56 protein-coding genes, 1 tRNA gene, 2 pseudogenes and 1 other annotated feature (1 of these 60 running past the window's edge) are annotated in these 57,671 nt (G+C 39.3%); of the genes and pseudogenes, 17 read left to right on the top strand and 42 right to left on the bottom strand.

Annotation, left to right across the window (positions count from 1 at the left end):
- The 4 genes and pseudogenes from FD50_RS08475 to FD50_RS08465 form a co-directional block, all read right to left on the bottom strand.
- A protein-coding gene (locus FD50_RS08475) for a LiaF transmembrane domain-containing protein (RefSeq protein WP_054756304.1) crosses the window boundary here: on the bottom strand, nucleotides 1–469 show its 5' portion. 233 nt of this gene lie to the left of the window's left edge; only the first 469 of its 702 coding nucleotides appear in the window; its start codon is at nucleotides 467–469; its stop codon lies off the left edge, out of view.
- Nucleotides 470–474: 5 nt separating this feature from the next.
- Entirely contained in the window at nucleotides 475–918 is a 444-nt protein-coding gene (locus tag FD50_RS08470) for a LytTR family DNA-binding domain-containing protein (RefSeq protein ID WP_056961141.1), read from the bottom strand.
- 166 nt (nucleotides 919–1,084) lie between these two features.
- Nucleotides 1,085–1,545: pseudogene (locus FD50_RS12545) on the bottom strand (DDE-type integrase/transposase/recombinase).
- Nucleotides 1,546–1,702: 157 nt separating this feature from the next.
- The gene (locus FD50_RS08465; RefSeq protein ID WP_056961140.1) at nucleotides 1,703–3,052 is read right to left on the bottom strand and encodes an MFS transporter; all 1,350 of its coding nucleotides are present in this window, start codon (nucleotides 3,050–3,052) and stop codon (nucleotides 1,703–1,705) included.
- Nucleotides 3,053–3,292: 240 nt separating this feature from the next.
- Between FD50_RS08465 and FD50_RS08460 the strand changes: the two genes are divergently transcribed.
- Entirely contained in the window at nucleotides 3,293–3,772 is a 480-nt protein-coding gene (locus FD50_RS08460) for a helix-turn-helix domain-containing protein (protein WP_056961139.1), read from the top strand.
- Between the two features lie 27 nt (nucleotides 3,773–3,799).
- Nucleotides 3,800–3,988: a hypothetical protein gene (locus tag FD50_RS12825; protein WP_054756294.1), complete on the top strand. Its 189-nt coding sequence runs from the start codon at nucleotides 3,800–3,802 to the stop codon at nucleotides 3,986–3,988.
- On the opposite strand, the pseudogene FD50_RS12540 reads toward FD50_RS12825, so the two are convergent.
- Nucleotides 3,924–4,287: pseudogene (locus tag FD50_RS12540) on the bottom strand (DDE-type integrase/transposase/recombinase); the annotation flags it as partial. The gene FD50_RS12825 and the pseudogene FD50_RS12540 overlap by 65 nt on opposite strands.
- A gap of 295 nt (nucleotides 4,288–4,582) precedes the next feature.
- Between FD50_RS12540 and FD50_RS08450 the strand changes: the two are divergent.
- From FD50_RS08450 to FD50_RS08440, 3 genes are all read left to right on the top strand, one after another.
- Entirely contained in the window at nucleotides 4,583–5,890 is a 1,308-nt protein-coding gene (locus FD50_RS08450) for a GntP family permease (protein WP_056961138.1), read from the top strand.
- 25 nt (nucleotides 5,891–5,915) lie between these two features.
- A complete protein-coding gene (locus FD50_RS08445) occupies nucleotides 5,916–7,058 on the top strand; it encodes a glycerate kinase family protein (protein ID WP_056961137.1) in 1,143 nt (380 codons plus the stop codon).
- A 134-nt stretch (nucleotides 7,059–7,192) separates the two neighbouring features.
- Entirely contained in the window at nucleotides 7,193–8,032 is an 840-nt protein-coding gene (locus FD50_RS08440) for a YitT family protein (RefSeq protein ID WP_056961136.1), read from the top strand.
- A gap of 22 nt (nucleotides 8,033–8,054) precedes the next feature.
- Here the strand turns inward: FD50_RS08440 and FD50_RS08435 are convergent, their stop codons facing one another.
- From FD50_RS08435 to FD50_RS08380, 12 genes are all read right to left on the bottom strand, one after another.
- Entirely contained in the window at nucleotides 8,055–10,184 is a 2,130-nt protein-coding gene (locus tag FD50_RS08435) for a methyl-accepting chemotaxis protein (protein ID WP_056961135.1), read from the bottom strand.
- Between the two features lie 200 nt (nucleotides 10,185–10,384).
- Nucleotides 10,385–10,756 (bottom strand): PTS glucitol/sorbitol transporter subunit IIA, encoded by a 372-nt coding sequence (locus tag FD50_RS08430; RefSeq protein WP_267476079.1) that lies wholly within the window; start codon nucleotides 10,754–10,756, stop codon nucleotides 10,385–10,387.
- A gap of 22 nt (nucleotides 10,757–10,778) precedes the next feature.
- Nucleotides 10,779–11,804, bottom strand: coding sequence for a PTS glucitol/sorbitol transporter subunit IIB (srlE, locus tag FD50_RS08425; RefSeq protein WP_056961134.1), 1,026 nt, complete (start codon nucleotides 11,802–11,804; stop codon nucleotides 10,779–10,781).
- A gap of 26 nt (nucleotides 11,805–11,830) precedes the next feature.
- Nucleotides 11,831–12,379, bottom strand: coding sequence for a PTS glucitol/sorbitol transporter subunit IIC (srlA, locus tag FD50_RS08420; protein WP_054756285.1), 549 nt, complete (start codon nucleotides 12,377–12,379; stop codon nucleotides 11,831–11,833).
- A gap of 19 nt (nucleotides 12,380–12,398) precedes the next feature.
- Entirely contained in the window at nucleotides 12,399–12,881 is a 483-nt protein-coding gene (locus FD50_RS08415) for a transcriptional regulator GutM (RefSeq protein ID WP_056961133.1), read from the bottom strand.
- Nucleotides 12,882–13,568, bottom strand: coding sequence for a PTS sugar transporter subunit IIA (locus FD50_RS08410; protein ID WP_056961132.1), 687 nt, complete (start codon nucleotides 13,566–13,568; stop codon nucleotides 12,882–12,884). It abuts the gene before it with no gap.
- 45 nt (nucleotides 13,569–13,613) lie between these two features.
- Nucleotides 13,614–14,741 (bottom strand): BglG family transcription antiterminator, encoded by a 1,128-nt coding sequence (locus FD50_RS08405; RefSeq protein ID WP_054756282.1) that lies wholly within the window; start codon nucleotides 14,739–14,741, stop codon nucleotides 13,614–13,616.
- 12 nt (nucleotides 14,742–14,753) lie between these two features.
- Entirely contained in the window at nucleotides 14,754–15,557 is an 804-nt protein-coding gene (locus FD50_RS08400; protein WP_056961131.1) for an SDR family oxidoreductase, read from the bottom strand.
- 416 nt (nucleotides 15,558–15,973) lie between these two features.
- Nucleotides 15,974–16,387, bottom strand: coding sequence for a GtrA family protein (locus tag FD50_RS08395; protein ID WP_056961130.1), 414 nt, complete (start codon nucleotides 16,385–16,387; stop codon nucleotides 15,974–15,976).
- A 314-nt stretch (nucleotides 16,388–16,701) separates the two neighbouring features.
- Nucleotides 16,702–18,498 carry a DUF2207 domain-containing protein gene (locus tag FD50_RS08390; RefSeq protein ID WP_056961129.1) on the bottom strand — a complete coding sequence of 599 codons (1,797 nt, stop codon included), beginning with the start codon at nucleotides 18,496–18,498 and terminating at the stop codon, nucleotides 16,702–16,704.
- A gap of 131 nt (nucleotides 18,499–18,629) precedes the next feature.
- Nucleotides 18,630–19,544: a Gfo/Idh/MocA family protein gene (locus FD50_RS08385; RefSeq protein WP_056961128.1), complete on the bottom strand. Its 915-nt coding sequence runs from the start codon at nucleotides 19,542–19,544 to the stop codon at nucleotides 18,630–18,632.
- 59 nt (nucleotides 19,545–19,603) lie between these two features.
- Complete coding sequence (locus tag FD50_RS08380; RefSeq protein WP_056961127.1) at nucleotides 19,604–20,341, bottom strand: gamma-glutamyl-gamma-aminobutyrate hydrolase family protein; 738 nt, start codon at nucleotides 20,339–20,341, stop codon at nucleotides 19,604–19,606.
- Between the two features lie 577 nt (nucleotides 20,342–20,918).
- On the opposite strand from FD50_RS08380, the gene FD50_RS08375 reads away from it, so the two are divergent.
- From FD50_RS08375 to FD50_RS08355, 5 genes are all read left to right on the top strand, one after another.
- Nucleotides 20,919–22,007, top strand: coding sequence for a glycosyltransferase (locus FD50_RS08375; protein WP_054756265.1), 1,089 nt, complete (start codon nucleotides 20,919–20,921; stop codon nucleotides 22,005–22,007).
- A 283-nt stretch (nucleotides 22,008–22,290) separates the two neighbouring features.
- Nucleotides 22,291–23,493, top strand: a complete 1,203-nt coding sequence (locus FD50_RS08370) for a betaine/proline/choline family ABC transporter ATP-binding protein (RefSeq protein ID WP_056961126.1) — start codon at nucleotides 22,291–22,293, stop codon at nucleotides 23,491–23,493.
- Nucleotides 23,486–24,115, top strand: a complete 630-nt coding sequence (locus tag FD50_RS08365; protein ID WP_056961125.1) for an ABC transporter permease — start codon at nucleotides 23,486–23,488, stop codon at nucleotides 24,113–24,115. Before FD50_RS08370 ends, FD50_RS08365 begins: the two co-directional genes overlap by 8 nt.
- Before the next feature lie 67 nt (nucleotides 24,116–24,182).
- Nucleotides 24,183–25,061 (top strand): osmoprotectant ABC transporter substrate-binding protein, encoded by an 879-nt coding sequence (locus FD50_RS08360; protein ID WP_228888287.1) that lies wholly within the window; start codon nucleotides 24,183–24,185, stop codon nucleotides 25,059–25,061.
- A complete protein-coding gene (locus FD50_RS08355) occupies nucleotides 25,061–25,717 on the top strand; it encodes an ABC transporter permease (protein ID WP_056961123.1) in 657 nt (218 codons plus the stop codon). The genes FD50_RS08360 and FD50_RS08355 overlap by 1 nt, the downstream gene beginning before the upstream one ends.
- Nucleotides 25,718–25,850: 133 nt before the next feature.
- Here the strand turns inward: FD50_RS08355 and FD50_RS08350 are convergent, their stop codons facing one another.
- Complete coding sequence (locus FD50_RS08350) at nucleotides 25,851–27,947, bottom strand: cation:proton antiporter (protein ID WP_056961122.1); 2,097 nt, start codon at nucleotides 27,945–27,947, stop codon at nucleotides 25,851–25,853.
- A gap of 116 nt (nucleotides 27,948–28,063) precedes the next feature.
- On the opposite strand from FD50_RS08350, the gene FD50_RS08345 reads away from it, so the two are divergent.
- From FD50_RS08345 to msrB, 3 genes are all read left to right on the top strand, one after another.
- Nucleotides 28,064–28,136, top strand: a tRNA-Ala gene (locus FD50_RS08345).
- A 235-nt stretch (nucleotides 28,137–28,371) separates the two neighbouring features.
- Nucleotides 28,372–28,893: a methylated-DNA--[protein]-cysteine S-methyltransferase gene (locus FD50_RS08340; RefSeq protein WP_056961121.1), complete on the top strand. Its 522-nt coding sequence runs from the start codon at nucleotides 28,372–28,374 to the stop codon at nucleotides 28,891–28,893.
- A gap of 80 nt (nucleotides 28,894–28,973) precedes the next feature.
- The gene (gene msrB, locus FD50_RS08335; protein ID WP_054756250.1) at nucleotides 28,974–29,408 is read left to right on the top strand and encodes a peptide-methionine (R)-S-oxide reductase MsrB; all 435 of its coding nucleotides are present in this window, start codon (nucleotides 28,974–28,976) and stop codon (nucleotides 29,406–29,408) included.
- Nucleotides 29,409–29,646: 238 nt separating this feature from the next.
- Here the strand turns inward: msrB and FD50_RS08330 are convergent, their stop codons facing one another.
- From FD50_RS08330 to FD50_RS08280, 11 genes are all read right to left on the bottom strand, one after another.
- The gene (locus tag FD50_RS08330; RefSeq protein ID WP_056961120.1) at nucleotides 29,647–31,197 is read right to left on the bottom strand and encodes a bifunctional metallophosphatase/5'-nucleotidase; all 1,551 of its coding nucleotides are present in this window, start codon (nucleotides 31,195–31,197) and stop codon (nucleotides 29,647–29,649) included.
- On the bottom strand, nucleotides 31,198–31,998 hold the full coding sequence (gene phnE, locus FD50_RS08325) for a phosphonate ABC transporter, permease protein PhnE (protein ID WP_164478095.1): 801 nt from the start codon (nucleotides 31,996–31,998) through the stop codon (nucleotides 31,198–31,200).
- Entirely contained in the window at nucleotides 31,998–32,786 is a 789-nt protein-coding gene (gene phnE, locus FD50_RS08320) for a phosphonate ABC transporter, permease protein PhnE (RefSeq protein ID WP_056961118.1), read from the bottom strand. The genes phnE (FD50_RS08325) and phnE (FD50_RS08320) overlap by 1 nt, the downstream gene beginning before the upstream one ends.
- Nucleotide 32,787: 1 nt before the next feature.
- Nucleotides 32,788–33,552 carry a phosphonate ABC transporter ATP-binding protein gene (phnC, locus tag FD50_RS08315; RefSeq protein WP_390633080.1) on the bottom strand — a complete coding sequence of 255 codons (765 nt, stop codon included), beginning with the start codon at nucleotides 33,550–33,552 and terminating at the stop codon, nucleotides 32,788–32,790.
- A gap of 71 nt (nucleotides 33,553–33,623) precedes the next feature.
- Complete coding sequence (locus FD50_RS08310; protein ID WP_056961117.1) at nucleotides 33,624–34,553, bottom strand: phosphate/phosphite/phosphonate ABC transporter substrate-binding protein; 930 nt, start codon at nucleotides 34,551–34,553, stop codon at nucleotides 33,624–33,626.
- Nucleotides 34,554–35,165: 612 nt separating this feature from the next.
- Complete coding sequence (locus tag FD50_RS08305; protein WP_056961116.1) at nucleotides 35,166–36,146, bottom strand: choloylglycine hydrolase family protein; 981 nt, start codon at nucleotides 36,144–36,146, stop codon at nucleotides 35,166–35,168.
- Between the two features lie 49 nt (nucleotides 36,147–36,195).
- Nucleotides 36,196–36,864, bottom strand: a complete 669-nt coding sequence (locus tag FD50_RS08300; RefSeq protein WP_056961115.1) for an ABC transporter ATP-binding protein — start codon at nucleotides 36,862–36,864, stop codon at nucleotides 36,196–36,198.
- A 7-nt stretch (nucleotides 36,865–36,871) separates the two neighbouring features.
- Complete coding sequence (locus FD50_RS08295; protein WP_056961114.1) at nucleotides 36,872–37,918, bottom strand: ABC transporter permease; 1,047 nt, start codon at nucleotides 37,916–37,918, stop codon at nucleotides 36,872–36,874.
- Nucleotides 37,919–38,005: 87 nt separating this feature from the next.
- Nucleotides 38,006–38,959 (bottom strand): glycosyltransferase family 2 protein, encoded by a 954-nt coding sequence (locus FD50_RS08290; RefSeq protein WP_235803454.1) that lies wholly within the window; start codon nucleotides 38,957–38,959, stop codon nucleotides 38,006–38,008.
- Between the two features lie 62 nt (nucleotides 38,960–39,021).
- On the bottom strand, nucleotides 39,022–39,801 hold the full coding sequence (locus FD50_RS08285; protein WP_056961113.1) for a glycosyltransferase family 32 protein: 780 nt from the start codon (nucleotides 39,799–39,801) through the stop codon (nucleotides 39,022–39,024).
- Entirely contained in the window at nucleotides 39,798–40,826 is a 1,029-nt protein-coding gene (locus FD50_RS08280; protein WP_054756246.1) for a sugar transferase, read from the bottom strand. Before FD50_RS08280 ends, FD50_RS08285 begins: the two co-directional genes overlap by 4 nt.
- Before the next feature lie 386 nt (nucleotides 40,827–41,212).
- Here FD50_RS08280 and FD50_RS08275 point away from each other — a divergent pair, with 386 nt between their 5' ends.
- A complete protein-coding gene (locus FD50_RS08275; protein WP_054756244.1) occupies nucleotides 41,213–42,127 on the top strand; it encodes a methyl-accepting chemotaxis protein in 915 nt (304 codons plus the stop codon).
- Between the two features lie 412 nt (nucleotides 42,128–42,539).
- Here the strand turns inward: FD50_RS08275 and FD50_RS08270 are convergent, their stop codons facing one another.
- The 5 genes from FD50_RS08270 to FD50_RS08250 form a co-directional block, all read right to left on the bottom strand.
- On the bottom strand, nucleotides 42,540–43,385 hold the full coding sequence (locus tag FD50_RS08270; RefSeq protein WP_056961112.1) for a transporter substrate-binding domain-containing protein: 846 nt from the start codon (nucleotides 43,383–43,385) through the stop codon (nucleotides 42,540–42,542).
- An 81-nt stretch (nucleotides 43,386–43,466) separates the two neighbouring features.
- Complete coding sequence (locus tag FD50_RS08265; RefSeq protein ID WP_056961111.1) at nucleotides 43,467–44,207, bottom strand: amino acid ABC transporter ATP-binding protein; 741 nt, start codon at nucleotides 44,205–44,207, stop codon at nucleotides 43,467–43,469.
- A gap of 17 nt (nucleotides 44,208–44,224) precedes the next feature.
- The gene (locus FD50_RS08260) at nucleotides 44,225–44,899 is read right to left on the bottom strand and encodes an amino acid ABC transporter permease (RefSeq protein WP_056961110.1); all 675 of its coding nucleotides are present in this window, start codon (nucleotides 44,897–44,899) and stop codon (nucleotides 44,225–44,227) included.
- Entirely contained in the window at nucleotides 44,880–45,539 is a 660-nt protein-coding gene (locus tag FD50_RS08255) for an amino acid ABC transporter permease (protein WP_056961109.1), read from the bottom strand. The genes FD50_RS08260 and FD50_RS08255 overlap by 20 nt, the downstream gene beginning before the upstream one ends.
- A gap of 399 nt (nucleotides 45,540–45,938) precedes the next feature.
- Complete coding sequence (locus FD50_RS08250) at nucleotides 45,939–47,105, bottom strand: trans-sulfuration enzyme family protein (protein ID WP_056961108.1); 1,167 nt, start codon at nucleotides 47,103–47,105, stop codon at nucleotides 45,939–45,941.
- 546 nt (nucleotides 47,106–47,651) lie between these two features.
- On the opposite strand from FD50_RS08250, the gene FD50_RS08240 reads away from it, so the two are divergent.
- Entirely contained in the window at nucleotides 47,652–49,022 is a 1,371-nt protein-coding gene (locus tag FD50_RS08240; protein WP_056961106.1) for an FAD-dependent oxidoreductase, read from the top strand.
- A gap of 108 nt (nucleotides 49,023–49,130) precedes the next feature.
- Here FD50_RS08240 and FD50_RS08235 read toward each other — a convergent pair whose 3' ends face one another.
- The 6 genes from FD50_RS08235 to FD50_RS08210 form a co-directional block, all read right to left on the bottom strand.
- Nucleotides 49,131–50,255, bottom strand: coding sequence for a vitamin B12 independent methionine synthase (locus FD50_RS08235; RefSeq protein ID WP_056961105.1), 1,125 nt, complete (start codon nucleotides 50,253–50,255; stop codon nucleotides 49,131–49,133).
- Between the two features lie 64 nt (nucleotides 50,256–50,319).
- Nucleotides 50,320–50,549, bottom strand: a binding site (T-box leader).
- A gap of 302 nt (nucleotides 50,550–50,851) precedes the next feature.
- On the bottom strand, nucleotides 50,852–51,682 hold the full coding sequence (locus FD50_RS08230) for a PTS system mannose/fructose/sorbose family transporter subunit IID (protein WP_056961104.1): 831 nt from the start codon (nucleotides 51,680–51,682) through the stop codon (nucleotides 50,852–50,854).
- Between the two features lie 14 nt (nucleotides 51,683–51,696).
- Complete coding sequence (locus FD50_RS08225; RefSeq protein WP_056961103.1) at nucleotides 51,697–52,500, bottom strand: PTS mannose/fructose/sorbose transporter subunit IIC; 804 nt, start codon at nucleotides 52,498–52,500, stop codon at nucleotides 51,697–51,699.
- A 7-nt stretch (nucleotides 52,501–52,507) separates the two neighbouring features.
- Nucleotides 52,508–52,999: a mannose/fructose/sorbose PTS transporter subunit IIB gene (locus FD50_RS08220; protein WP_056961102.1), complete on the bottom strand. Its 492-nt coding sequence runs from the start codon at nucleotides 52,997–52,999 to the stop codon at nucleotides 52,508–52,510.
- Nucleotides 52,999–53,430 (bottom strand): PTS sugar transporter subunit IIA, encoded by a 432-nt coding sequence (locus tag FD50_RS08215; RefSeq protein WP_235803453.1) that lies wholly within the window; start codon nucleotides 53,428–53,430, stop codon nucleotides 52,999–53,001. Before FD50_RS08215 ends, FD50_RS08220 begins: the two co-directional genes overlap by 1 nt.
- A 5-nt stretch (nucleotides 53,431–53,435) precedes the next feature.
- The gene (locus FD50_RS08210; protein WP_056961101.1) at nucleotides 53,436–54,233 is read right to left on the bottom strand and encodes an SDR family oxidoreductase; all 798 of its coding nucleotides are present in this window, start codon (nucleotides 54,231–54,233) and stop codon (nucleotides 53,436–53,438) included.
- 154 nt (nucleotides 54,234–54,387) lie between these two features.
- Here FD50_RS08210 and FD50_RS08205 point away from each other — a divergent pair, with 154 nt between their 5' ends.
- Together FD50_RS08205 and FD50_RS08200 are read left to right on the top strand one after the other, a co-directional pair.
- Entirely contained in the window at nucleotides 54,388–55,350 is a 963-nt protein-coding gene (locus FD50_RS08205; RefSeq protein ID WP_056961100.1) for a sugar-binding transcriptional regulator, read from the top strand.
- Nucleotides 55,351–55,474: 124 nt separating this feature from the next.
- A complete protein-coding gene (locus tag FD50_RS08200; RefSeq protein ID WP_056961099.1) occupies nucleotides 55,475–56,716 on the top strand; it encodes an MDR/zinc-dependent alcohol dehydrogenase-like family protein in 1,242 nt (413 codons plus the stop codon).
- A gap of 97 nt (nucleotides 56,717–56,813) precedes the next feature.
- Here FD50_RS08200 and FD50_RS08195 read toward each other — a convergent pair whose 3' ends face one another.
- Both FD50_RS08195 and FD50_RS08190 read right to left on the bottom strand, forming a co-directional pair.
- Nucleotides 56,814–57,176: a TIGR02328 family protein gene (locus FD50_RS08195; protein WP_056961098.1), complete on the bottom strand. Its 363-nt coding sequence runs from the start codon at nucleotides 57,174–57,176 to the stop codon at nucleotides 56,814–56,816.
- Entirely contained in the window at nucleotides 57,177–57,557 is a 381-nt protein-coding gene (locus FD50_RS08190) for a DUF1722 domain-containing protein (RefSeq protein ID WP_056961097.1), read from the bottom strand.
- Nucleotides 57,558–57,671 lie beyond the last annotated feature (114 nt).

Raw genomic sequence — 57,671 nt, 5'->3', positions numbered from 1 at the left:
AATAAACTTTCAAACTGGCCATTGAAGCCGTGATTGCTGCTTCTTTAAAATCCTCAGATCTAACATAGCGAATTGTAGACACCATTTTAGCATCAATTTTTACTTGTGCTGAACTCGCTTTACCTGAAGAAGGAGTGGTCAAACGCAAGTGATTAAGATGAATGAAGCGAGCATGAAAAAGAAGTGACAACCCGACTGAAATAAAAACTGCTGCACCTAAAATTGTCCATGGCACTAGCTGTGTAATTCCAAGTTGTTTGGCATAGACAATTAGTAAAAAGGCCACCGAAAACACAATCACCGGGATGTTGAAATGAACCAGTCCTTCAACTAAACCTGCAATAAAGAACACGGTAAAAATAATACTCCAAAATCCAAGACTTCCTCCTAGCCATCCAACTTTGCTTGCAATTAAAAGTAATCCGCACAACAGGAAAAAAACTCCCCAAAACCATCTTTGCCGTTTCATCATACTTACTCCCTTTCTTCAAGTCGCTGCTTGAGTTCTTTATAATATTTCCGCGACACATAAACTTGTTTATATGAATTTTGAAAACACACCAAGTAACTCGAGATTGAATGTGTTAATGAAAAAATTTTCTCCGTATTCAAAATCGTGGATTTAGAAACACGCATAAACATCTGGGGTAAAAGTTCTTCCAATTCATATAAACGATAATGCGTTGTATAACTTTGTTCGGCAGTATGGGCACTGATTTGACGACCATCAGTCTCAAAAAAGAGAATTTCAGTAACACTCAGATAATATTCAGTTGTCGCCGCATAAAGTTTTAACGTTTGCAGCTTGGTCTTTTTTTGCAGTAGCTGATAGATTTCATGAGCTTTATTATCTGACGGAGCATGGATAATAACCTCTGTATCATCAAGGCTGCGATTAATTTCAACTCTGATTTTCATAATTATTCCTTCCGTACTTTTAGTAGAACATAGCTTTGTTTTATAGTAAACCAAAATTGCACAAGTGGCCGAATTTCGTGCCTATCAGGTACAAGCTAAATTTTATGGTTCCGGTGCAAAAATAATAAAGAAACCTGTTTATCACATTTTGACAGTCATTACTATACTAGTTTGCTACTAATTCGGTTAACGATTGTAATGCCGAAAAACCAAAGATATTAGGCTCTCTTTGGCTTGTTTTATGTAGCTGATGCATGACTTCAATCCCACTTAGGGTTTTTAAAGCCGTTCGTAGCGATTGAAAGTCACTTGATTTTACCAAGACATGTTTAATTAGCCGATGATCTTGTTCAATCAAATTATTACGATATTTAGAGCACGGGTGATTCTCCGTTGGCAATAATCCATCCTTAACCACTTGTTTAATGGCTTTTAACGTTCCGCCATAATAATTTGAATAGTGGCCCGTGATGGTGAACCCAGCACATAATGGTTGTATGATGAATGGTAACGGTCACGTAATATTTCAACAATATCACGATAGCTCAATGAAAATCTGAAATAGCAGCCAACGGCTACCAAAATAATGTCTTTCTGGAAATGCCGCTCTTTAAAATAATTTTTCATCATAACTACCTCGCTTTTTAGGCTAGTTATACTCGAAATAGAGTTGTCTGAAAATTTTTGCACCAGAACCTAATATAGATTTTTGACTATTGTCCCAGCCTCTTTTGATTTTACATTTAATCATTTTTTTGTAACACCCTTATGTTAAAGTGTACTTTCAAATTTGTTTTTTATTTCGAATAAATTCATATAAATAAAAAATAAAAGTAATGAAAGTCAAGAATGCTAACATTAGATAAAGAACTCCAATACTATAAAATAAGGCTCTTGCCTGAGCCAAGATACTGGTGGCTAATAAAATACCAATGACCTGTCCAAGATTTCGCACCAATGAATTTAAACTGCCTGCTACTCCCAAATATTCAACTTCAATTGCTGACATAATCAACGTATTGTTTGCTGGCTGATAAAAGGCCTGACCAAGTGCTAGTACGACAATACCTAAAATGATACCAACAAGACTTACAGAATGTGAAGTGATGCTCAAGATTATAAAGCCTATTAACAGTATAATTGAACCAATTAAAGCAATTGTTGTTCCTCTAAAATGATCAACTAATCTACCAGCCATTGGAGCCAGAAAAAACATAATAATTGATTGGATCATCATGATATATCCCGTTGTCGCAGCAGACATCTTTAAAACATTTTGAAAGAAGAAGGGCAATGAAATAATTGATGCGCTTAAACAAAGGAATGATAGCAAAGCACAAATAATATTTGTAGTAAAACTTCTGTTTTTTAATATATTAAAGTTAAATAATGGGTCAATTGTATATTTTTCAAATTTTACAAATAGTATTCCTAACAAGAAACAAGCGATACCAAAGCCCAGCCATAAAGCGATAGAAAAATCATATTTGGGGGCAAGTTCAAAAAAGGTAAAAATCATTAACATTAAAACCATGGCGAGTAAACTTCCAAAGTAATCTAGTTTAATTTCACTTTTAATATTTTCGCTTGGTAGTTTCCAACACGTCAACGCAAAACAAATAATTCCCAAAGGAACATTAATAAAAAATATCCAGTGCCACGGGAGGTAAGAAACAATAAGGCCGCCCAATGGTGACCCTAGCATTGTGCCAAGTGCAACTGCAGATGCAAGACTTCCTAGAGCCTTACCACGGTTTTCAAAGGGAAAGGTTTCAGTGATAATTCCTTGGTTATTCGCCATGTAAGCAGAAGCACCTATTCCTTGAATAATGCGTCCAAAGACGATCAAATTAAAATTAGTACTCAAAAAACAAATTAATGATCCGATAGTGAATATCAAAATACCAAATTTAAATACTTTTATTTTTCCCTTTATGTCGCCTAAACGCCCAAAAACAAGCATTAATATGCAAATTGTAATTATATAACTGGTCACAATTAATTGTACTTGGCTTAACGGAGCAGACATTTTTTTTGAAATTGTGGGAAGTGCGATATTTACGATATTAGAACTTAAGCATGAGAGAAACGTCATTAAAATAACGATCCACAATGTAATTTTTTTATTTTTCAAAAAAGATTCCCCCGGAATGTATTTTATTATTCAACCAGGTATTATACACTTATTTAAGATAACATTCCATGGGAATCTTTTTAACACTTATAATGTTTCTAGGTTATCAATTCTTTAATTGATTCATTTAATTATCCAATTGTGTGATGATTACTGTTTTAACAATTTAAACGATTTTTTTGAAATTGATATTATATCCTTGTAAGAACACTATATAAATTACTTTAGGGGGCGATATTTATGGAGAATTCAAATGAATTACTTAGTATCATCAACCAGCTATTTACTCAATTCGATTGGAATAAAAGGATGGACTATTTAGCAAATCAGCTTCCAAATGATAATAATATTCATTTAAAACATGCCATTTTACATTTGTCAGAGAAACATCTCATAATACTTCATGAACTAGATCAGTCAAGCAACATAAACGCTGTGACAATTAATCAGAATGTTAAATTACTTCAAGGAACGCTTTCAAAAAATTTATTACGCCTGCAAAAATTTAACCTAATTGAAAAAAAGGTGAATCCTGAAAGCAAAAGAGAAAGGTTATATTCTTTAACGATGCTTGGTAAAAAAATAGTTGCAGCCGATAATCAATTGAATAGAAATTTAATTAAAAAAAGAAAAAAAGTAATTTCTAAGTACAACAATGAAGAAATCCAGGCATTTATCAAAATGTTAAAAGAGTTTCAGCTGAATAATCTTTACAAGTAAATTAATGTGTAAAATGAGGAAAAGTGTATGAAATCAATTAAGACTTCCAGAATTAAACTGGCTGTTATTCCAACGGTTCCGGTGCAAAATAATAAAGAAACCTGTTTACCACATTTTGACAGTCATTACTATACTAGTTTGCTACTAATTCGGTTAACGATTGTAATGCCGTTCGTAGCGATTGAAAGTCACTTGATTTTACCAAGACATGTTTAATTAGCCGATGATCTTGTTCAATCAAATTATTACGATATTTAGAGCACTTGTGATTCTCCGTTGGCAATAATCCATCCTTAATCACTTGTTTAATGGCTTTTAACGTTCCGCCATAATAATTTGAATAGTGGCCCGTAATGGTGAACCCAGCGCATAATGGTTGTATGATGAATGGTAATCCCACGGTCACGTAATATTTCAACAATATCACGTAGCTCAATGAAAATCTGAAATAGCAGCCAACGGCTACCAAAATAATGTCTTTTCTGGAAATGCCGCTCTTTAAAATAATTTTTCATCATAACTACCTCGCTTTTTAGGCTAGTTATACTCGAAATAGAGTTGTCTGAAAATTTTTGCACCAGAACCAATTTTATTTCCCTAATTTTTTAAAAGTGTGAAATAATGAACTTTAAGTTTTTTTAAGGAAGATAGTTTCAGATAACCTGCTTTTTTCTTGAATAATCTTGATTTAAAAGTATTTTAAGCCATTAATAAATTTAATTTAAAAGAAAGATTGAAATTAAAACCAACTTTCTTTACAATGGTTGTTGTGCGATTTATTAATTTTTTCACAATTAATTGGAGGTTATTATGGATTCATCACTTGTTATTTCCTGGTGGGCTGCTCTATGCGGTCTAGCAGTCGCTATTATCTTAATTTTAAAGAAACTAAACCCGGTTTACTCACTGCTATTGGGTGCAATTTGCGGTTCCTTGCTGGGGGGCGCCAATCTTGTTCAAACACTCGATATTTTAATTAAAGGTTCTCAAAGTGTTATGGGCACCGTTTTACGTGTCTTGGCTGCTGGAATGCTGGCAGGTGTCATGATGGAATCCGGCGCAGCTGATACCCTTGCCCGCACAATCGTAAATAAGTTGGGGGACCATTTTGCAATTTTGGCACTGGCACTGGCAACCATGGTTATTACAGCAGTCGGTGTTTTCATTCCAGTTGCAGTTCTAATTGTGGCACCAATTGCGCTTGAAGTTGGACAAAGAATGAAAATTTCAAAATTAGCTTTACTTGTTGCCCTTTCAGGCGGTGGTAAAGCCGGTAATATCATTTCGCCCAATCCCAACACGATTGCCGCTGCAAAGGGATTTAATGTTGAACTCAGTCAAGTAATGATCGCTGATTTCATTCCGGCTCTCTTTGCCTTAGCTGTCACAATCTTAATTGCTAATTTGATCAAGCAAAAAGGTAGTCAAGTTCGTGAAGATGATCTTTTAAATCTTACTGCCGCTGGCAAAGATAAGGATTTGCCTTCTTTAGGATCAGCACTAGTCACACCCGTTGTGGCAATTGTTCTTTTATTGCTCAACCCGCTTGGATCAATTTTTCATCTGACCTTTTTAACGAGTTTCAACCTTGACGCGCTTTACGTCCTTCCTTTTGCAGCAGTCGTGGGTGCCCTTGCAATGAAACAGGGACACCAGCTGCGTAATTATGCCAAAGCCGGTGTCAGCAGAATGACTGACGTCGTCTTAATTTTGATAGGCGCAGGTGCAATTGGTGCAACCATCACTTCATCAAATTTACCTGCTGAGATCATTTCATTAATTCAGCTTTCACATATTTCCGGTGTCTTACTTGCTCCGTTATCCGGCCTGCTCATGGCTGCTGCTTCGGCTTCAACTTCAACTGGAGTAATCCTTGCAACCGGATCTTTTTCAAAAGCAATTCTTGGGTTTGGAGTCACTCCATTAGCAGCCGCTGCGATGGTCCACACTGGCGGAATCGTTTTGGATCAGCTTCCACATGGTAACTATTTTCACGTCACAGCCAATGCCATGCATATGGATCTAAAAGAACGTTCACGCGGAATCTTTTATGAATTTTTAGTAGGTGGAACTGCAATGGTGGTGGCCACAGTAATGTATGGTTTCTTACACCTTTAAAATACTTTTAATGGAGGATTAGTAAATGAAATTCGTTATCGCCCCAGATTCTTTCAAAGGAAGCCTAACAGCAAAAGAAGTCGCTGATGCAATTCAAAACGGCATTCAAAAAGTCTTCCCTACCGCTAATTTTGTTAAAGTTCCAATGGCAGATGGTGGTGAAGGAACCGTTCAATCATTAGTGGATGCCAGTCAAGGAACTTTGATCACCAAAAAAGTGACTGGTCCGCTGGGCAAGCAGGTCAATGCAACTTATGGTTTACTAGGAGATGGAAATACCGCCGTAATTGAAATGGCTGAAGCCAGTGGGATTGGATATGTCACCGAACAAACTCGTGACCCGCTCCGTGCGACTACTTTTGGCACGGGAGAACTTATCCTTGATGCACTAGATCATCAAGTTTCGAAAATCATCTTAGGGATCGGCGGCAGTGCTACAAATGATGGTGGTGCCGGAATGGCCCAAGCATTAGGGATTAAATTACTTGATGTCAATGGCCAGCCGCTTCAATTTGGTGGAGGTGCACTCCAAAAACTCCACACAATTGATCTTAGTCAACGTGACCCACGTATTGCGGCAACCAATATTTTGATTGCTTCAGACGTAGTAAACCCACTTGTAGGGCCTCAAGGTGCCTCTGCTGTCTTTGGTCCCCAAAAAGGAGCAACACCAGCCATGGTAGCACAATTAGATCACAATCTGGCACATTATGCTCGCATCGTACAAGAAGCAACCGGTAAAGACCTAGCCGCATTCCCTGGGGCTGGCGCAGCTGGTGGATTAGGTGCTGGCTTGTTAGCATTTACAAACGCCAAGCTAAAAAAGGGAATCGAAATTGTCGTGGACTACACGCATTTAAAGGAAAAAGCAGTTGATGCGGATTTCGTTTTTACTGGTGAAGGTGGTATTGACTTTCAGACACAATATGGTAAAACGCCCTTCGGAGTCGCACTTGCAACTCGAACCGTGGCCCCGAATGCTCCAGTCATTGCCTTAGCAGGTAATGTTGGTGAAAAAGTCGATGTCCTTTATCAAAAAGGAATTTTCACCGCAATTTTTGCAACTGTTTCTGGCGCCAAAAGTCTTTCCGCTGCATTTGCCGATGGGCGCGCAGACATCGCACAGACTGCGGAAAATATTGCACGCTTGATTAAAGCAACTCATTAATAAAAATAAAAACTGACAACATTTTTACTCTCAAAGGTCGTGAAAATGTTGTCAGTTTTTTAGTCTAATAATTAGAACAAAACGGTCTGGTTTGTTAAACTTAATTGTATGAGCCACGTCGAAAGGAGTTCATTATGAAAAGAAGGTTAACAAAAAATCCACTGTATCAATTAGGAATCTTACTACTTGCATTAGAAATTATTACTCTTTCAATTAACTTCTTCTACTCACCTATTAACATCGCAGCTGGAGGATCAACCGGAATTGCGATCTTATTGCATGCCTCCTTTAAAATTCCACCTGCTTTTTCAGTCCTGATTATCAATGCCCTAATGGTTATTCTTGCGGCTGTCTTTCTTGACAGACAAGTGGTCCAAAAAATCGCTTTAGGCAGTTTCTTACTTCCCCTCTTGCTTTACCTCACTCCGAGTTTCAAGATTGTCGCAGATCCTTTATTAGCTGTTATTGCAGGCGGGGCGATTTTTGCAGTTGGAATTGCAATGTTATACAGAATCAGTGCCTCAAGTGGTGGAACTACTGTCGCACCTTTGATTTTAAAAAAATATTTCCACATCAATACGGCAATCTCGTTACTTGCAATTGATTTTGTTGTCACTTTTTTCAATATTTTCGTTTCAGGTCTAAATGCCTTTTTTATGGCTGTTTTTTCACTTGTAATTACTTCTTTAGTGATGCGCTACATTGAGGCCGGCCTTGATCATAAATATCAGATCCAAATTATGAGCCAAACTAAAACTGCAGAACTTCAAGAAATGCTGCTCGCTGCAGATCAGAGTCTGACTGTTTACGATGTGCACGGGGGATACAGTGCTAATCAAAAGGAGCTCCTCTTATTAGTCGTCGATAATCAAAGCTATGGGCCTTTGTTGAGTGCCATCCACGATATTGATCCTGATGCTTTTATTATTACATCCCATGTGGTCAAGGTGCACGGTGGACGTCTTGGCATTTAGTAATTTAGTAATTGGCTTTCACTTAAACAACAAAACCTTCTACTAAATTTTGTTTTAGTTTTGCTGCAATTTTCTGTAATTCTGCGACATGCTTGGTAAATTCTTGCATCGTTGCTAAGACCTCTTCAGCATTAGTCGAAACTTCCTGTGTCCCCGCCGCATTTTCTTCAGTTGCAGCCGAAATATCAGCAAGATTAGCTGAAACCTGCTTTTGAATGTCAATGATTTTTTGGGTTAGCGTTGCAGTCGCTGCAATTCCCGCCAAAAGCTGTTCAATTGTCGTAACCACTTTGTTCGAAGAAGTGATCGCTTGTCCGATTAAATCAGTTTGTACCTCCCCACCTGCGAGCGCTTTGGCCGTACCAGCGACAACCTGTTTTGAACGTGCTTGAATACTTTCAACATTAGTTGCAATCTCTTTGGTCGATGCTTTACTTTGCTCTGCTAACTTTCTGATCTCAGTTGCTACCACAGCAAAGCCGCGCCCTGCATCTCCTGCGCTGGCTGCTTCAATTGAAGCGTTCAATGCTAGTAGATTGGTCTTGGCAGTGATTCGGTTAATTACTCCGATAATCTTATTAATATCTTGAATACTTGCATCCATCTTGTTAATGTCATGCACCTGAGTTTCAAGACTGGCTATTTGTTGCTCCCAATTTTGCTCTACTCGCGTCATTACATTGACATTTTCTTGATTAACATGCGTGGTTAATGCTGACTGGTGCTTCATCGTGGCCATCTTCCCTTCCAGTGCATTTACGACTTGAGAAAGCTGTTGGATCTGTTCTCCGCTGCGCTGCGTTTTCTTAGCCTGTTCACTGGTTGTTTGTGCAACCGCAGTAATTGTCTTGGTAACTTCTTCAGTTGCAGCGTTTGTCTGTTGTGATAATGCTACTAACGCAGCTGTTCTTTGTGAGACATTAGCTCCTTCTTTTTGAATACCTAAGATCAAAGCTCCAATTGTCATAATCATTTTGTTGTAATGAAAAATAACTTGCTGTAATTCGTTACCAGCAGCATCGCTTTTTATCAGGTGTGCAGTCAATTTTCCAACTCTTTTCTTACGTGGAACTTTATGCTCTTCTATTTTTACCAAGTGCCCGTTGCCAGCTTCTGCCAAAAAATGCACAAAGATCGCAGCGGTTATCTTTAACAAGCGCGTTACCGCCGTTGCAATTCCAATCCCGATCAGCAACACGACTAAGGCTGCAATCAAAGACTCACTTATTAAAGACATTATTTCAGGCGTTAATTCGTCCCTTTGTACCTGAGCCAACGTCCACATTTGAGCTCCATTTCCTTTAGTATAATAAATGGTTTCAACTCGTGAACCTCCTTTGGGAAGGACATTTCCCGCATTTGCTTTATTGTGTGCAATTGCCTTAAAGACTGCCATTGAACTGATATTTTTGCCTACCAGCTTGTGATCAGTTGCTGCTAGCACAATCCCTTTTTTTGAGATCAAGGTTGCAGTGCCAGTGCGTCCAATCTGCATCTGGTCCAAGTTCGCCTGAATGTCATTATAGGAAATGTTAAACGATAATACCCCAAGTTTGCCAGTTGCATCTCTGACAGCTTCGGAAACACTGGTTACATATTGTTGGCTAGTCGGATCCTTATAAGGACTACTCCAACTCAAAACTCCCTCTTTTTTCACAGCCTCTTGATACCACGTTTGCTTTGTCGGCGCATAATGCACGTCCAATTTATCGTTATTAGTCACATATTTACCGTCTGCAGTTGTAAAGATGGCATTTTTTATTACCCCGTTCTCATTCTCCGCCGCACGTATTAATGCATAAATTGCATCCAGCTTGAACTCCTCTTTAAATTCCGGTTGTTGCAGCATGCCTACAAGTGCTTTTTGTGCAGTATCATGAATTGACTGTTGTTCAGTATTGATTACCTCAACCGCTGATTTTTTGCTAGCGTTGTTACGTGAAATTAGAATATTCGTCGTATTTAAATATGAACTGAGTAACATTCCTAGAATAGAAATAAAAGCTACTGCAATAATTAACAGTGCAACATAGGTCCCGATGCTTTTCCCGCTAATCTTAAAGCGGACTTTTGAAAAAAAGTTCAGTTTGTGCTTCTTCCTTCTGAATCTTTGCCAACAACTATTCTTGAGCTTTTCTAATTTTACCCACATAAAATTGATTCTCCTTATACCAGCATAGATTTCACACTTCCACTAGCTAATATCGGTTCTTCATTAAGTGCCTTTCACTACTATCATGCCAATTTTATGTAATTTTTATGTAAATATTTCCAAACAAAAAAAGCCGGGTTACGTAACCCAACTTTTTAAGTTAATTATGTTCATTACACTTGCCTAAATTGCGGCAGATTTCATTCTTTTTCAATCATAATTTTTGAATTGACTGCAAGCACAGGATACTCATTTTTCTCAACATACAGTGTTCCCGGTAGCTTCGCCTGCTTTTCGCCTGTAAAACTAATCGCAATATGCCCTAAATTTGCAAGATTAGATTGTACTTCTTGCCCTACAGCGGTAATCCTGTACTTATTAGTATCAATCTTTAAAAACATGTCAGGTTCAATCTTTCCCTGAACAGGTTCAACGTTGATTAAATAACAAGAAGGGCGTAAGGCGTCAGGTGCTTGGTCTCCAAACAAAATCAGCATCTTAATTTCCTTGAATTCGCGTGCTTCCTCCCCAATTTCAACAACATTCGTTTCAAAAATTTTTTTCTCACTCATTAGAATTCACCCCGAGAATAGCTTATTTTCCTGAATATAATCCAAAACTTGCAAGCCATGCAATAAATACACGCGGAACACCATTAATAAAGCGACTATACAGCACAGAAGGCACTCCAACTTCAACTGTTTTAGCATCTGCTTCTGCTAAGCCTAGTCCAACTGGAATAAAATCACAGCCATTTTGGGTATTAATTGCAAATAAAGCCGGAAGAGCGTATTGCGGTGGAATATTTCCCTTGCTAATCTCAACTCCGATCAAAGTTCCGATAACTTGACCAATCACTGCTCCCGGACCCAATAATGGGGACAAAAAAGGCAAAGAGCAGATAAAACCAAGAATCATTAACCCCCAAATATTTCCCGCTAAAGGCTCCATAACACTTGCAAATAGCTTACCAATTCCGGAACCGTTAATAATGCCAATTAATAATGCAACGAAAGCCATGAACGGTATAATCGTATTAATAACCGTCTGCACGGCATCTTTAGCAGCCTGATTGAACGTTGCAACTACTCGTCCAGCTCCAATGCCAATTTTAGTAAGTAGTCCTGGATTTTGTGTCTGTTGTGTCAACGTCTGAGTACTGTCAAATTTTGTACTTTCCTGTTTTATTGGAATACTGTCTCCGTCCTCACTAGTTACAGTCGCTGCATGGTCAACTTCAGCCTCATCAGCTAACATAACTTGTGCAACAGTAACATTAGATACATAGTTACTTTCTGTCATAAATTGCGCTAATGGTCCGCTTTTCCCAGTCGGTAACACGTTAATCGTTGGAATCCCCTTTTTAGGATAAATTCCACAACGTAGCGTACCGCCACAATCGACAATCGCTAGTGCAGTTTCCTCATCTGGAATGGAGGTTTTAAAACCATTGACCGCTTCCATCCCCGTTAATTTAGCGATTTTGTCCACGATCGGTGGTTTGTTACCACCAGTTACATAAATAAATTTGTGTTTCTGTGCTGTTGGTGTGATCGTCAAGGGCCCACCCCAGCCGCCAGCTCCTTTAACAACTTTAATACTCCGATACTTTTTTGCCATTTCAATCACCCCGTCCTTTATTTTACTTAATTAATGTCGACTTGCTTAGAAAGTGTAATTCCCTGTTGCTTGCACACATAAGCCGTCGTAAAATCTGTGATCCAGCCACCAATAAAGTTCATTATTAAGCCAACGAGCAAGTAACGAATGGCTAAATCCATCGTATTCAAGCCCAACTTCTGAATTCCCTGTGCAATTCCTAGCCAAATGAAGTATTCCGAAGGGTTAATGTGTGGGAAAACTCCGTTACTTGTATGACAAAATTGTGCAATTGAAGCATACCAGCTTGGTTTATAATACTCCGGTAAAAAACGTCCCATTGAGTGCGCCATTGGGTTTCCCAGCATAAAAGCTGAAACGAATGGCAAAATCAAGTAACGCGTAATTGGATTCTTAGAAGAAGCCCGCGCTAGCTTGGCCATTTTTTTATCTCCCACAAAGGCAATAATTGCGTTCATTAGAACCAGCAATAACAAAACAACTGGAATGATAGATGACATCCATCCAATAAAAGTTTTTCCACCTGTCTGAAATAGTTTCATAAAACCGGATGCAAAATTCGTTAGATACTCCATAGTCTTCAACTCCTTTAATTTAACTGCCTAACTTCAACAAAACCTTGTTTTTAATTTCATTTAAGCGTGCCAACAGGGGCAACGAAAAGAGGTTAACAGAAGTGTTAAATGCCCCAGCTTCCATTTTTCCAGTTTGAAAATTAATATAATTCCGATAAGCATCTAGTATACATCTGCGTGTTAATCGGTCAAATCCAGCTAGATAATCATAATCCGCAGCAACTTCTTGCAGCTGTTTTTCGTGCAATCGACCAATTTTTTTGAACTTGGCAAAAACAGTAACTCCTTTCATAATACGTGCTTCCTTGATTTTGCCTGTGCCATCAAGTGCCATTAATATCAAACTGCCTGCCCTGAACTTCTTAGGATTACGCCCAATCAAGACTTTTCCTTGTTTACGTAACTCGTGATAATTTCTGGTAAAATTTTTAATTTGGAAAAAGCCGAACAAGCCTTGTAAAATAAATGCACCCGCCAGCAAAAGTCCCATAATAATCAGCATCTAAATCCCCTCCGCAATCTGTGAAAATGGCTGTGTCTGCTTGTAATTCAATAAATTGTTATACAGACCACTATGACGTGAAATTGAAAAAATGAGATCATACACCTCCGAAAGCGTCTTGCTCAAAACCGGTTCTAACTTCTTGGGAATTCCAATCAAAAAAACAAGTCTAACCTTCCTATTTTGATAGAAAGTGTCTTCATTAAAAATACCAATCGTTAATAAAATCCGCTTATGTCCTGAATCATCTACGATATGTGGAATCGAAATTCCATTTTCAAAAACATTACTTGCCTGTCTTTCTCTTTGAATCCAAGCTTTGCGGAAACTTGGATTCAACTGTCCAATGGTAATCTCTTGTTGAATCATTCTTTGCGTTTCCTGCAAATACCCTTTGCTTGCATCTAACCTCGTCACACGCAAAATACATTTTTTTTCGAGAATTGCATCTTCAACAAAAGAAATTCTGATCTTGCTGGTTAATTCTTCAGTCCTAAAAACACTATTTAAACGTACAACTGGTACTCGTTGATTCTCATAGCCTACAGGGTAACTCGAAAAAATGATCAGGTATTTCTCGTTTGACCTTTTGAGTTCTTCGATTGTATCGAAAGAATCAACCTCAACATAATCTAGAATTATTTCATTTAACTGTTGAACAATTAATTTTTTAATACTGCGACTCACTGCACCAATGATTGCTGCTTTGAAGACGACCTGCTTTCCACGACCTTATTCGAGCTCCATTTGATAATAGATTGTTAAATAGTTAACTTCACTTTTGGAAATCCTAAAAAAAGTGTAATTTTCAAAAAATGCCACTGTCGCTAGTGAAAGCTCAAGTGCTACCGGATATTTTTCAATCGCTTCATCACTTAACAAATTCTCAGCTTCTGTTTTAAAGACGACCCGATTCAACATAAAAAGCAAATGATACCTGGTTTGCAGAAAGAAATGCTGGAAATCAAGCTCAACATCGACTTTAGCTTTAATTGTTTCTTCTGCTTTGTGATAAACATCCTCAATTTGGTCTAAGTTTGCTGAAAGTAACTGTGGATCCATTTTTGCGTTGAATTTAATATTGAATGGATAACAGATAAACTGCAATTCGGTTGACGTAAATGGTTTTTGCCGAGATATCTGCTTCAAGTAAGTCCATAAGTCAGCCATTGTATCAGTGGCAAAAAGATTTTGATAGCAAGGAATTTTATCTGTCATCCGATGCCCATGGCTAATCAAGTTCAATACAATCGCTAGATTTCTTTTTACCAGAACTTGTGTTTTTTCACTTGGATCAATTTTTCCAATCAATGCGGTTAATTTTGTTTGCTCTGTCTGAACGCTTGCTTCCGGCAGCGGGTAATAATCACAGACTAAACCTGCCAGTAACAACCCATACACGTAATCCTTTTTCACAACCAATTTAATTCCCTTATTCGTTGCAGACAAGATCTCTGCTCTATATTCCGCTAAACTCGCTTTAAGGTTGCTAAGATCCTTAACTAAAGTTCCTTTGCTAATTGCAAGCTGATCTGCAAGCTCTTCAAGCACAATGTATCCATCTGCTTTGATTAGTTGATAAGTAATATATGCACACCGCTTAACTGGGTCATTCAGGTCCAATGATAATTTCAGAAAAGAGGTCTGTAAGGAAGTTAGTCGCTGGTAATCTTTGACTTTCAGATAATAGCGTCCTTGATTATTCCTGACCTCGGCTATTTCCTGCAAATTGTCATTTAAGCTGGCAATATACTTCAGCATCGTCCGCTTTGACACATGAAATTGTGCAATCAACTCTGAAAAAGATACAGAATCATTAACGATAAAATACTTCAATAACAGATATTCTCTTCCGTTCATCTCATCAATCCCTTAACCTCTTGACTTTCCTCCTGCAATATTAGTCGTTACACCTGTAATATAACTCGCTCTTTTAGACAGATAATAAGCTACCAAATCCGCAACTTCATAAAGATGTCCACTTCTGCCTAAAGGTGTTGTTGTCGTACTGCGGTAGCCTGCTCTTATTTGGGCTACTGTTTTATGGCGAGTATAAGCCAACGCTTCTTCGTATGCCAGTGTCCGTAACCCTGTAGCTTCCATTATTCCAGGCGCAACACCTACTACCCGGACATTGAACTCACCCAACTCTTTAGCCCAAGAACGGGTTAATCCATTAATTGCTCCTTTAGTCGCGGAATAAATGCTCTGACCTTGTGATCCTTCAAGTCCTGCTTCAGAAGATAGATTGACAATCACGCCTTCTTTTTGTTTTACAAGTTGACGTGCAACTGCTTGAGCTACTAAAAAAACACTTTTAACATTTACACTAAACATCTTGTTAAAATCGGCAGTCGTAAATTCAAATTTGCTGTGAGGTTGCTGGGCATCTACTAATAGCCGTGGCAAATTTATTCCTGCATTGTTTACCAAGCCATCAATTCTTCCTTGTGTTGCAATCACTTTAGCTACCAAATCATTAACTTCCTCGGCGTCAGTTACATCTGTTTGTACAAAGAAAAGAGCGTCATCTTTTTTTTCATTATTTTTCAAATCAGCATTGTAGACAATTGCACCTAAACTCAAAAGTTTATCCACAATTGCTGCTCCAATTCCGGAAGAACCCCCTGTAACAATAAATACTTTCTTAGATAATCCTAACCACGTTTCTGTCATCCTAAACACCCTCCATATCATTTATTTACAACTCCAGAATAATGTAATCGTTATCATTTATTAAGTCATCTTTTTTCAGGCTGACTTGAAAAAAGATACTTCAATCGAAATTATGCCGCAACCAGCAAATTTGCACTATTGTTAGTCCTAATTTCTTTAGGCACTAAAATAAACTACTACTGGCATGGTCAAGCTACCATAAACCATTTTTGTATTTGAAAAATTATTCTTGACTTGCAAAATAACTGCGTCCCGTTACTAATAGCTACCAAGAATCATATAATTGCCTTAATTATTGCAAAAATCGGCAAATAAAAAAGAACCAGATCAGGGTCTAAACCCTTGATCCGATTCCCTTAAGATTAGCGTTCTAGTTGCGTGTACCCCAAGTTCCAAGCAGTGAGAACGCCGCTTGCTTATTCTGTTTTCTTGAAAATATACCATTTACTAAAGAAATAGTTTGCAACAATTACAATCACATTATCTAAAACTTTAACGAGAAGTGTGTCCCACTTCAACAAAGAAATTCCAATTCCTGTAATGATCACATCTAGTACTAATGTCAATAAACGAAAGAAGAAAAAAGATGACATTTCACTGAGCAAACTCCGGATATTGCGAAAAGGTGTTGTAAAGACCCAGATCTTATTCGAAATATAGGCGACTAGGACAGAAAAAAACCATGCCACCACGTTTCCCAGCTGATAATTAAGTCCCATAGAAACCCAGCTTTCAAAGATTCCGATGTTAACAACAGTTGTAACTCCGCCCCAGAAAAGATAGGCAATCACAGCTTTATACTTCTCATACAAGTTCATTATTTTAATCATTAGCGCCTCCGTGTTTTCCACACATTTCTGACTCTCTTTCGTTAATTTGTGAATTCTTTCATTCATGCCCCACTTTGACCACACCTGAGTATTTTAATATAAAAAATGCCAAAAAGATAGGCATTCCCGGCTTACAAAGAGACTGCGTGCCCCATAATCAACTAGCTGAACATTGCTCAGTTTTTTTATTTCTAAAAAAGTAAAAGAAGCTACTTTGACTTTACAATAATTATTTTGCTTTGGGTTCATTAAGCTTATTTATTTAAACAAATTTAATGCTTACTTTAAATTCCTATTTTTACTTAAAGCTCGCTTTAAAATGCTCCGCCACCGGAACCGCCGCCAAAACCACCGGAAGACCCACCGCTAAAACCGCCAGTTCCACCAGTCGCAGAGGAGTAATTCCCAACAGCACTCGTAAAGTTAGTATTAAAAGCACTCCCAAAGTTAGTATTTCCTGCAATAATTATCGGGTAATAGATTCCAAATCCAGTTTCCAATTCAGCGGTATTGAAGTTTGTTTTCAAGGCTGCAATCACTTTGTCCGCAAGCCCAAAAGCAACCGCATAAGGTAAAATTTGTTCCCACAGAATCAATTCGCCAACTTCTTTTAAATTAAACCGGCCAATATCTTTAAGCATCTTTTGAAAACATAACAATTGATAATACGCACGCCAACCAGTTTGTGAATAAGGTGGTCGCCGCTTGACATAGAAAAAGCTCAGCACATAAGCTGCTGCCAGTGAGAGCAAAATTCCGCCAATTGCCCATGTTCCCCATGTTAAAAAGCCTGCTAGGACGGCAACAAGTGAAAGTCCAATCATCCAAGCCCACATGTAATTGCGCACTTTAATATTCTCCAAATCCTTAAAACCAAACTCTTCAGCTTGAGAGCTGACTTTTGTTTGCCAAGCAGAAAAAGCTGCTTGTAATTTTTGTCCTGCTAATTGCCCCTTACCGAATTTTTTCAACTTACTTAAAAGAAACTGCTGCCCGTCGCCGACATCATTAAAAAGAAGCTGAAGTAAGTCATAACGGTCTAAAAGAGTTTTATCCAGCAACTCAACTGCATAGTCCTCTTTCTTAGTCTTAATTGGTTTAATTGCAATTTTCTTTGCAGCTGCAAGCTCCAGTAAGTAGGCACTAAATGCAGCCGAATCCGGAGCTTTCTTTTTTAAAATTGTTTGCGCTACTTCTGCAGAAAATAGTGGGACCGCATAGGAATGTACAATTGGTGCCAGTTTAGCACGTAAATTCCCGCGGCGCCTTGCCAACCAAACTAGCCAGCCTACAAACAAGCAAGCATACACTAACAGCACAATATTTCGAACTAAGGCCGTTTGCCGTTTAGTGGCTGCACGCTTTTTATTTGCAGCTTGTGCCAGTTGGGCTTCTTGCTTTTGAATTCTTGTTTTAGCATTTTGATCAACTACATTTGTATTTTGTGACGTCACAGCAGTTGGAAACAGTAAATGGCTTTCAATGTACTGTCCCGCGGGATTTTGTGCAAGTTTTATCAAAACTCTGCCCTTGTCTTTTTGCACGGTTGTTGTCCCAGCAAGATTACCATGTGTCCACGCCTGCAGTTGTTCCACATTAGTTGCGGGTAATTGAATCAAAAGTTGCACGTCATTTAATTCCGTGTCCCACTTTGAACCGACTATCTTCCAGTTCAGCTCTGCCGTGTCACGATAATTAGTAATCACTTGATGCAAGCGATAGCGGTAAATGAAGGTAACTTCCTGATTTTTAACCGTATGGTAAATTTTTAATTTCAATTCATTTTTCGAACTTGTCGCTTGATACGTGTTATTTTCGCCATTTTCAGCTTGCTGTAAAACTTGCTGCTGCGTTCCAGCTTGGATCGCAACCCTTAAATCTGAAACAGCGGCATTGCCCTTAAGTTCTTGATTATAATATACTCCATGAAAACTACCGCTAAAATTGTACGTGACCCGCTGAGTTAACACCGCATCTCCGTTTTTTTGAATATCCACTTGCGCATGATAATGACTGATTTTATAGCTGTCTGCTTGCACTGACAACGCAGGAAAAACAAAAATTCCAATTGCAAATGCAAACATCATTAAAAACCAATTTCTTTTTTGCACAAAAATAACCTCCCCAGACCCTTTTCTTTTACTAATTATCTCAAAAAAAAGATAAAATTAAAACTGTTTACTGGAAAGACTATTCTAATACCTGAATATTTCGAGCCTGGCTGACGCCTAGGCAGTGAAAACTACTTAATTTGTTGCTGATATTCTTGCAACATTTCTGCACATAACTTGTAACTCAACAGAATATTCTTTTGGCGTAAATTAGTAGAAGTCTCACTTTTAACTGCATTGACAAATAGCCGCACCATCTGCTCATAACCTCTTTTTTTAAGCGGAGAATCCCAATCGCCAAAGCCTAAAAGCTCCTCATTTTCTGCATGCAGCAGGCGTAAGGAAGTCAATTCATTTAAAATAGAGATTCCATTTTCGCTAGTCACCTCATAGATTTCTGAAGCAACTTTACTTTGAAAATTCATGGTCAGAATTGCCGTTGTAGCAGCCGTTTCAAGAATTAAAGTTGCAGATTCCAATTTTCCTGCGCGTTGCTTAATTACGGGAATTGTTCGCTTAAGCTCACTATCCAAGAGATAGATCGCAGCATCCAGCACCGGCAAAAAATCATTATAAAATAATTCTTCGACATTTCGGCTCTTCACGGTAATATTTTTTTGCAAAAAAAGGCTTTGTTTAGCTGGAGTTTCCTTTAATCTCTCAACAAGTGGAGCAAATCTGCGATTAAACCCAATCATAAATATTTTAGAATGTGCCAATGCTAATTCTTGAAGCTGCTTGACTTCTGTCGGTTGTTTTCTAAGCGGTCCGTCCACAAAAACATGAATGTCTTTTTCAAGACACCGCCGAGTCAATTCGCAACGCAATGGCGCAGGAACATGAATAAAGCACGCTTCTATGCCAGCAGCAAACAATTCATCCAAGCTGCTGACCATCTTTAAAAGATGATACTTAGACATTAATTCACTGCGGACCTGCGCATTATCACTGGCAAAAATAAATTCAGCAGTATTATACATCTTGACAAATGTCGGCAAGTACGCCTTTTGGACATTGTCCCCCAACCCGATTACTCCGATTTTCATCTGTATCAGTCACCTTTCTGGACACTTTTTTAATCACCATCATATTCTTCTTTTTAGCTTCAGTCTTTTTGAGCGCGCTTAACAAAATCAGTAAACAATCTGAATTCAACTGGATCGTTTTGCCACAGATTCTCGGGATGCCACTGAACTGCAAGGACCTCTTGTCCTTTTGACTCCAATGCTTCGATCACTCCATCAGTTGCAAACGCTGTGGCACTAAGTCCAGGTGCCAGTGTGCGGATTGCCTGATGGTGGCGCGAGTTGACTACCAATTTAGTTCCTAACAATTTGCCTAGATAACTCTGAGGTACCACAGAGACATGATGTGTTGGCAAATGGCCCAGTGCTGCTTGACGATGTTGGACAGCATACCCCGAGTATTGCGTTTTTAAATCCTGATAAAGTGTACCACCCAAAGTAGCATTCAGGATTTGAATGCCACGGCAGATTCCCAAGATCGGCTTATGGGCAGCCAGCATTTCTTTGATTAGCGCACCCTCAAACCAATCTTTGGCAGCCAATGTCATCCCTAACGCTGGAAGTGGTTCTTCATCAAAAAAGAGCGGATCAACGTCGGGGCCCCCAGCTAAAAGTAGTCCATCCAGCAACGTACTCAATTCTTTAGCAGTTTCAGCCGCCACTTCTCGCTTATCTGGAAACGGAAGAATCAGCGGAAGCCCACCAGCGGCAAAAACTGCTTCTTTGATATCATGCGGTGCATACACCGGATAATTTCCAGGTATTTTTGGTTGATTCTCAACGAGTTGATCACTCGGTACCCCAATAACTGCTTTCATAGCTGTTCATCCCTTCTAGAATGAGAAATCCATTTAGTTCATCTTAATAATAATTTCCTAAGATTACAACTTTCAGTCTGAAAATTTTCTTTTGAAATTGTATAAAAAATCACAATCCAATAAATTATTGCTCTTATTTTTTTCCGACCTATTACTTTTATTAGTCTTAAAAAAATCTAAAAGTTTGCAAAGCGCTAAAACAACAGCCTTAAAGCCACAAATATAGTTCTATTTTTAACCTCATATTATAAAGTAGAATGCAACCATTTGTATTCCGATCTTGCTTGGAACTATAATAAGTGTTGAATGGGGGCACGTATAATATGTCTTTTGGTAAAAAGACTGCTTGCACAACAGCTTAAATCTGTTTTGTTGTAGCTTATTAAAGCGTTATTTTTTTATTATCAAAATAACATAATTCTTATTCATAGCAATAACGGTCCTTGTAGCTATCTCAGTCTGCAAGGTGAGCAGTAAGCGCGAAAACGCTATGCTTCAATTTGCAATTATTATCACAGAATAACACTTCAGTATCTTAGATTAATGTTGGTTTCATAAAACGAAAGGATGAATTACCGTGAAAATAACATTAATAACACAGTACCTCGAAGGCCATGGGGGAACTGAAAGGGTGATTTCACATCTTGTAAACGAAGATCTCGAAAATAATTATCAAGTCTTGATTCCCGAAAGTGGCAACCCTGAATGGCTGCAATGGATCACACGTGATTCTGGTTATGAACTCAAAATCTGTCATTCAAAAAATCGCCAGATACAAAGAGACTTTGTCACAACCAATTTACTTGCCAGTAACCCAGACATTGTCCTCGGCCTTGAAGGGAAAGCATGCGAATTAGCGTATGAGCTCAAGCAAAAATATAGTTTGACTTATAAAATAGTCTCGTGGGGACACACGTCAATCTCAGAGTCAAATATTTTTGCACGCAGAGAACTCGCTTTTTCTGAATACCATTTAGCGATCAGCACCGGGATCCAAAAACAACTGCTGGCACTGGGAGTTCCAGCACATAAAATCTTCTTAATCTATAATCCAATCCGAACGGTCAATAAAAAAACTATTCAAACTCCTGCTGCTCAGAAGCCCTTTCATGCAGTCTTTATCGGTAGAATATTGTTAGACGACCAAAAAAATGTTCGCATGCTCCTTGAGACAATGGCTCACTTAGATATCCCATGGAAGCTCGATATTTTTGGAAAAGGTCAAGATCTACCAGCAGCTAAAGCACTCGCAAAACAACTTCAGATTGCACCTCACATTAATTGGCGCGGTTGGGTCCCTAACCCATGGGATTTCATCACTGAAGCTGATTGCCTCTTACTCTGTTCAAAGTACGAAGGGTTCCCGATGGTCATAATTGAGGCTGCCTCATACGGTTTACCAATTATTTCAACCGATTGTCCCACTGGACCGGCTGATATTATCAACAAAGATAACGGGATCTTAACTCCCATGAATGACCAACAGGCCTTTGGTACAGCCTGCAAACAGCTCTATTATCTGCGCGGACGTTATGCCCACAGCACCGTTAAAAAGACGGTCTTAAAATTTGATATTTCGCGTTACATTAAAAGAATTCAACATATTTATACGTTCATCGCCGCTGATAATCAACGGGCTCATGATGTCCCACTTTCTTCGCTCTAGTCGAAAGTTCAGCAAAAACTGCAGTGCTCCGACACAGTTTTTGCTTTTTTATTAACCGTGCACGCTCTTTTCAAAGAAATTTACAATAAAACTATTTCGCTAATATATTCTCAGTAAATTCGTATCTTTAGGCGCACTTCTCTTTTTATGCTAACCTTAAAATAATTAATGAAGTTTGAATAGCTAAATACCTGCAGCTGAATTGCAAGTTCGATTCATACAAAATTCAAGGTTGGAAGCCACTACCATACTCTGGTTTCAACCTTATTCAAGGAGGATCAAGATGGCAAAAGAAGAACCGCTCCTCATCTTAAAAGACGTTAGTAAAATTTATAAAGGTGGCAATGCTGCGATTAGCAACATCAACCTGACTATTAATAAGGGCGACTTTATCTGTCTAATCGGAACTTCAGGATCAGGTAAGACTACTACGATGCGAACTCTGAACCGCATGATTGAGCCGACCAGCGGAGAAATTATTTATAAAGGACAGAATATTCACAAAATCGATCCCGTTAAACTCCGTAAAAAAATTGGTTATGTTATTCAAAATATCGGGTTGATTCCACATATGAACATTTATGAAAACGTTACTATTGTACCTAAACTGCTAAAATGGCCGGAAAATAAAAAGCAAGCTAAAGCACGTGAGCTGATTAAGCTCGTGGAATTACCTGAAAATTTCTTAGAACGTTATCCTGCTGAACTTTCCGGTGGACAGCAGCAGCGAATCGGTGTTATTCGTGCACTAGCAGCTGATCAAGACTTAATCTTAATGGATGAACCTTTTGGTGCCTTAGATCCGATCACACGTGAAGGCCTGCAGGAACTTGTCAAGAGTCTGCAAGAAGATCTAAAAAAAACAATCGTTTTTGTAACTCATGACATGGACGAAGCACTCAAACTTGCCACTAACATTGTTGTCATGGACGAAGGAAAGATTGTCCAAGCAGCTTCTCCACAAGAATTACTGCGTCATCCAGCAAATGAATTTGTCAGAAAACTGATTGGTGAAGAAAGAATGCTGCAAGCACGTGCAGACGTCACTACTGCGGCTCAAATTATGCTGAAAGATCCAGTTTCAATCACCTTAGGCCGCTCGTTAAGGAGTGCCATTCAGCTAATGCGCGAACGTCGCGTTGATACGCTCTTAGTTACAGATGATGAAGACCACTTAAAAGGCTATATCGATCTCGAATCACTCGCTCTTGATTCAAGCAATCGTCGCGCAACTAGTGTATCTGATATTCTAAATACTAAAATTTTTCGAATTACTACAACTACTTTGATTCGTAATAGCGCTGATCGGATTTTAAAACAAGGACTTAAATACGTTCCAGTCGTTGATCAAAATAACAAATTATGTGGAATTGTGACCCGCTCAGCTCTGGTTGACATGGTCTATGACATTATCTGGGGTGAAAAAAATGACACTGCAGCTCCCACGAGTCCTGCATTAAAACAGGGAGGTGCTCAGGATGCTTGATTTTTTGAATGAATACGGCAGTCAGCTTATTTTTAAGACCTGGGAACAATTCTATACCTCGGCACTCGCTCTTTTCTTTGGAATAGCTGTTGCAGTGCCCTTAGGTGTCTTACTTACGCGAGCTCCGCGAACAGCCAAAATAGTCATTGGAATTGCCGGTATGCTTCAGACAGTCCCTTCTCTAGCCTTGCTGGCACTAATGATTCCTCTTTTTGGAATTGGCAAACTACCGGCCATCGTTGCTCTTTTCATTTATTCACTCTTACCGATTCTTAGAAATACTTACATTGGAATGGAAAAAGTTGATCCCCAGCTTAAAGACAGTGTCAAAGGAATGGGGATGACTAATTTGCAGTCAATCAGACATGTCGAAATTCCGATTGCGATGCCAGTTATTATGGCGGGGATTCGTTTGTCAGCAGTTTATGTGATTTCATGGGCAACGTTGGCTTCTTACATTGGTGGCGGCGGTTTAGGTGACTTGATTTTTAATGGCTTGAACCTCTTTCAACCTGATTTGATTATTGGTGGGACCATTCCAGTTGCGATCATGGCAATCGTCGTTGATTTTTCACTCGGTAAATTGGAGAAGACCTTAACTCCAATTAATCAAAGGACCTAAGGAGGGTGAGAAGATGTCCAAATATTTAAAAAAAATCATGTTAGTCTTCTTTCTCGCCATTTGTCCAATGTTGTTAACTAGCTGTGGTCTTCCCGGCGTAAGTGGTTCTGATAAAAATACAATTAAAATTGCTTCTCAAAGTTCCACCGAATCACAGATCATTGCCAATATCGTAGGTCAGTTGATTAATCATGAACTGGGCTATAAAATTTCGTTAGTCAACAATCTGGGTTCTTCAACGGTTGCACATCAAGCAATGCTGCGCCATGATGCCGATATTTCAGCAACCCGCTATACTGGTACCGATTTGACCGGGGTTTTACAGCTTTCAAACATTAAAGATCCTGCTAAAGCCTCAAGGCTTGTAAAACGAGAATTCAAGCAGCGCTACCATCAAACTTGGTTCCCTTCATACGGATTTGCGGATACTTATGCTTTTATGACCACACAAGCCTTTGCGCAAAAACACCAATTAAACAATATTTCTGATCTGCAAAAAATTTCCAGCAGTTTGAATGCCGGTGTCGATACTTCTTGGATGAATCGTAAGGGTGATGGCTATCAGGACTTCACCAAATACTATGGTTTTAGCTTTGGCCGCGTATATCCGATGCAAATCGGGCTAGTCTATGATGCTGTTGAAGCGGGTAAAATGGAAACCGTACTTGGCTACTCCACCGATGGCAGAATTAAAAGCTATCATCTGAAAATTCTGAAAGATGATAAACGTTTCTTTCCACCCTATAATTGCTCAATGGTCGTCAATGACTCTTTACTCAAGAAATATCCTAAACTTGCGCCAGTATTGCACCGTTTAGATGGAAAAATAAATTTAAAGACAATGCAAACCTTAAATTATGAGGTTGATAATAACTTGTTGGAGCCTTCAGTAGTTGCCCAACAATTTCTTGAAAAACACAATTACTTTAAAGGAGATGACAATTAATGACAGGCCTGAGTACATGGGATCAATTTTGGTATTACTTTGCTCATAACGGCTTTTTCGTTTTACAACAGTTCACCCGTCATTTCTTAATTTCAGTTTATGGTGTGCTCTTTGCAGCGATTGTAGGTATTCCTCTTGGTATTTTGATTGCACGCAGAAAAAAACTCAGTGATACTGTGATTGGAATTGCCAATGTAATCCAGACAATTCCATCACTCGCAATGCTCTCAATCATCATGTTAGGTTTAGGACTTGGGGTAAATACCGTCATTGCCACCGTCTTTCTCTACTCCTTACTTCCGATCATCAAAAATACCTATGCCGGCATGCAAGGCGTTGATGCAAATGTCCTTGATTCTGGTAGGGGAATGGGGATGACAAAATTTCAGATTCTTTACTTGATTGAACTTCCACTGTCTTTTTCAGTAATTATGGGTGGCATTCGAAATGCGTTGGTAATTGCAATCGGAATTACAGCAATTGGGGCATTCGTGGGTGCAGGAGGTTTAGGCGATATCATTATCCGCGGAACCAATGCTACAAATGGTGGTGCCATTATTCTTGCTGGTGCGCTACCAACCGCTTTAATGACCATTATTTCAGACTTGCTGCTTGGCTTTATTCAACGCAAACTCAGTCCACAAACAAGTGATTAGACTCTCGGTTAAATTTTCAGTCTATAAAATAAGATTGGAGTATCACAGTGCTTACAGGTTCTCCCCAGCAATGTGTTACTCCAATTTTTTAACTAATCAGTTTACCTTAATCTTGGTTACCGCATTGAACCCGTCACACCGCTATTAAAATACTTTGTGCGGAAATAAGTTCATCAGCCAAATGTTTTATCACCGCTGGATTAATTCCAGACTCATTTGTGCGTGCTTCGTTGAGAAAGGCTAATTCAAAGTTTAAAACTTTAAGCAACTCAGTATTCTCTTGGACTGGGGCTTCAAATTGCTGCTGTAATGCAGTTGCTTCATGTCCTACCAGCTGCTTAAGTGCAATCAGCAGCTGTTGATCTGTCCCAGCTTGTTCCTTTGCAGCAATAAAATTGTTATCTACCGGTGCTAAAATCTGCTGCAGTTGCTGTAAGTTACTGCGCCACTGTTCAGTTCTATTACGATCTGTATATTTCTTATAAAAAGCTATCTTTTTAGCATACTTCTCAATCTTTAATTGCAGTTTGTGTTTTCTTCGTACACTAGTTGTTCTATTCACCTGGTGTTCAAGTCGTGCTAGCTTTGCCTGCAAGCGTGGATAGTCTTTTTCAAAATTCAGCGTCCAGCGCAAAAAAATTCTAACAAGCCATCTTTTGTTCCTAATTAAAAAACGTTTCAAAAATCCTTTTTCGATACGTTCTTTTCCTTGCAGCGCAAGATTGAATTGCTTTAGCTTATTCCATAAAACAAGTCCGTCTTCGTTTAAGCTTCCAGCATCAACTGCCTGTTGTACAGCCGTGTCCCGCTGCCGTTGTAGCTCACCTAACATCTGCTGCCACTGCCGCTGTTCTGGGAATTTTTGCGCATCGTAGCCTAATTGCGTTTTTACCCGCCAGCGTAAACGTTCTTTAGTTGCCCCAGTAGTCTCCAACTCATTGATATACGAAAAGGCGGCGTTCACAATTTCTGTACGGGCTTGAGCAAGTTCCGCCTCAGTGTACGCCTGTGCCTCTTTCTTCAGTAAGAAACGCAGAAAAATAAGGGGGACGAATAAGCTTATTAGGATTACTAAAGCTGCAAGCGTGACTAGATTGTCATACCAAGTGGTGCTTTTGCTTGTTTTTAACATTAATGGCACGGTCAATGCCATTGCTAATGTAACTGTCCCATGAACTCCTCCAAGCGCAAAAATCAAAGAATTTTTAATTCTGGCAGCCTTTTTTTTCGAAAGTGTGCATAATTCAAAAACAAAACGAATAAATGTCATTAACAGGTATAAACCCATACTCAATCCAAGAAAAAGCAGCCACTGCCGTTGTACAAGGTTCCTGCTAAAGATTGGGACAAGACTAACACCCAAAATTACAAAAACAATTCCATTGAGCAGCTCCGTTAATAAACTCCAAAGTTGTTGTAGCAAGTTGTTCATCTGCGCTGCTACCAACAAAGTTCTTTCTTGTTCTTCATGATGGAAAATACCTGCCATGACAACAGCAATCACACCTGATAAGTGCAAGTTTTCAGCAGCTACATAAATCACTAATGGTGTAAAAAGTTGTAGTAAAACATGACTGGTAATATCATCATAACGCCTCTTTAATAACCCCTTTCGCATTTGAATCAACAAAAAGGTCACGCCGATTCCAAAAATTCCGCCGCCGATAGAAACCATTAGAAAATTGCCCACGCTCATCAACGGTGATAAATGACCCGTTAAGACCACCACGCTTGCCAACTGCAGGCCCACTAATCCGGTTGCATCATTAAACATTGACTCTAGTGTCAATCGATGTTCCACTTTCAAGGGCATTTCAAAGCCATTCTTAACAGATCCAAGAGCAGTCGCATCCGTTGGGGTAATAATTGCAGCTAGCGCAAGGGCAGCGCCCCAACTCCAAGCAAGTGTAAGCTTCATTGTTAAGGTCAGTAGTGTCATTACTAATACTGCTAAAACTCCAGCTAAACTCAGAATCGTTCTAAAATTTTTAGAAAAGACCCGTCCATTAGTCTGTTGCCCCTCGCAAAAAAGAAGTGGTGCAACTATGAGTGCCATGAACCATTCTGGGTCTAGTTTCACTTCTAAACCGGAAAAAGCAGGAACCAGTGCAATTAAAACCCCAGCTAAGATTTGCCAGATAGCACGTGGAAAAAAGTTCCAGCGCTGTGCTAGGAAGTTAGCGATAATCACTCCAAAAATCAGTAATAAAATTGTGTAAATAACCTCCATAAATCTTTTCCCCTTTTTCAAATATCCGTGTTATTTATTAATTTATTTTTTAATGTCCCAAATTATCAACGTGATATTGTATATTTTCCCAAATGTGGTATCATTGTACATTGTTTGGGTCATTAGCTCAGTTGGGAGAGCGCCTGCTTCGCATGTAGGAGGTCGCCGGTTCAAGTCCGGCATGATCCATTTAAATTTTCTCCGCAGTGTAACTTTGATTACGTGCGGATTTTTTTGTGCGCTAAAATCAAACTGCATTTTTGCTTACTCCCAGCAGCTTGCGCAAATTTTCAGTTGTCTAAAAGACGCTTTAAACATAGCGCTTCTTTTTAATAATAGCATATCAATTGCAAGTTAATGCTTAATCGGATTTAATTAGAAAGTGAACAGTACCCATTTAAAATTCTTCTCAAGGAGGTTGCATATGCTCTACCAACAATCATACCACTCTCCTCTAGGTGAGCTCACACTTGTCAGTAACGAAACTGCTTTAGTTGGCTTATGGTTTAAAGGACAAAAATATTATCAGGCAACGATTACTGGACAACCAGTTCAGCTTCAAGAAACTTCCGTCTTAAAGCAAGTTACCCGCTGGCTTGATGCGTATTTTTTATCTAAAAATCCAAGTCCAGCTGAAATTCCACTCTTCCCCCAAGTAACTGCTTTTCGAAGGGCTGTTCTTGCTGTCTTACAAGAAGTTCCATATGGTCAGACACGAACTTATGGTCAAATTGCACAAACGTTAGCTACGCGGCTACACCGTCGTTCGCTCTCTGCCCAAGCAGTCGGCGGTGCGGTGGGACACAATCCGATTGCACTTTTAATTCCTTGTCACCGGATTATTGGCAGCACCGGAAAACTTACCGGCTATGCTGCCGGACTCGCCAAAAAAGCCCAGTTGCTGGAGCTTGAATTGGGCATGCCACTCGCTGAAAAGTTAAAATAGCAAGGCTTAAGTCTGGTACTGGTGGTCGTTTGAATTTTGTTTGAAATGTACACGTCTGCTTAAAAAGTGAGGTTATTAAAATGAAAGAAAGCAAAGAGGCATTACGCAAACGTCTTTCACCTGAAGAATTTGCAGTAACCCAAGAAGCAGCAACTGAACAGCCATTCTCCGGTAAATATGATGATTTTTACGAAGAGGGAATTTATGTTGACATTGTCAGCGGTGAACCGCTCTTTAGCTCAAAAGACAAGTATGATGCTGGCTGTGGCTGGCCATCCTTCACAAAACCGCTAGCAGGCAACGCAATTAAAGAAGGTGCCGACTGGTCACTTGGAATGCAGCGCACCGAAGTTCGCAGTCAAGATGCCAATTCTCATTTAGGGCATGTTTTCACGGATGGTCCGCAAGACAAAGGCGGGTTGCGGTATTGCATTAACTCAGCTGCGTTACGTTTCATCCCGGTTTCTCAACTACAAGCAGCGGGTTATGGCACTTTTAAAAAATTATTCACCTAAAAATTACGCAACTAGAGCACAGTATCTTCTACTAACCAGAAATCGCCTGTATTAATCTCCAAAATAAAACCTGGATACGCCGCGTATTTTTAAAAGCAAATAAACAGGACAATAGCAGTCAGCTTAATTTGAGCTTATTAAGCAGTTCAAATTAACGCTTACGCTGCATGCTATTGTCCTGTTTTTTGGTTGCCTGATGGGTAGTTTAGTGCAGCAGTGAAGATTTTTAACTTAACATCTACTTGGTAATGACATGAAGATTATGTGGTGTCACTGCTATGTATTTAGGATGCCGTTGTAAATAAGCAATCAGCAGTTGTGCAACTTCACGCTCATCACTAGCGATAATTTTATTAGCCGCAAACATCGGATAGTCTCCCCCACCGACACCTCGATACTGATTCAAGGTGACTTTCAACCGAGTTTCTTTGTTGACTTTTTTTCCATGGAACACTAAATTTTTAACTCTTTTACCAACCGGTTGGGTTAAATCAAAAGTATAGTCAATGCCACTGTAATAATCATAGTTAAATAACTGCTGTTTGGGCTCCAAGAAATTAGCCGCAATGCCTACACTCCCATCATTGCGAAGTTCAAAAAAAGCAGCACAACGTTCAAGTGCTTGAGTCAACTCTTCACCTGAAACCTCTTCTACTACTAAAGTGTTGGGAAAAATATAGCTATTGATCACATCACGGATTGTAACTAGGTTATTGAAACCTTGGACTTCATCTGAAAAAAGAGCAGTCGCTGCGATCTTCGTCCCAGTAGCCTCCATTTGGACTTGATTAACAAATTCAAGATAAGGATGGCCAGCTAACCGAGCCTGCAAATGATCCTTAAGCCGCATATTGCCCTCGATCTTCGCAAGCGGCTGATCTAGCCAGTCTTGTGTCGCGCAATACCAAGACCTCAGTGCAGTGGTGGTTTCAGCATCCAAGGCGGCTGTTGCCGTACTTAGCAATTGCGCTTGACTGTGTGCAATCCGTCCGCCCTCATCCAAGTCTAGTGTAATACAGCCCACACGCTCGCCACGATAACCCGGTTGGGTAACTGGAACACCCAGAATATGAGTTGCAAGCTGTCGATGTTGATGTCCTGTCACTAGCGCATCTATTCCGGGAACTTCAGCTAGCAACCGATACCCTTCATTCTCGCCAGTTTGTGGTTCAGTTGCAGCCCCCGTAACTGGATCACATTCTATCCCACCATGATATGCCACTACAACAAGATCGGCTTGTGTCTGTAAAAACGGGACCCATTTTTTAGCAGCTGTAACGGCCGCTTCAAAGTGCCATCCTTTAATATTTTTCGGCTGTTCCCAGTGTGGGATATATTGCGTTGTCAATCCCAAAAAAGCGACACTAACTCCCTTTTTAGTGATTATTTGATAAGGTGCATCAAGAATTTGATTGCCCTCTTTATCCAAATTTGCTCCCAAAATCGGATAATTTCTGTCAGCGAGCACTTTTGTAAGATAGTCTTCCCCGTAGTTAAATTCATGATTTCCTAAAACTCCACAATCCACCTGAAATTTATTCAGCAGCTCGCCAAATTCTTTAAAGTAGGCGTGGTGTTGCATAGTTTGATGCGCAAACGCCGCCATCGGAGAACCTTCCAAAAAATCTCCATTTTCAATATAAAAAGTCACGTCTGCTGCTGCACGTTGCTCTTTGATCACCTGTGCAGCTTTTAGATACCCCCAAGGATGGTAATCATTTCGAGTACTAAAGTTAGTTGGAAAAACAAATCCATGCACATCGCTTGTTGATAAGATTTGAATTTTCATTTACACCAACTTCTTTCTGAGTGTTCCTGAAAGCCAATCAATGGCTGTCACCATAATGATTATTCCTAATAGAATTATTCCCACTCTTGACCATGAACGGGTTTGGATTGCAAATAATAGTGGGGTTCCGATCCCTCCTGCCCCAACCATTCCTAAAATGGAGGCGGAACGAACTGCGATTTCAAACCGATAAAGCGTAAATGACAGAAACTCAGGCATTACTGTCGGCAGTGTCGCTAAACAAAGCACATCAACTCGACCTCCCCCTGCAGCCGTTAAAGCTTCATCCACACCCCGATCCATATTCTCAACAGCCTCGCTAAACAGCTTGCCCAGCATTCCAATCGAATGAATTGACACTGCTAGTACACCAGCAAAGGACCCCGGTCCAACCGCTTTAATAAACATAATAGCGAGTACTAATTCCGGAAAGGTTCGAATAAACACCAACGTGAATTTTCCACTGGTTGAACGCCAATGCATTTTATTTTTTCGGCGCTCTCTTGCTGCCCAAAATGCAAATGGAACGCTTAAGATCGCAGATACGAAGGTTCCTAAAAAAGCAATCGCCAAAGTCTGCAGAATTAAAGAAAGTAAATCTTCACCCGAACCATCATAAACATATGCCCAGTCTGGATGAAATAAGCCATTAATAATCGAACGTGTCACCTCTCCAGCAGAAGCCTGGATTCCAGAAAAAGAAAGACCTGTAATTGTCCACAGATAGATAAACAAGAGCATTAATGCCCAGAAAAGCCAGCCATATTTTCCCCCAAGAGTTCTCCTTTGACTTTTTCCCATCATAATAACTTCTCCCTTAAAATATTACTCAAACCATCAATAACAACGACAACTAACAAAATAGCGATAATAATAACTGCCGTTTGATCATATCTAAAAGAAGATAAAGATCTTTGCAAAAAGACACCAATTCCCCCAGCGCCTAGGTACCCTAGGACAGTTGAGGCCCGTACATTAATCTCAAATGTGTAGAGAAAATAGCTGACAAAATTGTTCACTACTTGTGGCACTACTGCAAAAGCAATAATTTGTACCCGGTTTGCACCAGCCGCTTGCAAAGCCTCAATCGGACCTGAATCAATTGTTTCAACTGTTTCGTAAAAAAGCTTTGAAATCATTCCAAAGGAAAAAACTGCAAGCGTCCAGACTCCAGCAGTTGGTCCAATCCCAACAATTGCAACAAATAAAGCAGCCAGCAGCAGGTCAGGCAAGGTCCGAACTAAATTAAGGAAAAAGCGAATTCCACCGCGGACCAGTGGACTCTTAACCAAATTACGTGCCGCTAAAAAAGCGAAGGGAACTGCTACTAGTGTTCCAAGTGTAGTTCCTAAAAGTGCCATTTGAATTGTCTCAATAATGGGTTGCACAACAATATTGGTATATTGCCAATCAGGATTGGCCATTCTTCCTAACAAAGCAAAGAATTGTCCCAGGTTACTAAAAAATTCCCCCCAATTGACTTCCGTCATAACTGAAGAAAGAAACAGCAAGAGAATAAAGATAATTGTCCAACCGATCCCTTTGAGATGATACTTTTGCATAAATGTTCGTTCAGGTACCTGATTCATCTCACTTCTCCTCTTCCTGATAAATAGCAGCAAAATCTTGGGTGGCAACTTGATCGATCGGTTTATTATAGACCAGCCTGCCTGCACGCAAACCAATAATCCGGTCGGCATACTTTAATGCTAGCGGAACCGAATGCAAATTTACAATTGTCGTAATTTTAAATTCCTGGTTCAGATTTTTAAGATCATCCATCACAGCGGTGGTTGTCAATGGATCTAATGATGCCACCGGTTCATCCGCAAGAATAATGCGTGGTTGCTGCATAAAAGCACGTGCTACGGCTACACGCTGTTGCTGCCCGCCTGAAAGTTCGTCCGCACGTGCATATATTTTTTCAGCTAAATTAACACGCTGCAAAGCTGCAACCGCTCTTTTTTTATCTGCTGGATTAAAAAGTCCCAGAACACTTTTCCAAGTTGGATAGTAACCCACGCGACCGCTTAGAACATTTCGTTGGACACTAACACGTTTAACAAGATTAAAATTCTGAAAAATCATGCCAATCTCGCGTCTAAGTGCACGTAGCTTTTTTCCTCTTAATGGTGCGAGTGAGACTCCGTTTACGAGCAGCTCTCCACTGGAAATCTCATGCATTTTGTTAATTGTGCGCAGTAATGTGCTTTTACCTGCTCCTGAAAGGCCCACAATCACCACAAACTCTCCGGCTTGAATGTCCAATTCAATATCCTTCAAACCGACAGTTCCATTCTGGTAGATTTTAGAAACCTTTCTAAAAGAAATTACCGGTTGTTCGCTGACCATCAAAAAATTCCACCCTTCTATCAAAAAAGGCCATCAAGAGATGACCCTCATTTCACTCACAATTGAAATTATAATTACTTATTTAATTTTTCCGCGATCTTATCATATTCGCGAATGATATCAAAGTTACTGTCCTTAGAATCGGCGTAACCTTGGTGCGAATAGACGCTTGCAATGATTTCATGACCCTCTTTTGATTTTGCAATATTTTTAAATGCTTGCTTGAGTTTCTTTTGCCATTTTTCACTCAGATCTTTACGAACGGTGATAGTATCATTAGGAATCTTAGCGGTGGTATACAAAGGTACCACTTTATCCATCACATCTGGTGCATCCTTGGTAACAATCTTACGTGCTCCTTGGAAAACAAAAGCAGCATCAGCATTCCCGTTATACACGGCTAAAACCCCTTGGTCATGTCCTTTGACTTGGACCGTTTTGATGTTGTCTTTGTTAATATTAATCCCTTGCTTGTAAAGCGAGACAATTGGGAAAATCCACCCAGCGGTTGAAGTTGTGTCCTGCACTGCAATTTTTTTGCCCTTCAGATCTGATAATTTGGTAATCCCACTGTTTTTACGCACCAAAATCTGTGAACGATAAAAGTTAACCATCTCGCTAGTTGATTGATCATTGGGTTCTTTTACACCAAAACGTTCGGCTTGTAATAATACCTTGGATCCATATTGCTTATGTGCAAGCACATAGGCATCTGGCGGTAAAAAGCCGACATCAACTTTTTTAGAACCCATGGCTTCAACAATTGTATTGTAATCAGTTGAAACACTGACCTTAACTGGAATTCCTAGTTCTTTTTTCAATAACCCTTCAAGCGGTTTAGCCTTTGCTTCAATAGTCGTTGCATTTGACGAAGGGACAAATTGAATCTTTAATTCCTTCGGTTCATACGTACTTCCATTTGCGGAAGATTTGCCACAAGCAGCCAGTATAAAAGCACAAAATAACATTGAAATTACAGCAAAGGATCTTCTCCAAAATTTCATTTTGCTACTCCCCCTAAATAATTGCATATTTTATCGTGCAAAATAATGCCCTGATAAAAACCCTATTCATCAGCCAATTGCTAACAGAATACTTCCCCCCGAAAGTTGAAAATCCCAAAAAAAGCTGCCACATTTGACCTGAAATCTTCAAGCAACTCCTTACTTAAAGCAGGTTTTTATCTGAAAAGCAGTCCCAAGACTGCCAGACAAACGATCACTATTTCGCACGACTACCCCAGTATAGTGGGTCAATGTAAGGAATCACACATTTTTTTGTAAGTCTTATGTAAAATAGTTTTTAACCTTATCCTGCAGCAATTTCCAGCAACTTCACTAAAAAGAGGGATAGTTATAATTTGCTAAAACTTGAGTGTGAACGCAAAAATATGAATACTATGTGTCCTTTGCGCTTAATAATTCGAAGTTAATCGCAGAATTTTGATTTATGAATCACCTTTATCCAGCATAACTAAAAAGGCCACGTCAAAATTTAACTTTTGACCCAGCCCTAAACTGATTATCTAACTGCAGCTAATTATAAATTTCAAGGAGTACTTAAATTAAGGAAGCTTTTGTCTAATCGACTTTCTCTCAGGCCAATCGGCTTTCGTGTTACATTTTTAACGTGACCGCATTGAGTTCATTTTTAACACTGAAAAAATGCGCCTGCTTAAAAGTGAGCATTTCTGAAGTCAACTGCAGCCGTACAAGCCCTAAACGTGCAGCAGGTTCAAAGTAATATTGGAGTGACTCTAAACAATAAGCTGCCCGATAAACTGAGTAGGTCTTTTGATAGGCACTACTCTTAGGAACACTTACGCTATTTAGTAATTGAAAACTGCTGCTCACATTCTCCCGCTCGTTTTGTGGCTGATCAGCTCTTTCTTTGTAATACGCAGCACGAATGAAACGCCCACTCGGTGTATACGAACTCGAAGGTACCTTTTTACCTGCAAAACTTCCAGTACTTACCTTGGCAACATTTTTAAGTTGTTTCCCAGCACTAAATTCTGGAGTAAAATTCAGATAATCTTTTAATTTAGATAATTGCTTTTGAAAGTCATATGCATTTGTCACTACTCCAAGCGGATTGTCAATGATTTGTAGCGGTTGTGTTGTCGGTTCAATAATTACCACTCTGCCGCTACGGTCAGCCACAACATAGTGCAATTCAGGGTAACCATAATTTTCCCGTGCATTTTCCCCACTTAACAAGCGGATCTCAGGCAAGTGGTCTTCAATTTCAGCCACTGAGCGATAGTTAGCTAACAAATAACATGGCAGTTCGAAAGGAGCTAGACAAGTATAGGCATTAGAAGCCTCGGAAAGCAAATGTGTCCCGTGCTTAAATGTCAACTTCTGAACGCTGAGGCCACACTCATTAACTCCGTCAGAAATATCAATCTCCGCGGTCCGTTGCCGCCCTGTTCCAATGATTGCAAACCGATTCACATAGGATGCCCCGTCGAATGACGAATGCCAGCGAAACCCACGTGGCACAAAAACAGGACCGGCAACCAACGCGTGCCAATCCATTGTTCGTGATAACACATGGCTACCATCTATACTGATTTGGAAAATACTCGTACACATCTGCGCTACCTCCTAGTTAAACTGGTTGCTTTTTTTCTAACAATCAGTGTTACTGCTTTGAAAGTTTGCCGTCTATTATCTGATAGACTTGATCTGCCACTGCTTCTAAGCGCAGATCATGGGTAACCACAATAATCGTTTTCTGATTCTCATGTGCCAATTTTTTTAATAGTTTAATGATTTGCAATGTACGTTCCGTATCCAGTGCTGCTGTTGGCTCATCTGCCAGCACATATTCAGGATCGGCAAATAAGGCCCGAGCAAGCGCAACTCGTTGTTGCTGTCCTCCCGACAACTCGCTGGGATATTTGCGCAGTAATTGCTTTAAACCCAAATCATTCAGTAATTTATTAAACCTTGCAGGTGCAAGATTGTGTCCTTTAACCTTCGTCACCAGCTCGAATTGCTCTTCAACTGTTAAAAAAGGCACCAAATTATAGGATTGCAGCACAAATCCAATTGTCGTTAGTCGTAATTTTGTGCGTTCCTTTGCAGTTAATGTGGCAGTATCCCGACCATTAATCATTACCTTGCCTTTACTGGGAGTTTGAAGTCCCCCCGCAATTGTCAAAAAAGTCGTTTTACCAGAACCTGAAGGCCCCACAACAAGCACTAACTCTCCTTTGCCAACTTCAAAATTTGCTTGTTCCAGCGCGATCGTTTTACCAGTGCCTGTACCATAGAACTTGCTCACCGCACTTAATTTTAATCCCTGCATCCGTGCATCAACCTCCAATCATCTGTATCGGATCAACCTTGATTATTTGCCGAATTGGGATTAGCGCCCCTGCCAAAGACATTACAATGATACCCATGCCCGCAATTCCAATTTCATTCCAGTCTAATTTAATGGGCACTTGTGTCGGTAGTATCAGCGCGGTCACGAACGCTAATCCAAGTGCAACTGCAACCCCCAAGATGGACATTAGCAATGTTTGAACAAGTGTATTCCGAATCAAAAAACCGGTAGGAATTCCTTGTGCCTTCATCACACCAAAATTTGGCAGCTTTTGCAGCGTTAAAATATATAAAAAAATTGAAATTACAATTAAAATAATCACAAACAAAAAACCAATCATAAAATTAAAGGTTAACTGTTGTGCACTATATCCGGGCAATTGCTCTATAAACTGCGCAATTGAGTATCTTCGACTGTCCTTCAATTTTAAATGCTTATCTCCGGAATGTTGAAAGACCACACCGTTAATACTCCTAGTTTTGGTGACTTCTTTCAGCGTTTCAAATGAGGTGTACATCACTGGAGCAACATTCAACGAAGATGCCGTGATGAAACCGACAATCTTCAAGTGCACTTTGGAATTTGGAATTGTTAAAGAATCTCCCAATTTGAAACCGTCTTGCTTGAATTTAGCAGAAACAACCACAGTTCGAGCAGCACCAAATTTTTTTCCTTCCTGCAAAGGCAGTTTTTTGTAAATAAATTCTTGCCGTTTAATTGCCAATAATTGTGCATTTTCCTTATAATTATGACTTTTAACAAGCGTTGAAAATTGCGCAAGCTGTGCACCTTTTTTGCCAATCTGGCGCAGATCGTGCGCACTAAGATACGATTGCGGCAACCTTCCTTGAGCGTCTTTATCAAGAACAATTTCTGCGGCATTCCACTGCTCAATGGCAGACTTGTTCAGATCAGAAAGTCCAGTAGCCAGGCCAGTCAAAATAAATACTAAGTAGCTCACCAAAAAAATCAAGCTAATAACCAACCCATAACGAACTTTATCATGTTTCATCTCTCTAATGGCCAAGAACATTGAAACCCCTCCACACACTCTGATTTCCGCACAAATGAAAACCAAAATTTTATAGATCTCAAAACTGCAACAAGTTCAGTTTTTTTATCACAGATAAAAGAAGCGATAATTCAGTTTGTTCAGGCTTCTTAAATAGTAATTAACTTTATTTTTTTCAAGCAGATATCGATTTTTTTTCCAATGCGGAAACCATTTTTGGGTCCATTCCCAAATTTGATCTAATAACTGCTTTTTTAATTCTTTATTCTTAATCTTTCGTACCTTGCGGATCAGCACATTCCCAAATAAATTACGACAGAAACGATATTCGAGTTCTTGTGCATACTCAGAATAACAACCTCGTGTATGATAAAAATTCAAAATGTCCTGATAAATCCAAAAAATGTCCGCAACTTTAGTATTTTGAGCATATGAAATTGAGGAAGCTCGCTGGACATAATGGACCTCACAGTTTCGATCAACTGCAATTTCTGTCACATTATTCAAAAATGCAGCAGTCTTAAAGAAAAATGCTTGGTCTTCATACAGCTTACCAACTGGGAAAGTAACTCCAATCTCAGTCAACCAATCTCTGCGATACAGCTTATTCCAGGCAACCACTCGTCCCTTAACCAGATAAGTTGCAATCGAATCGTAGACAACCGCCTGATCCGGTTTGCGCTGAGCACCATTTTCCCAAACAAAGTTGCATTCAACGATTTTTTTTGTCCCCTGAGCGCTCTGCTGATACATGTTTGCCAGCATCTGCGGTTCTACATAATCGTCAGAATCAATGAACAGTAAGTATTGTCCTGTTGCAAACTGCATTCCGTAATTGCGGGCATCAGATAACCCGCCATTTTTCTTTTTATAGTACTTAATTAACTGTGGATACTTTTGTGAGTAGCTTTGACAAATACTGCCAGACGAATCCGTACTTCCGTCATCAACTAGAATAATTTCAAAAGCAGTCATTGTTTGTTTACGTAAACTCTCAATGCAACGCTGTAAATATTCAGCCACATTATAGACTGGAACAACTACACTAATTTTTGTCATCATTATTATCTCTCTTTTTCTTTCGTACCTAGTCTGTTCAATTCGGTATTAGCGCTCAAAAATGGTCAAGACTGGTGAGAAATCAATGCTCGTAAGCGGCGCCAGATTCCCCAACCTGCTCGTAAAAACCAATTAACCTTCATCCCCCATTTTTTTCCTAAACGCTGGTTCACCTTCCGGATAATTTGCGTATGACGCCGACTTCTTTCATCCTGCCATAATGCGCTGTAATGGTGAATACTATACGTATTTGCCGTCAACTTAACTTCTCCCGTCAAAAAATCAAGCGGAGCAAAATAATCAGTCGGATAAATTGTTGCCCCCGCCACGTTTTGCAGTCTATCAGTTTTTTGAAATCCGCGTTGTGCCAGATATTGAGTTGCATAGACCGGAATTGCAACAATATTAAGTTCACCATTATCCTTGATAAAACTAAGTCCCTCATACATATCCCTTAGACCACCAATGATCGGATTGCCTTTTTCGGCGCCAAATCCCAATCCCGGCGCAACTGCGATTCCTTCTTCGTTCGACTCCATCCCAAAAAAAGCCTGCTGGTCTAGCAACTCATCCAGATTTTTAACTAACTCAACATCGGTATCAAGATAAATACCGCCATACTCGTACACTACATCAAAACCGGCATAATCAGAAACAAAGCTCCATTTTTGCTGCTGAGATGCTTGTGCCATATATTTATTTTTATTAACGTCATAGTTTTTTTCGTTCCAACAAATAATTTCATAGTCGGGGCAAAGTCGCTGCCACCCCGCAAGATACTCTTGGTATTGTTCAGGCAATTGCCCGCCACCAAACCAGCAATAATGGATTTTTTTGGGTATCATTTTTTATTCTCCTGTTCTTTGCTCATCAGTTCATGCCAAGCTTGTCGGATGAATTGACCCGTACGTAATTTTTGTGCAATCTTACGCACATTTGCACACAATCTTTGATACTCATCTTGGGAAACAGCCTCCAAGCTCGCATCCAATTCATGCAGATTTGAAATCACAAGTCCAAGGCCGTGCCGGCGCACAAACTCAGCTAAGGCAGCTTCTTTCCAAATAATAACAGGTAACCCTGAGCTAAGATACAAAGAAGCTTTGTGCGGATCATTATACCTTAGATATTCTCCGAACACGCCATCACATTTTTCCAGACTGGAACCATCCCAAATCAAACCAAAATTTTGCGTTAACTTCTGCGGTAGTACTTCAGGTGAATACGAACCACAGTAATGAATATTTTGCTGGTAGCTAGCCTGCTGATTTGGACCGAATAATTCCAAACTATGATTAAGCTGTAATTTATTCAAAAAACTCGCTTTCCCTAAATTACCAGCAAAGCACATACTTCTGTCAAAAGGGCGTCCTTCAAGCAACGGTTGCGGGTTATCATAATCAAAAAGCTGAAGGCTGACCATTGGTTTGACTACTCCATTTTCTTTTAACCATCCCAGCATCTTATCATTATGTACAATTAATCCGTCACTTTGATTAAAAAAATTAATTTCTTTTTGCAAAAATAGCTTATCATTTCTACGCAACCGTAATGCTTCAACGTCATGCAGCAAATAAAATAATTTGCTATTCGCTTGTTTTCTAACCTGCGTCACAATTTTCTTATTTGTACGTTCATTAAAAGCTGGATATTGAAATAAGACAACCTCTAGTGGAAGTGGACGCAAACGGTGTGGAATATCCCATAACGTCTGAATAATACTCATTAATTCTGCCTTACGTCTTCCATTAAAATAGAATTCAATTCCGGTAAAGCCATCATTTTGCAAGAAGCGAACTACATCAACTTTTGCTTTAGGTCCTGCCTCATTTTGACCCTTATCGTACATAGAAATAACATATTTATTCATTAGTTACCTTAACCGTTCCTTTCACAACTGGGACTGCGTCAAAACATATTTTTTGGCCAGCTGCTTATTTTAGTCTACTGTAATGTATTTTAACTCTTTTCAACAATCACTTGGAATGTGGCTATTCACGCGCTGTCACTCAAGCTTGCTTCATTAATGTAGCTCCTATTTTGTAATACTACCATAAAAGCCCCTTTCGATGATAACTGCATTAGGTTAAAGCCCGTTAGCCGCCGTTTTACCCGCATTAATCGTTAGTTTATTTTTATACTGTGGCTTTCTAACCGTACGCCTTGCTTATTTCAAAAAGGAACTAAAAAATTAAATATTTTAGTCGATAATAACAAGTGAAGCTAAAAACAAACACGTATCCTCGGGAGGTAAAGATGGAAACAGACCAAATCATCAAACGCGCTGTTAATACTGCTTTTTCGCGAGAAATGGCAATCGTGATCTTTGACACCAATAAAAAAATTATCTATGCGACACCTTTATTCGCACAGACACTTAAATATTCACTTGCTGAACTCAAAAATCTCTACCATTATGATCTTTGTTTTTCAGATTTTGTAAAAAGTGAAAATTATCAAAAATTTTGGAATCTGCTTTTACAAGGACACAGTTATCAAGATCGAGTTATTCGAAAAGACAAAAACGCACAACAAGTTTTTTTTGAAGCCAATTACTTCCCTGTGCAAGATGAAAAAGGGGCAGTCATTGCTGTTATGAAAGTCTGCTTTGATATTACTGAGAGAACTAAACAGTTAGAAGCTTCACTCAAGGTAGTTCTTGATATTTCAGAAAAAATGAACAAAATTTCAGAAAATGGACAAAAAAACCTTGGTTCTTTGCGCAATAACATTGCACAAATTGAAACTTCTTCAACTGCCAACAAAAAAAGCAGCAAATTTTTATCAAATCGTTCTGAACAAACAAACGACATCGTCAAAACTATTCATGGAATCTCTAAACAGACTAATATGTTGGCTGTTAATGCTTCTATTGAAGCAGCACGTGCAGGTGAACTTGGGCGCGGTTTTGCGATCGTAGCTAAAGAGATTCGGAAGCTTTCAACCCAGGTTCGGGCGGAGGCTTCAGGAATCCAAGATCATATTGGTAATATTACAGAACAAGTTGATGCAATCTTGAATAGTTCGGAAGCGATTCTGCAGGTAACCACTTCTACGCAGACGGCGATGAAAACTAGTGCGGATTCCTACAATACACTTAGAAATACGGCGACACAGCTTCAGGCAGCGATGAATGCTCTCAATGAATTATTTATGGTAAAGAATGATTAGAAGAAGTGCCGACACCCTTGCGTCCAACCGCCGTGGACTAAGTCTGGCATTACAAAGTAACCCGGGTTTGGTTACGCGTAATGCTGGCTTAGGCACAGGAGGTTGCTGGGTGGAGCACGTTATGACCGAAGTGTCGACAAGCACCGTCAGACTTTGAGCACTAACGCCAAATTACAAAATAGTCGGCCTATGACTATGCGCAATTTGTGGTTAGGCGCAAAAGGCTGGTGATTGGAGCACGTTATGACCGAAGTGCCGACACCCCGCCGTAGACTAAGTCCGGTATTACAAATACTAAAATAAGCTCAGGAATGCGGCCAAAACTATCTGTTTTTAGCTTAACTTCCCGGGCTTATTTAGTAATCTATGCATTAACCTACCGTTGAACTGAACTTTTTATTCTAAAGCCCAGCTACTTATTTATCAAAATATCTGCAGAATTTACCTCAGAACTAAAGTATGGTTTCAAATCTGAATTATATGCTTTTTCAAAGAAACCATTTTGACGCAATTTCTTTATATCCTTATTAGTCCAATTCAACAATGAACTATTCCCCTTCTTAACTGCCGGAGCAATAGCCGAACTAGGCCCTAAAGTCTTGATTCCAACTGAATAATCTGGATGATTCTTAACCCAAGCATACAGATAAGAATTATCATCCGCTAAAGCAACTCCACGTTTGTTCTTCAATGCATTGAACTGCTGTGTTTTGGAATCAAACTTCAGAAGGTTAACATCTTTTTGTTTTTCTGTAAAATATGTCTCAGCAGTTGTTCCTTTGCTAACAATCACTGTCTTCCCCTTTAACTGAGCCACATCACTAATCCGTGATTCTTTTGGCGAGACTACCCCGACTGAAACTTTCATATATGGTTCCGCAAAATCAACGACTTTTTTACGGTCACTAGTCACAGTAAAGTTAGCCAAAACAAGATCAACTTTATTGGAGTTCAAAGCATCTACCCGGTTGTTAGCATTCACCTGCGTAAATTTAACCTTAACATTCAAGTCTTTGGCAAGCTGTCGCGCTAAAGTGACGTCATACCCGACGCGTTTGCCATCTTGATTAACCCAACCATAAGGCTTAAGGTCACCAAAAACTGCTACCCGCAAAACACCACGCTTTTTAATGGCACTTACAGAACTCTGATTATTGGAACTGCTGGAACTATTGCCACATCCAGCCAGTAAAAATATCAGCCCCAAAGATGCCACCACTCCTAAAAATAATTTTCTAAAAAAAACTTTTTTTCGCATAAAAATCCTCCCCTTATCCAGTTACTACTATATTTTAATGCGTTGATAACCTTAAAAAAAACAGCAGACATAATTTACCTATTAAAATGTCATACTTTCCAGAAATTCCCGTGCTCTTTGTGTTTTTGCGTGTTGGAAAAATTCTTTTCCAGGGGTTTGTTCCAAAATCCGTCCTTCTTCCAGAAAAAGAATTCGATCTGCAATTTGTGCTGCAAAATTCATTTCATGCGTAACAATAATCATTGTCATGTTGTCACGCTCTGATAGCTCTCGAATAATCTCCAAAATCCCACGAACCATTTCGGGATCTAACGAAGCTGTCACTTCGTCAAATAGCATTAGTTCAGGATGCAAGGCAAGAGCGCGAACAATTGCAACTCTTTGTTTCTGACCGCCCGAAAGCTGCCGCGGATACACCTCAGCATATTTCTCTAATCCTACACGCTGCAACAATTTTAAGGCTTCAGCAGTTGCTTCAGCACGTTGTCGTTTTTGCACTTTTAACGGTCCCAAAAGAATATTATCAAGGACGCTTAGATTGGGGAAAAGATCATAACTTTGAAAGACCATTCCAATTTTTTGCCGTAGCTGCGGCCAATTCTTTTCTTGTGGTGTAATTTGTTTACCACCGAAAAATAAAAAACCCGACTGAAATTGTTCCAATCCATTTAGACAACGAATTAAGGTGCTCTTTCCTGAACCGGAAGGACCTAACAGCGCTACTACCTCACCTTTTTGAATCTCAAAACTAATATCGTATAGTACCTGATGCTGCCCATAATATTTATTCAACTTATCAATCTTCAAAATTTGTTCTGGCATCTCTGTTTCCTCCATAATTAATGCTGTTTTGCAGCTAAACGGCGAGCCCACAAAGAAAGTGGATAATCGACGATAAAATAAAACAAAAAGATGATTCCATATATCCAGAAGATTCCATTTGGATATGTCTGTCGATTTGCCTCAATGATCTGCTGTCCAATATTAATGACATCCATCACACTGATAAGCATTAAAAGCGAAGTGGTCTTAACAACACGTGTTGCAAGATTAATTGTGGCAGGCAGTTCCAAAACAAGTGCTTGCGGTAATAACACATACCTAAACAACTGCCAGCCATTTAGGCCAAGTGCCAGCCCCGATTCTTTTTGGTGCTGCGGTACAGAAATCAAGGCTCCCCGAACGATATCACTGAATTCAGCCGCTACCCATAATGCAAAAGCCAGTACTGCCATTTGCTCAGCCGGCAAATTAAGATTCAGCTGACGGGGCAAAATATAATAAAATAAGAAAAGCAGCACAACCGAGGGTACTATTCGAAAAAACTCAAGATAAAGCCGTAACAAAATTCTCACTGGCCGATTCTTAGAAGTTCGTAAAATACCCAATCCAGTCCCAAGAATTAGCCCAATAATAAGCGCACAGATTGCAATCCAAACTGTCGTCCAGAGCCCTTCAAGTAACCGGACAAAATTATTTCCGGCAAACAAAATATTAGTTCCCAAATGAACCATACCTCACTTTCCGCTCTAGGATTGTTAAAATAATTGATAACGGAATCAAAATGATTGCATAAGCAAGTACTAGCATGAAAAGATACTCATTACTGCGATAATACAACCCAACCAAATCAAGTGCGGTATTTGTCAATTCTGGAATTGCAATTACTGAAAAAATTGAGGTCTCCTTGATTAAAAAAATAACATTGGCTGCCAGGGCCGGAACACTGAGCGTAAAACCCTGTGGAAAAACAACGTAACGGGCAAGTTGAAACTTATTCAGTCCAATTGCTTTACCTGCATCCAATTGGCTCTGTGAAACCCCGTTGAAACCGCCTGTAAAACCTTCTGCCATATAACTTCCACCCAGAAAAGCCAAACCAATAATTCCACAAACCTGCGCAGGCAATTTAATGCCAATTACAGGAAAGGCATAGTATAAAAAGAATAATTGGATTAATAGCGGAGTATTGCGGAAAAGCTCCACGTATACAGAAGCAACTTTACCTAAAAATGGCACTTTAAAATACTGCAAGAGACTGCAACAAACTCCAACTAGCAAAGCCCCTAATATGCCAACAAAGGAAAGCCAAAGCGTCAGTTCAAAGGCCTTAACAAATTGCGGAATTGCTTGTTGCATAATACTTAAATCCATCTTGTCTTCCTTCCATCTCTATTCTTTTTAAATTAATCACTAACTTATTCAGTTGATCCAAAATCTAATTGATTGTCGGTCGCTAGCTGAAAAAATCTTAAACAGGTTATTTTGAGCAGCATTAGCTTTACCCTTAATTGTTTATTCATTTTTTAATTATAAACAATACCGTTTCTAATTTTATCACCTATATCTCATAATTATGACAGTTCTAAGATTACTTCAGCCTAAGCTCAAAGTCAACTTTTCCAAGCCTAAAATCCTTGTTTGGCGGCGATTGTAAAGGAAATCAATTTATTAAATAAACAACATTTAGTTCGCAGTGTGCTTCCATTTTAATGTTAGTTATCACATAGACCACTGCTTTACAAAAATTTTTTTTAAAAAATGATGCAAAATTTAAACTGAGGCTGCCGTTTTCTTTCTTGCAACTGCCAGAGCGGCTCTAATATCGGCAATAAGGTCCTCGCAATCTTCAATCCCGATTGCACATCTAATTAATTGTGGAGTAATTCCTGCTTGAATTCTTTCTTGCGGCGGTAGCTCTGCATGGCTCATCTCGTACGGAAGTTCTACCAGACTTTCGACTGCCCCTAGACTAACCGCCAGTTTCAATAAATGTAGGTTATTTACAAAAGTAGTTGCATCCGTGTTGGCATCAAGTACGAAAGAGAAAACTCCTCCATACCCCCGACATTCACGTGCGGCAATTGCATGATCCTTTGTCCCTGCAATGCCCGGATAATTAAGCTGCACAACTTCTGGGCGCTGCTGTAAAAACTCAATCAAAGCAGCAACATTTTGTTGTTCACGTTCCATCCTCACCCCGAGTGTTTGAATTCCACGTCTTACCAAGTTAGCACTTTCTGGTGAGAGCACACCTCCAAGTGCATTCTGTACAAAATAAATTTTTTGTCCCAATGCAGCCGTCTTAGCAACTACTAAACCAGCAATTACATCAGAATGACCGCTCAAGTACTTAGTTGCAGAATGTACTACTAGGTCAGCCCCGAGTTCCAATGGACGTTGCAGATAAGGTGTCAAAAAAGTATTATCAACAATTGTTAACAAGTTATGCCTTTTGGCAATGGTTGCAATCTCCCTAACACTTGTGACTTGCAGCAATGGATTAGTAACAGGCTCAAAATAAATCGCCTTGGTATTGTTTTGGATCGCTGCTTCAACCTTCTCTAAATTCCGCGTATCAACCGTCGTAAATGCAATCCCTTGCAGCTTAAAGTACTGATTAAGCAAACGATACGTACCACCATATAGTTGGTCGCCTATCAAAATATGATCTCCAGGCCTAAAAATTGCAAAGGCAGCATGAATGGCAGCCATTCCAGATGCAAAAGCAAAACCACAAGCTCCATGCTCAAGTTGCGCAATTTGCTTTTCTAAAAATTCACGTGTGGGATTGCCTGAACGTGCATAGTCCCACCTAACATTTTCACCAACTTTAGGATACTGATAAGTAGACGAATTGTAGACTGGGATATTGACTGCCCCCGTGTTATTATCCTTAATTTCTTTGCCATGCACCAACTGCGTATTAAAACCTGCCATTATAAATTACCCCTTCCCATAAAAAAAAAGCATTCCCATCCAAGTTCTTACGAACAAGGACGGAAATGCTTTCCGTGCTACCACCTTAGTTTGAGTAATTCTCACAAATCACTCCTCAAGAAGTACGCCATTACAAATTGTAAATTGATACTTCGACCCTTTAACGGGAGTTCCCGTTACTGTCTCATTGTAAAAACAACTTAACAGTAAAGCTCCATCCAAGACCATCTTCAGCGTTTCACCAGCCCATCGCTTTTCACCAACCAGCGACTCTCTGACAGCAGCTCCACACGTACTCATCTTGCAGCTTATTTCATTTATATAGTGTTCACATTATTGTTCATTTACTGATAAATGTCAACCATATTTCACAAAAAAATGTGCTGTTGTTTTTTTCTGCAACTTTCGCTAAAAAATTAAATTTTATTTTTAAAAAAGAAAAGTGTTTTGTTTGACTGTAGTTTAGAATTATTCTAAAATGCACAGTGGACGGATAACTAGTTCCTAGCAGTTATTCAATAACCAACATTACAGGAGGTTGTTTTAATGGCTAAAACAAAGGTAGTAATCGTCGGAGCATCACACGGCGGACATCAATCAATTCTTGAATTGTTACAACGTTATACAGATGTCGAGATCACAATGTTTGAGGCAGGAGATTTCGTTTCATTTATGTCCTGTGGGATGCAGTTATATCTTGAAAATAGCGTTACTGATGTAACTGATGTGCGCAACTTTGAACCACAGCAATTCACTAAGCAGGGCGTGCATATTCTAAACAACCATGAAGTAACGAAGATTAACGCAGACGACAAGACTGTCACTGTTAAAGATACACGCACCGCCAAGACAGAAGAAGTCGCATATGATAAATTGATCTTAAGCTCAGGGGTAGTTCCAAAAGAGCTCCCCGTCCCTGGTAAAGATCTCGAAAATGTTTACTTAATGCGCGGTTATGACTGGGCTACCAACATTAAACAAAAATTGGAAGATCCTGCTGTCAAAAACATAACAGTAATCGGTGCTGGATACATCGGAATCGAAGCTGCCGAAGCAAGTCGCAAAGCTGGCAAAAACGTAACTTTGTTAGACGTAATCCCGCGTCCTTTGGGAACCTATCTTGATCCAGAAATGACTTCAATTCTTGAAAAAGAGCTCAAAACTCAAGGTGTCAATGTTGTCATGAATGCCAAGATTACCGCATTTACGGGTACGAATAAAGTCGCAGCAGTCAAAACGGAAAATGGTGAATATCCTAGTGATCTTGTGATTCAGGCCGCGGGTATTAAACCAAACACAGCCTGGTTAAAAGGAACTGTTGCCTTAGATGATCATGGATTCATTAAAACAGATGAATATTTGCGTACTAATTTGTCCGATGTATATGCTCTAGGCGATGCGACACTTGCACATTCTGTGGCAGCCAATGCGCAAATTCCAATTGCATTAGCAACCGTAGCTCGTCGTGAAGCACGCTATCTTGTGCAGCATCTTTTCGATAAAAAGCCAGCACGTCCTTTTAAGGGTGTCGTGGGTTCATCTGCATTGAGTGTTTTTGATTATCATTTTGCAACCGCTGGTTTAAATCAAACTACTGCCAAACGTGTCGGTTTAGATATTAAAACTTCCTTCTATCGTGACAATCTGCGCCCACAATATGTCCCGACAAATAAAGGAAACGTGCCAGTTTTCGTTAAATTAGCTTTTGAGCCCTTGTCTCATCGGATTGTTGGCGGAGCTGTTCTTTCTAAGTACGATATTACTGCACAAGGTAATGTCATCGCTTTAGCAATTCAACAGCACCTTCGTCTTGAAGAGCTTGCAGAAGCAGATTTCTTCTTCCAACCTGGATTTGACCGTCAATGGAGCTTATTAAATCTGGCAGCACAACATGCTTTAGGCGAAAATCCCTTCTAAATCTAAGCAAGGCTTAACTGCCACTAGCAATTACTGAAATAATAAAAGAGCGACTTCATCCGTTTGGAAAAAAGTCGCTCTTTTATTATTAATCAATTCCTGATTTTTTTACCAGACCTTGTCAGCCACTCTTTTAACCAAGTCAATCTTGGCCCATTGCTGTTCTTCAGTTAACACATTGCCTTCTTCCGTCGAAGCAAATCCGCACTGGGTTGAAAGTGCTAGATTCGTAAGCGGAACATATTCAGCTGCTTCTTTGAGTCGTGCAATCAAACTCTGTTCATCTTCAAGCGTTCCATCTTTAGAAGTAACAAGTCCTAAAACAATTCTTTTTTCTTTTCGTCCATTAAAGATCGTCTTAAGCGGGGCAAAATCACCGGAACGTTCATTATCATATTCTAAGAAGAAACCGTCGTAATTCAATTGTGCTAAATACTTAGCGACGACATCATAGCCACCTGCAAACAAGAAGGTCGATTTAAAATTACCGCGACAAATATGTGTGGTGACTGTCAGATCTGCTGGCAGACCGGTCAAAAGCTCATTAATTACAGCAACGGACTCTTGGGCAAGTGTGACGTACTTAGCATATTCTTGGGGTTGATGCTTAGATTCATTCAATTTACTGATCAAAAAAGCCCACGTTGTATCATCAATTTGAAGATAACGCGCACCTAATTCGTAGAAATGCAAAATAGTTTGTCGGTAAGCTGTCGCCAAGTCATGTAAATAAGCGCTGCGTTGTTCGTAGAAATGCGGCCAATTGTCCGAGCGATTGTCTCTAAAAAGCATTGTGGGTGAGGGGATTGTCTGTTTAGGCACTACCCCTGCAGGCACAGCTGCTTGCAGTGTTTTAAACGCATCAAAAAAGGGATGCTTTGGATTATAAGCTACCTTGCCTGCAAGTTCAGCATTATCTGTTCGTGTCTTTGCTCCTTTAAATTGATAACTTTTTTGATAGTCGTATTTTGCGACTCCTTTCAGGCCCCATAGGAAATCTAGATGCCACCAACTCCGACTGAATTCTCCATCTGTTACTGCTTTCAATCCATGTGCAGCTTCTTTTTCAACTAACTTTTTAATCTGTTCCTGCCGAATCGTCAAAAAAGCGTCCTCAGTTAAACTGCCTGTCCTTCTTTTGGCCAAAGCATCCTTAAGCGCAGGTGTGCGCAAAAAACTCCCCACAATATCATAACGAAATGGCCCGACCTTTGTTTCATTCTGTGTTGTCATCGCTGTTCCTCCTAAAATTGTAATCAAAAAATAAAAAAACGTCCTCCTTTTGCTTTATTGCAAAAATAAGGACGTTCTTGACGTGTTGCCACCTTAGTTTAAGAACAGTTCACACTGTTCCCCTCTTAGGGTCTTTACCTACCCTTACGCGCTAATGGGCGCACCCATGAATACTTAACTATTCGGTGTTCTCACTTCCAGACCATCTTCAAGCGAGGTTCATTACTTCTTTTCAGCACCCAGAAGTTCTCTTGAATGGAACACTCGTTTTACTCATCTGTTCATTGTTTTTATTAATTTAATTGAGGTTATGCTAAGCCAATTCTTGTAAAAAGTCAACTTAGATTACTTTTTATTAGATTTAATCCGATACGTTGCATTAATGACCTTAATTAATATATTTATGCTTTATAAAACATGTGTTATTTCTAATATTATTAACAATATACCCGCTAACATGTAAAGAAGATTAAAATGTGGTGTCCGTTTGCTGTCTTTTTTACGTGCGCAAATCTTTGGAAAGATCGTACCTGAAAAAATTAACAATATACCTGTGATTAAAGTAATCCCTCCATCAGTCATTAAATCCCTCCGAGCTACTTAAGAATACCTAGACCATATCCAATTATTCCAAGACCAAACAATGCAAAAATTAAAATTATTGGATTGATTTTCTTTTTCAAAAAATACATCATCAACAGCGTTAATCCCAGCGCTGGTAAGCCAGGACAAAGCTGATCAAGAATTTGTTGAAAAGTAGTTGTAGTTGTCTTTCCAGCTGTTGTTGTTGATGAGACAACAAGTGGAATATTGATTGTTGTCCACTTAGTTACTAGGACGCCCATTATAAACAATCCCAGCACAGAAGCCCCTTCAGTCAGCTTAGGTAGCAAGTTCCCAGAAATATCTTTTACAAGTGCTAGCCCTCTATTTAAGCCTAATTGAAGTCCATACCATTTAAGGGACAAACGTACACCATTAAAAGCTAGGAAGAAAATCAAAGGACCAAACCATGATCCTTGCAAGGCTAGGGAAGCACCTAATGCTGCTAAAATAGGTCTGAGTGTTCCCCACATCAATGGATCCCCAACACCCGCAAGTGGTCCCATTAAACCAACTTTTAAGCTTTGGATTGTACCTTCATCAATTTTTTCTCCATCTGAGCGTCCCTTCTCCAATGCCATGGTAATCCCAACTATTGGCCCACAAAATGCTGGTGTTACATTGAAAAAAGTAAGATGTCTTTTGAGGGCTTTTATTCTCTCCTCTTTTGTCTTATAAACCCTTCTAATAGTTGGAATCATGTCCACACAAAATGCTAATCCATGAATAGTCTCAAAGTTAAAGGACGCTTGTTGAAAGTTCTCAAAAATGAACGTCTGAAAAATATCTTTTTTGGTTAATTTGGTATCTTTCTTATTCTCCATAATAAAGTCTCCTTTTAATCCTCTAGCTCATCATCAGCTAAACTTCCATCTTGATTGCTTTCAATAGCAGAAGTTTTAGTAATATTCGCAAATTTCGGATTTAGTTGAACATAGATAATTGCAAAAATTAGGCCTATCACTCCAAATGCTAACAAGCTTAATTTTAAGTACCCTCCCAAAACAAATCCTAAATAGAAAAAGGGCATCAGATACTTAACACTCATCATATTTAAGATCATTGCATAACCAACTACTACGATAAAACCTCCGGCGACAGTTAAACCACCAGTCACAACTTTCGGTAAAGCATCCAGCAATGCTTTAACCATATCCGGACTAACAAAGACTGCAACCAATGTAGTTGGTACAGAAACTCTGAGAGCTTGGACAAATAAAGCAGAAAAATGAAGAATTTCAATTGCTTTAAAATTAGCATTGTCAGCTGCTTTCAGAGCAGCATGTTGAAAAGCAACTGTGATTGTTCGAGCAAAGACAGTTAAAACTTGACCCGCAGCTGCTACAGGAAGAGCAATCGCAATGCCCTTGCCAATACTTTGCCCACCCACAATTACTAAAATAGTTGAAATTGTACTAGCTAAAGCAGAATCAGGAGATTGTGCAGCTCCAATATTCATCCACCCTAATGCGATTAACTCTAAAGTTCCACCTAGTACAAGTCCTTTAGCTGGATCTCCCAGAATCAAGCCCATCACACTGCATGCAATTAAGGGGCGATGCGTTTGAAATTCATCTAACACACTTCCACTGCCGACAATTGAAGACCAAATAAAAATTAAAATGATTTGCAATATTGACATGCTTAATTCACCCCTTAAATTTTTCTGAGATCTTATCCATAATATTAATATGAGGGTCTGACTCTACTACCTGAAGATCTAAAGTAACTCCCGCTTGATCCAATTTTGTAAAAGCATCAACATCTTGTTGGTCGAGCGATACGGATTTTGTAATCTGTGTCTTTCCTTCACTGTATTGCATTCCACCGATATTTAACCGTTCCAAAGGAACTCCAGCTTCTACTAACCGCAATACTTCTATGGGCTTTGTAAAAAGATAAAAAACTTTGTCATCTTGATATTTAGGATTTTTATATACCGCTGCTGCTTTCGTAACATTAACCACATTCACTTTCATACCTGGAGGACAGGCTTGCTTTAAAAGAGTTTTCCTAATATTGTCTTTATAAACATCTTCATCAACAACTATGATCCGATCTGCTGCCGCCTTTTTTGACCATACAGTCGTGACCTGTCCATGAATAAGACGATCGTCTATTCTCGCTAATGTAATAATCATCAGAAGTCCTCCCTTTCATCTTGTTGTTCCTGCAAAACATTACTCAAAACTTTCGTGTATGACTCACAATTAGCTAAAAGATAGTGCACAAGCTCAGCAACATTCATCGTCTTTTTTTGACTTGCAACTTCAAGACAAAGTGGCAAGGACATTCCTGCAACAACGTCTGTAACTCGATGTTGTAAATATAATGTAGCAGCTGCATTATAAGGGGTCCCTGAAAAAAGATCAGCTATTACCAACGTTTCCTTTTTCTCATCAACTGTTTGAAGTACCTTTTCCAATTTGTTTGTTAATTCTTGAAGTCCTTCTTGAGGTAGAAAAGTTATCGGATAAAACTCATCGACTTTTCCAAAGATCATTTCTACAGCATTTTTCATGCTAACAGCAATCTGATGATGACCAATCAAAATAATATTCAATGCATTCACCCCACTTATCCTCTTGACTTTCCACCAGCAACATTAACTGTGACTCCTGTGATATAACCGGCTTTATCTGAAAGAAGAAAGGCTACAAAGCTGGCCACTTCGCTCAATTTACCGCTCCGACCCAGCGGGGTGGTTGAGGTACTTTTATACCCCTCACGCAATTTCTCTATTGTAATTCCACGTGTATAAGCCAGCGCTTGCTCATAGCTGAGCGTTCTTAAGCCTGTTGCTTCCATAATTCCTGGTGCTACTCCTACAACACGCACATCATATTTCCCTAATTCTTTTGCCCAAGATCTACTTAATCCATTAATTGCAGCCTTAGTACCAGAATAAATACTCTGCCCTTGGGATCCTTCCAGACCAGCTTCAGAAGACATATTCACAATAACTCCTTTGCGCTGCTGTGCTAATACTCGTCCGACTGCCTGAGACATCAAAAATACGCTTTTGACATTTACAGTAAACATTTTTTCAAAAGCTGTTTCACTAATTTCATACTGTCCTCTCGGTTCATCTAGATCTATCAGCAATCGCGGAAGATTAATGCCTGCATTATTTACGACGCCATCGATAGTCCCATATCTTTTTACTGCTTTTTGAACCGTTTCTTCAACTTGTGTCACAGAAGTTACGTCCGTTTTAATAAAAGTTAAATGGTTATTCTCTAAATCTCCTTTTTTCAAATCTGCATTTACCACATTAGCACCAACATCAAGCAGTTCCCTGACAATTGCCTTGCCAATCCCAGAAGAACCTCCAGTAACAATAAAAGTCTTGTTCGTTAATTTTAACCAGTTCATTGCATTTCCTCCTAAAAATATCATATGTGATAAAAGCGTTTTACATTGTTTACATCTTTATGCCTATAGAATAAACGCATATTTTTATAATGTAAACGCTTTTTTATTTTTTTCACATATGTGATACAATCAGTATAAAGAAAGAAGGATGTTTATGACTTACTCAAATTCCAAACAAATCGAACGTTTAATACAAATTTCAGAATTATATTATGAACAGAATTACTCTCAAAAACAAATTTCAGAAATGTTACACATTCACCGGACCGAGATTAGTCGTTTGTTAAAAGCAGCTCGTCAAGTTGGAGTCGTCAAAATATCGGTTGCTCCTCCAATAAATCAAGAAAACATTGAATTAGCAAACTTCATATGCCAAAATTTCAATTTAAGAAAAGCAATCATCGTTCCAACAGAAAACAACAGTAATTATGCTGACGATCTCGAAAGTATCTCTGTCTACACTAATAGCCTTCTTAATGAATTAATCAAAGACAACTGTGCAATTGGTATGTCATGGGGAGAAACCATTAAAAAAGTTGTGGAAAATTTCTTTCTATCAAAAAAAGCAAAAAACATTTCTGTGGTCCCTTTGATTGGTAGTCCCATGGGCAAGCTTGATATTTCTTGCCAAGCTAATCATCTAGTTCACCAAATGAGTAGTAAAATTCCTGATTCAAAATTATTTTCACTTGATTCACCTGTTTTTATTAATTCAGAGAAAATTATGCGGGAAATTCTTTCTACAGAAACAAATAGAAGCACTGTCAGGCTCTGGCAAAAAATAAACATCGCAATTGTAGGAATTGGAAGTGCAAAAATGGTAGACAATTACAACTGGCATGCTTTTTACCAAAAAGAAGGTTCTGCGGGAATCTATCAAAATTCTATGGTGGGTGATGTTTTATCCCAATCTTTTTCGGTAGAAGGTGATGAATATCAAGAAATTTATCCCAATCTAGTCGGTGCAAGTTTATCTCAACTTCGCAAAATGGAAACTGTGATTGGCGTGGCTGCTGGGGAAAGGAAAACTGAAGCTATTGTTGGAGGATTGCGGGCTAATCTTTTTGATGTTCTAATTACTACTGATAAAGTTGCACGTAAGATTCGTTTAGCCTAATTAATCACATTTGTGAATATATTTTAAAAACACTTTCGTAATGTCAAAAAGATGTTATTATGGTTTTGATAAAAGCGCTTTAATTAAAATATCTTTAAATCACAAATGTGAAGGAGTCTTAAAAATGGAAAGTATTGGTCTTAGAATTCACGGAAAAGAAGATCTCAGAATCGAGAAGTTTGAACTTCCAGAAATAAAAGATGATGAAATTCTAGCAACTGTCGTTAGCGATACAATGTGTATGTCTTCTTGGAAACTAGCCAAGGAAGGTGAAGATCACAAAAAAACTCCAAATAATCTCAACAATAATCCAGCATTAATTGGGCATGAGTTTGCTGGGAAGATTTTGAAAGTTGGAAAAAAATGGAGACAAGCCTTTTCAGCAGGTGAGGACTATGTAATACAGCCCAATTTAGCAAGAGATGACACCCCCTTTGTACCAGGTTACTCCTATCCTTATATCGGTGGAGACGCAACATTAATTGTAATTCCAAATGAAGTGATGGAACTCAGTTGCTTAATTCCGTTTCATGGTCAGGCCTACTACGAAGGATCACTGTGTGAACCCTTAAGCTGTGTTATTGCAGCTTTTGATGCACAATTCCATCTCATCCCCCACACTTACAATCATAAAATGGGAATTCGAGAAAACGGAAATTTGTTATTACTTGGTGGGACAGGTCCGATGGGGCTCCTTGCGATTGATTATGCAATTCATGCTGAAGTTAAACCCAAGACGCTCGTTGTAACCGACATCAATCAAGCTAAACTGGACCGTGCCAAGAAATTATATCCTTCTGATGAAGTTGAAATGGTATTTATAAATGTTAATAATTTATCAATTGAGGAACAAAAGAATTTATTGTTAAAAGCTGTGAATAATGAAGGCTACGACGATGTCTTCACCTTGATTAGCGTTGCACCTATTGTGACACTTGCGGGCGAACTCCTTCGTGCAGATGGCTGCTTAAATCAGTTTGCTGGCCCAGTTAATAAAGATTTCAAAGCAACACTGAATTTTTATGATGTACACTACAATTTTACCCACGTAGCAGGTACGTCTGGTGGCAATGCTGCAAATGAAGCTAAAGCAGCTGAAATAATTGCAAGTGGTAAACTAAATGTTGCGAAGGTTATTACACATGTATTAGGATTAGATGCAGCTGCAGAAACCACACTAAATCAGCCAAGTATTGGTGGTGGTAAGAAATTAACCTATCCAACTAAACAATTTACCAGAATCGATTTGGCAAAGGTCGACCCAACAACCACGCTCGGTAAAATTCTCGCAAAACATAATGGTCTTTGGTCACCAGAAGCTGAACAATGGATTCTCAAAAATATGCCTGATATTACTGTAATATAAAAGTTACTCAATCTTAAAAGGCCAAGAAATACAAATGTAAGGATCGGCTTTGATCTGTCAAGCTCACATTTGCCTATTTCTTGGCCTCTTTTGATTTTTATAAAGTAATTCCCTTAGCTGCCAAATTATCTAGACATTCTTTTAAATAAGCTGCATTATGCTCAGGGTAGATGGGAGAAGTCAGCGCGACAGCTTGCAACTGGCTGTAAGCCGAGCAACTGGTTCCCCGATATTCTGCAGTAAACCATGTCTGATTTGGATGATAACCGCGGCGCAACATCTCATTTAGTACTATTAAATGGAACTGATATAATTTATAAGGTGAATACTGGAACACATAATTAACAGTTGCATGTGGTCGTCCCCACCCGTTTCCGCGAAGTGCAGCTACTTCTCGATGCTGACCTAAAAGTTGTTGGCGTGGCAAACTTGAAATCAAACTTTGATGCCATAAGCGCATCTATTTCACCTCTTTAAATTGCAGGATTAAGCGCGCTTTTTCAAGATATGCCACATGATACTTGAAAGTTAGCTTTGTCAAAAATGGTCCAAGTTGATCATTTTCAGGAGTCAGCACATTTAGATAGTCAAGGTATTTTTTCTTTTCAGTGCTGTCTGCACATTTTTTAAAATATCCCCAGACATGCTGATACGCAGTTGTGAGAGTTGCTGTTGTCGGTTTTAGCGCCTCTGCTTGTTGCAACAACTCTTGATACTTTTTTTCCTTAGTTTCTGTCCAATCATTATTAGCTGCCATCATTCTGATTTCATTATAGAATTGCTGCGAGCGCGACATGACCCAATACTTATGTTCTGCCCAAGATTCTTGCCAAGCTAACATTGTCTACTCCCCTTTAACTTGAATACTTTATTATAACTTGAATACTTTATTATAACTTGGGGCTGTGACAAAAGTCCTCTAAAATAAAAGAGATTGTCGAAAATCGTTCTGGGA

This window comes from Liquorilactobacillus satsumensis DSM 16230 = JCM 12392 (assembly GCF_001435195.1).
GTDB lineage: Bacteria > Bacillota > Bacilli > Lactobacillales > Lactobacillaceae > Liquorilactobacillus > Liquorilactobacillus satsumensis.
Note: the sequence above shows the minus strand (reverse complement) of the source record. Positions and strands in the feature narration are given on the sequence as shown.

Excerpts from the sequence above, each read along its gene's own strand:
- srlE (WP_056961134.1), bottom strand. The coding sequence starts at position 11,804 with ATGGCAAAAAAGTATCGGAGTATTAAAGTTGTTAAAGGAGCTGGCGGC.
- FD50_RS08355 (WP_056961123.1), top strand. The coding sequence starts at position 25,061 with ATGACAGGCCTGAGTACATGGGATCAATTTTGGTATTACTTTGCTCAT.
- FD50_RS08225 (WP_056961103.1), bottom strand. The coding sequence starts at position 52,500 with ATGTCAATATTGCAAATCATTTTAATTTTTATTTGGTCTTCAATTGTC.
- FD50_RS08350 (WP_056961122.1), bottom strand. The coding sequence starts at position 27,947 with ATGGAGGTTATTTACACAATTTTATTACTGATTTTTGGAGTGATTATC.
- FD50_RS08440 (WP_056961136.1), top strand. The coding sequence starts at position 7,193 with ATGAAAAGAAGGTTAACAAAAAATCCACTGTATCAATTAGGAATCTTA.
- FD50_RS08255 (WP_056961109.1), bottom strand. The coding sequence starts at position 45,539 with ATGGATTTAAGTATTATGCAACAAGCAATTCCGCAATTTGTTAAGGCC.
- FD50_RS08385 (WP_056961128.1), bottom strand. The coding sequence starts at position 19,544 with ATGAAAATCGGAGTAATCGGGTTGGGGGACAATGTCCAAAAGGCGTAC.
- FD50_RS08340 (WP_056961121.1), top strand. The coding sequence starts at position 28,372 with ATGCTCTACCAACAATCATACCACTCTCCTCTAGGTGAGCTCACACTT.
- FD50_RS08305 (WP_056961116.1), bottom strand. The coding sequence starts at position 36,146 with ATGTGTACGAGTATTTTCCAAATCAGTATAGATGGTAGCCATGTGTTA.
- FD50_RS08405 (WP_054756282.1), bottom strand. The coding sequence starts at position 14,741 with ATGAACGGAAGAGAATATCTGTTATTGAAGTATTTTATCGTTAATGAT.
- FD50_RS08230 (WP_056961104.1), bottom strand. The coding sequence starts at position 51,682 with ATGGAGAATAAGAAAGATACCAAATTAACCAAAAAAGATATTTTTCAG.
- FD50_RS08265 (WP_056961111.1), bottom strand. The coding sequence starts at position 44,207 with ATGCCAGAACAAATTTTGAAGATTGATAAGTTGAATAAATATTATGGG.
- FD50_RS08380 (WP_056961127.1), bottom strand. The coding sequence starts at position 20,341 with ATGAAAGCAGTTATTGGGGTACCGAGTGATCAACTCGTTGAGAATCAA.
- FD50_RS08275 (WP_054756244.1), top strand. The coding sequence starts at position 41,213 with ATGGAAACAGACCAAATCATCAAACGCGCTGTTAATACTGCTTTTTCG.
- FD50_RS08415 (WP_056961133.1), bottom strand. The coding sequence starts at position 12,881 with ATGCTGATTATTATGGGACTTTTGCTGGCGGGTGCATTTATTTTACAA.
- FD50_RS08220 (WP_056961102.1), bottom strand. The coding sequence starts at position 52,999 with ATGATTATTACATTAGCGAGAATAGACGATCGTCTTATTCATGGACAG.
- FD50_RS12825 (WP_054756294.1), top strand. The coding sequence starts at position 3,800 with ATGAAATCAATTAAGACTTCCAGAATTAAACTGGCTGTTATTCCAACG.
- FD50_RS08205 (WP_056961100.1), top strand. The coding sequence starts at position 54,388 with ATGACTTACTCAAATTCCAAACAAATCGAACGTTTAATACAAATTTCA.
- FD50_RS08365 (WP_056961125.1), top strand. The coding sequence starts at position 23,486 with ATGCTTGATTTTTTGAATGAATACGGCAGTCAGCTTATTTTTAAGACC.
- FD50_RS08470 (WP_056961141.1), bottom strand. The coding sequence starts at position 918 with ATGAAAATCAGAGTTGAAATTAATCGCAGCCTTGATGATACAGAGGTT.
- FD50_RS08400 (WP_056961131.1), bottom strand. The coding sequence starts at position 15,557 with ATGACAGAAACGTGGTTAGGATTATCTAAGAAAGTATTTATTGTTACA.
- srlA (WP_054756285.1), bottom strand. The coding sequence starts at position 12,379 with ATGGAGTATCTAACGAATTTTGCATCCGGTTTTATGAAACTATTTCAG.
- FD50_RS08270 (WP_056961112.1), bottom strand. The coding sequence starts at position 43,385 with ATGCGAAAAAAAGTTTTTTTTAGAAAATTATTTTTAGGAGTGGTGGCA.
- FD50_RS08360 (WP_228888287.1), top strand. The coding sequence starts at position 24,183 with ATGTTGTTAACTAGCTGTGGTCTTCCCGGCGTAAGTGGTTCTGATAAA.
- FD50_RS08195 (WP_056961098.1), bottom strand. The coding sequence starts at position 57,176 with ATGCGCTTATGGCATCAAAGTTTGATTTCAAGTTTGCCACGCCAACAA.
- phnE (WP_056961118.1), bottom strand. The coding sequence starts at position 32,786 with ATGAATCAGGTACCTGAACGAACATTTATGCAAAAGTATCATCTCAAA.
- FD50_RS08295 (WP_056961114.1), bottom strand. The coding sequence starts at position 37,918 with ATGTTCTTGGCCATTAGAGAGATGAAACATGATAAAGTTCGTTATGGG.
- FD50_RS08260 (WP_056961110.1), bottom strand. The coding sequence starts at position 44,899 with ATGGTTCATTTGGGAACTAATATTTTGTTTGCCGGAAATAATTTTGTC.
- FD50_RS08280 (WP_054756246.1), bottom strand. The coding sequence starts at position 40,826 with ATGAATAAATATGTTATTTCTATGTACGATAAGGGTCAAAATGAGGCA.
- FD50_RS08300 (WP_056961115.1), bottom strand. The coding sequence starts at position 36,864 with ATGCAGGGATTAAAATTAAGTGCGGTGAGCAAGTTCTATGGTACAGGC.
- FD50_RS08235 (WP_056961105.1), bottom strand. The coding sequence starts at position 50,255 with ATGACAACACAGAATGAAACAAAGGTCGGGCCATTTCGTTATGATATT.
- FD50_RS08310 (WP_056961117.1), bottom strand. The coding sequence starts at position 34,553 with ATGAAATTTTGGAGAAGATCCTTTGCTGTAATTTCAATGTTATTTTGT.
- FD50_RS08285 (WP_056961113.1), bottom strand. The coding sequence starts at position 39,801 with ATGATACCCAAAAAAATCCATTATTGCTGGTTTGGTGGCGGGCAATTG.
- FD50_RS08210 (WP_056961101.1), bottom strand. The coding sequence starts at position 54,233 with ATGAACTGGTTAAAATTAACGAACAAGACTTTTATTGTTACTGGAGGT.
- FD50_RS08200 (WP_056961099.1), top strand. The coding sequence starts at position 55,475 with ATGGAAAGTATTGGTCTTAGAATTCACGGAAAAGAAGATCTCAGAATC.
- FD50_RS08450 (WP_056961138.1), top strand. The coding sequence starts at position 4,583 with ATGGATTCATCACTTGTTATTTCCTGGTGGGCTGCTCTATGCGGTCTA.
- msrB (WP_054756250.1), top strand. The coding sequence starts at position 28,974 with ATGAAAGAAAGCAAAGAGGCATTACGCAAACGTCTTTCACCTGAAGAA.
- FD50_RS08330 (WP_056961120.1), bottom strand. The coding sequence starts at position 31,197 with ATGAAAATTCAAATCTTATCAACAAGCGATGTGCATGGATTTGTTTTT.
- FD50_RS08240 (WP_056961106.1), top strand. The coding sequence starts at position 47,652 with ATGGCTAAAACAAAGGTAGTAATCGTCGGAGCATCACACGGCGGACAT.
- FD50_RS08430 (WP_267476079.1), bottom strand. The coding sequence starts at position 10,756 with ATGAGTGAGAAAAAAATTTTTGAAACGAATGTTGTTGAAATTGGGGAG.
- phnE (WP_164478095.1), bottom strand. The coding sequence starts at position 31,998 with ATGGGAAAAAGTCAAAGGAGAACTCTTGGGGGAAAATATGGCTGGCTT.
- FD50_RS08190 (WP_056961097.1), bottom strand. The coding sequence starts at position 57,557 with ATGTTAGCTTGGCAAGAATCTTGGGCAGAACATAAGTATTGGGTCATG.
- FD50_RS08370 (WP_056961126.1), top strand. The coding sequence starts at position 22,291 with ATGGCAAAAGAAGAACCGCTCCTCATCTTAAAAGACGTTAGTAAAATT.
- FD50_RS08395 (WP_056961130.1), bottom strand. The coding sequence starts at position 16,387 with ATGATTAAAATAATGAACTTGTATGAGAAGTATAAAGCTGTGATTGCC.
- FD50_RS08435 (WP_056961135.1), bottom strand. The coding sequence starts at position 10,184 with ATGTGGGTAAAATTAGAAAAGCTCAAGAATAGTTGTTGGCAAAGATTC.
- FD50_RS08445 (WP_056961137.1), top strand. The coding sequence starts at position 5,916 with ATGAAATTCGTTATCGCCCCAGATTCTTTCAAAGGAAGCCTAACAGCA.
- FD50_RS08250 (WP_056961108.1), bottom strand. The coding sequence starts at position 47,105 with ATGGCAGGTTTTAATACGCAGTTGGTGCATGGCAAAGAAATTAAGGAT.
- FD50_RS08460 (WP_056961139.1), top strand. The coding sequence starts at position 3,293 with ATGGAGAATTCAAATGAATTACTTAGTATCATCAACCAGCTATTTACT.
- FD50_RS08290 (WP_235803454.1), bottom strand. The coding sequence starts at position 38,959 with ATGATGACAAAAATTAGTGTAGTTGTTCCAGTCTATAATGTGGCTGAA.